This window comes from Klebsiella quasipneumoniae subsp. quasipneumoniae (assembly GCF_020525925.1).
GTDB classification, from domain to species: domain Bacteria; phylum Pseudomonadota; class Gammaproteobacteria; order Enterobacterales; family Enterobacteriaceae; genus Klebsiella; species Klebsiella quasipneumoniae.
Window position 1 is genome coordinate 2,153,147 of the sequence record NZ_CP084876.1, and the last position, 55,955, is coordinate 2,209,101.

At 62.3% G+C, this 55,955-nt stretch carries 51 protein-coding genes and 2 pseudogenes (2 of these 53 running past the window's edge); 39 read left to right on the top strand and 14 right to left on the bottom strand.

The window, feature by feature from the left end; translation table 11 throughout:
• Positions 1-890 carry the 3' portion of a L,D-transpeptidase LdtE gene (gene ldtE, locus LGM20_RS10420; protein WP_023290072.1) on the top strand. 97 nt of this gene lie to the left of the window's left edge, so the window shows 890 of its 987 coding nt (coding positions 98-987); the start codon falls outside the window, past its left edge; its stop codon occupies positions 888-890.
• Between the two features lie 61 nt (positions 891-951).
• Here the strand turns inward: ldtE and LGM20_RS10425 are convergent, their stop codons facing one another.
• The 3 genes from LGM20_RS10425 to ynhH all read right to left on the bottom strand — a co-directional run bounded on the left by LGM20_RS10425 (position 952) and on the right by ynhH (position 3,106).
• Positions 952-1,188: a major outer membrane lipoprotein gene (locus LGM20_RS10425; protein WP_002908860.1), complete on the bottom strand. Its 237-nt coding sequence runs from the start codon at positions 1,186-1,188 to the stop codon at positions 952-954.
• A gap of 312 nt (positions 1,189-1,500) precedes the next feature.
• The gene (gene pykF / locus LGM20_RS10430; protein ID WP_023290071.1) at positions 1,501-2,913 is read right to left on the bottom strand and encodes a pyruvate kinase PykF; all 1,413 of its coding nucleotides are present in this window, start codon (positions 2,911-2,913) and stop codon (positions 1,501-1,503) included.
• 7 nt (positions 2,914-2,920) lie between these two features.
• A complete protein-coding gene (ynhH, locus tag LGM20_RS26690) occupies positions 2,921-3,106 on the bottom strand; it encodes a protein YnhH (RefSeq protein ID WP_418133804.1) in 186 nt (61 codons plus the stop codon).
• Between ynhH and LGM20_RS10435 the strand changes: the two genes are divergently transcribed.
• Both LGM20_RS10435 and fumD read left to right on the top strand, forming a co-directional pair.
• Positions 3,051-3,182, top strand: a complete 132-nt coding sequence (locus LGM20_RS10435; protein ID WP_032428887.1) for a hypothetical protein — start codon at positions 3,051-3,053, stop codon at positions 3,180-3,182. The two genes, ynhH and LGM20_RS10435, sit on opposite strands and share 56 nt — an antisense overlap.
• Before the next feature lie 236 nt (positions 3,183-3,418).
• Entirely contained in the window at positions 3,419-3,631 is a 213-nt protein-coding gene (gene fumD, locus LGM20_RS10440) for a fumarate hydratase FumD (protein WP_004203074.1), read from the top strand.
• Between the two features lie 17 nt (positions 3,632-3,648).
• On the opposite strand, the gene LGM20_RS10445 is transcribed toward fumD, so the two are convergent.
• On the bottom strand, positions 3,649-4,287 hold the full coding sequence (locus LGM20_RS10445; RefSeq protein WP_044523813.1) for a TetR/AcrR family transcriptional regulator: 639 nt from the start codon (positions 4,285-4,287) through the stop codon (positions 3,649-3,651).
• Positions 4,288-4,413: 126 nt separating this feature from the next.
• On the opposite strand from LGM20_RS10445, the gene LGM20_RS10450 reads away from it, so the two are divergent.
• The 3 genes from LGM20_RS10450 (at position 4,414) to LGM20_RS10460 (ending at position 8,513) form a co-directional block, all read left to right on the top strand.
• Positions 4,414-6,267 carry a bifunctional sugar phosphate isomerase/epimerase/4-hydroxyphenylpyruvate dioxygenase family protein gene (locus LGM20_RS10450; RefSeq protein WP_044523812.1) on the top strand — a complete coding sequence of 618 codons (1,854 nt, stop codon included), beginning with the start codon at positions 4,414-4,416 and terminating at the stop codon, positions 6,265-6,267.
• Between the two features lie 71 nt (positions 6,268-6,338).
• The gene (locus LGM20_RS10455; RefSeq protein ID WP_023290068.1) at positions 6,339-7,661 is read left to right on the top strand and encodes an MFS transporter; all 1,323 of its coding nucleotides are present in this window, start codon (positions 6,339-6,341) and stop codon (positions 7,659-7,661) included.
• Between the two features lie 15 nt (positions 7,662-7,676).
• Complete coding sequence (locus LGM20_RS10460) at positions 7,677-8,513, top strand: shikimate dehydrogenase family protein (protein ID WP_044523811.1); 837 nt, start codon at positions 7,677-7,679, stop codon at positions 8,511-8,513.
• 87 nt (positions 8,514-8,600) lie between these two features.
• On the opposite strand, the gene LGM20_RS10465 is transcribed toward LGM20_RS10460, so the two are convergent.
• Positions 8,601-9,413 carry a DNA-binding transcriptional regulator gene (locus LGM20_RS10465; protein ID WP_023290066.1) on the bottom strand — a complete coding sequence of 271 codons (813 nt, stop codon included), beginning with the start codon at positions 9,411-9,413 and terminating at the stop codon, positions 8,601-8,603.
• A 177-nt stretch (positions 9,414-9,590) separates the two neighbouring features.
• On the opposite strand from LGM20_RS10465, the gene LGM20_RS10470 reads away from it, so the two are divergent.
• The 8 genes from LGM20_RS10470 to LGM20_RS10505 all read left to right on the top strand — a co-directional run bounded on the left by LGM20_RS10470 (position 9,591) and on the right by LGM20_RS10505 (position 17,953).
• Entirely contained in the window at positions 9,591-11,255 is a 1,665-nt protein-coding gene (locus tag LGM20_RS10470; protein ID WP_044523810.1) for a bifunctional 3-(3-hydroxy-phenyl)propionate/3-hydroxycinnamic acid hydroxylase, read from the top strand.
• Between the two features lies 1 nt (position 11,256).
• A complete protein-coding gene (mhpB, locus tag LGM20_RS10475) occupies positions 11,257-12,201 on the top strand; it encodes a 2,3-dihydroxyphenylpropionate/2,3-dihydroxicinnamic acid 1,2-dioxygenase (RefSeq protein WP_044523809.1) in 945 nt (314 codons plus the stop codon).
• Positions 12,202-12,218: 17 nt separating this feature from the next.
• Positions 12,219-13,085, top strand: a complete 867-nt coding sequence (gene mhpC / locus LGM20_RS10480) for a 2-hydroxy-6-oxonona-2,4-dienedioate hydrolase (RefSeq protein ID WP_044523798.1) — start codon at positions 12,219-12,221, stop codon at positions 13,083-13,085.
• 9 nt (positions 13,086-13,094) lie between these two features.
• On the top strand, positions 13,095-13,901 hold the full coding sequence (gene mhpD, locus LGM20_RS10485) for a 2-keto-4-pentenoate hydratase (protein ID WP_023290062.1): 807 nt from the start codon (positions 13,095-13,097) through the stop codon (positions 13,899-13,901).
• Complete coding sequence (mhpF, locus tag LGM20_RS10490) at positions 13,894-14,844, top strand: acetaldehyde dehydrogenase (protein WP_044523797.1); 951 nt, start codon at positions 13,894-13,896, stop codon at positions 14,842-14,844. Before mhpD ends, mhpF begins: the two co-directional genes overlap by 8 nt.
• Positions 14,841-15,857 (top strand): 4-hydroxy-2-oxovalerate aldolase, encoded by a 1,017-nt coding sequence (mhpE, locus tag LGM20_RS10495; RefSeq protein WP_044523795.1) that lies wholly within the window; start codon positions 14,841-14,843, stop codon positions 15,855-15,857. Before mhpF ends, mhpE begins: the two co-directional genes overlap by 4 nt.
• Positions 15,858-15,928: 71 nt before the next feature.
• A complete protein-coding gene (gene mhpT, locus LGM20_RS10500; RefSeq protein ID WP_044523792.1) occupies positions 15,929-17,125 on the top strand; it encodes a 3-(3-hydroxy-phenyl)propionate transporter MhpT in 1,197 nt (398 codons plus the stop codon).
• A gap of 102 nt (positions 17,126-17,227) precedes the next feature.
• Positions 17,228-17,953, top strand: coding sequence for a purine nucleoside phosphorylase YfiH/LACC1 family protein (locus LGM20_RS10505; RefSeq protein ID WP_023290058.1), 726 nt, complete (start codon positions 17,228-17,230; stop codon positions 17,951-17,953).
• Between the two features lie 12 nt (positions 17,954-17,965).
• On the opposite strand, the gene LGM20_RS10510 is transcribed toward LGM20_RS10505, so the two are convergent.
• Positions 17,966-19,546 (bottom strand): rhodanese homology domain-containing protein, encoded by a 1,581-nt coding sequence (locus LGM20_RS10510; RefSeq protein WP_044523788.1) that lies wholly within the window; start codon positions 19,544-19,546, stop codon positions 17,966-17,968.
• Positions 19,547-19,551: 5 nt separating this feature from the next.
• The gene (locus LGM20_RS10515) at positions 19,552-20,154 is read right to left on the bottom strand and encodes a cysteine dioxygenase family protein (protein ID WP_032453221.1); all 603 of its coding nucleotides are present in this window, start codon (positions 20,152-20,154) and stop codon (positions 19,552-19,554) included.
• A gap of 106 nt (positions 20,155-20,260) precedes the next feature.
• Between LGM20_RS10515 and LGM20_RS10520 the strand changes: the two genes are divergently transcribed.
• The 7 genes and pseudogenes from LGM20_RS10520 to LGM20_RS10550 all read left to right on the top strand — a co-directional run bounded on the left by LGM20_RS10520 (position 20,261) and on the right by LGM20_RS10550 (position 27,304).
• A complete protein-coding gene (locus tag LGM20_RS10520) occupies positions 20,261-21,154 on the top strand; it encodes a LysR family transcriptional regulator (RefSeq protein WP_044523784.1) in 894 nt (297 codons plus the stop codon).
• A gap of 144 nt (positions 21,155-21,298) precedes the next feature.
• Positions 21,299-22,394: pseudogene (locus tag LGM20_RS10525) on the top strand (LLM class flavin-dependent oxidoreductase).
• A complete protein-coding gene (locus LGM20_RS10530; RefSeq protein ID WP_044523777.1) occupies positions 22,381-23,532 on the top strand; it encodes an acyl-CoA dehydrogenase family protein in 1,152 nt (383 codons plus the stop codon). The pseudogene LGM20_RS10525 and the gene LGM20_RS10530 overlap by 14 nt, the downstream one beginning before the upstream one ends.
• Positions 23,533-23,537: 5 nt before the next feature.
• Complete coding sequence (locus LGM20_RS10535; protein ID WP_044523773.1) at positions 23,538-24,512, top strand: ABC transporter substrate-binding protein; 975 nt, start codon at positions 23,538-23,540, stop codon at positions 24,510-24,512.
• Entirely contained in the window at positions 24,509-25,546 is a 1,038-nt protein-coding gene (locus LGM20_RS10540; protein WP_044523770.1) for an ABC transporter substrate-binding protein, read from the top strand. Before LGM20_RS10535 ends, LGM20_RS10540 begins: the two co-directional genes overlap by 4 nt.
• On the top strand, positions 25,527-26,522 hold the full coding sequence (locus LGM20_RS10545) for an ABC transporter permease (RefSeq protein ID WP_044523768.1): 996 nt from the start codon (positions 25,527-25,529) through the stop codon (positions 26,520-26,522). The genes LGM20_RS10540 and LGM20_RS10545 overlap by 20 nt, the downstream gene beginning before the upstream one ends.
• A complete protein-coding gene (locus LGM20_RS10550; protein WP_044523765.1) occupies positions 26,516-27,304 on the top strand; it encodes an ABC transporter ATP-binding protein in 789 nt (262 codons plus the stop codon). The genes LGM20_RS10545 and LGM20_RS10550 overlap by 7 nt, the downstream gene beginning before the upstream one ends.
• Before the next feature lie 617 nt (positions 27,305-27,921).
• On the opposite strand, the gene LGM20_RS10555 is transcribed toward LGM20_RS10550, so the two are convergent.
• On the bottom strand, positions 27,922-29,994 hold the full coding sequence (locus LGM20_RS10555; RefSeq protein ID WP_115660679.1) for a TonB-dependent siderophore receptor: 2,073 nt from the start codon (positions 29,992-29,994) through the stop codon (positions 27,922-27,924).
• 505 nt (positions 29,995-30,499) lie between these two features.
• On the opposite strand from LGM20_RS10555, the gene LGM20_RS10560 reads away from it, so the two are divergent.
• The 9 genes and pseudogenes from LGM20_RS10560 (at position 30,500) to LGM20_RS10600 (ending at position 38,542) form a co-directional block, all read left to right on the top strand.
• Positions 30,500-31,321, top strand: a complete 822-nt coding sequence (locus LGM20_RS10560; protein ID WP_032453205.1) for an ABC transporter ATP-binding protein — start codon at positions 30,500-30,502, stop codon at positions 31,319-31,321.
• A complete protein-coding gene (locus LGM20_RS10565; protein ID WP_044523758.1) occupies positions 31,318-32,343 on the top strand; it encodes a FecCD family ABC transporter permease in 1,026 nt (341 codons plus the stop codon). Before LGM20_RS10560 ends, LGM20_RS10565 begins: the two co-directional genes overlap by 4 nt.
• Positions 32,340-33,392, top strand: coding sequence for a FecCD family ABC transporter permease (locus tag LGM20_RS10570; protein ID WP_044523751.1), 1,053 nt, complete (start codon positions 32,340-32,342; stop codon positions 33,390-33,392). Before LGM20_RS10565 ends, LGM20_RS10570 begins: the two co-directional genes overlap by 4 nt.
• Positions 33,382-34,359, top strand: coding sequence for an ABC transporter substrate-binding protein (locus LGM20_RS10575; RefSeq protein WP_162823528.1), 978 nt, complete (start codon positions 33,382-33,384; stop codon positions 34,357-34,359). Before LGM20_RS10570 ends, LGM20_RS10575 begins: the two co-directional genes overlap by 11 nt.
• Positions 34,325-35,258, top strand: a pseudogene (locus tag LGM20_RS10580) (MurR/RpiR family transcriptional regulator). The gene LGM20_RS10575 and the pseudogene LGM20_RS10580 overlap by 35 nt, the downstream one beginning before the upstream one ends.
• A gap of 92 nt (positions 35,259-35,350) precedes the next feature.
• Entirely contained in the window at positions 35,351-36,118 is a 768-nt protein-coding gene (locus tag LGM20_RS10585; protein ID WP_008804504.1) for a basic amino acid ABC transporter substrate-binding protein, read from the top strand.
• 63 nt (positions 36,119-36,181) lie between these two features.
• Positions 36,182-36,946, top strand: coding sequence for an amino acid ABC transporter permease (locus tag LGM20_RS10590; RefSeq protein ID WP_004151161.1), 765 nt, complete (start codon positions 36,182-36,184; stop codon positions 36,944-36,946).
• Positions 36,933-37,655, top strand: a complete 723-nt coding sequence (locus LGM20_RS10595) for an amino acid ABC transporter ATP-binding protein (protein WP_004189541.1) — start codon at positions 36,933-36,935, stop codon at positions 37,653-37,655. Before LGM20_RS10590 ends, LGM20_RS10595 begins: the two co-directional genes overlap by 14 nt.
• Positions 37,656-37,954: 299 nt before the next feature.
• A complete protein-coding gene (locus tag LGM20_RS10600) occupies positions 37,955-38,542 on the top strand; it encodes a DUF1062 domain-containing protein (protein ID WP_162823530.1) in 588 nt (195 codons plus the stop codon).
• Positions 38,543-38,671: 129 nt separating this feature from the next.
• Here the strand turns inward: LGM20_RS10600 and LGM20_RS10605 are convergent, their stop codons facing one another.
• From LGM20_RS10605 to LGM20_RS10615, 3 genes are all read right to left on the bottom strand, one after another.
• Positions 38,672-39,064 carry a VOC family protein gene (locus LGM20_RS10605; RefSeq protein ID WP_032453198.1) on the bottom strand — a complete coding sequence of 131 codons (393 nt, stop codon included), beginning with the start codon at positions 39,062-39,064 and terminating at the stop codon, positions 38,672-38,674.
• Positions 39,065-39,105: 41 nt separating this feature from the next.
• Complete coding sequence (locus LGM20_RS10610; RefSeq protein WP_044523749.1) at positions 39,106-39,540, bottom strand: VOC family protein; 435 nt, start codon at positions 39,538-39,540, stop codon at positions 39,106-39,108.
• Positions 39,541-39,654: 114 nt separating this feature from the next.
• Complete coding sequence (locus LGM20_RS10615) at positions 39,655-40,854, bottom strand: MFS transporter (RefSeq protein WP_044523748.1); 1,200 nt, start codon at positions 40,852-40,854, stop codon at positions 39,655-39,657.
• 296 nt (positions 40,855-41,150) lie between these two features.
• Here LGM20_RS10615 and LGM20_RS10620 point away from each other — a divergent pair, with 296 nt between their 5' ends.
• Entirely contained in the window at positions 41,151-42,308 is a 1,158-nt protein-coding gene (locus LGM20_RS10620) for a M20 aminoacylase family protein (protein WP_044523740.1), read from the top strand.
• Between the two features lie 45 nt (positions 42,309-42,353).
• On the opposite strand, the gene fdhF is transcribed toward LGM20_RS10620, so the two are convergent.
• Together fdhF and LGM20_RS10630 are read right to left on the bottom strand one after the other, a co-directional pair.
• Complete coding sequence (gene fdhF, locus LGM20_RS10625) at positions 42,354-44,504, bottom strand: formate dehydrogenase subunit alpha (protein ID WP_044523738.1); 2,151 nt, start codon at positions 44,502-44,504, stop codon at positions 42,354-42,356.
• 246 nt (positions 44,505-44,750) lie between these two features.
• Positions 44,751-45,830, bottom strand: a complete 1,080-nt coding sequence (locus LGM20_RS10630) for a malate/lactate/ureidoglycolate dehydrogenase (protein WP_044523737.1) — start codon at positions 45,828-45,830, stop codon at positions 44,751-44,753.
• A gap of 303 nt (positions 45,831-46,133) precedes the next feature.
• On the opposite strand from LGM20_RS10630, the gene LGM20_RS10635 reads away from it, so the two are divergent.
• The 3 genes from LGM20_RS10635 (at position 46,134) to LGM20_RS10645 (ending at position 50,129) form a co-directional block, all read left to right on the top strand.
• Positions 46,134-47,222, top strand: a complete 1,089-nt coding sequence (locus LGM20_RS10635) for an ABC transporter substrate-binding protein (protein WP_044523735.1) — start codon at positions 46,134-46,136, stop codon at positions 47,220-47,222.
• Positions 47,223-47,296: 74 nt separating this feature from the next.
• Entirely contained in the window at positions 47,297-49,066 is a 1,770-nt protein-coding gene (locus tag LGM20_RS10640; RefSeq protein WP_004189548.1) for an ABC transporter permease, read from the top strand.
• A complete protein-coding gene (locus LGM20_RS10645; protein ID WP_002908292.1) occupies positions 49,059-50,129 on the top strand; it encodes an ABC transporter ATP-binding protein in 1,071 nt (356 codons plus the stop codon). Before LGM20_RS10640 ends, LGM20_RS10645 begins: the two co-directional genes overlap by 8 nt.
• 7 nt (positions 50,130-50,136) lie before the next feature.
• Here LGM20_RS10645 and LGM20_RS10650 read toward each other — a convergent pair whose 3' ends face one another.
• A complete protein-coding gene (locus LGM20_RS10650) occupies positions 50,137-50,508 on the bottom strand; it encodes a VOC family protein (RefSeq protein WP_044523731.1) in 372 nt (123 codons plus the stop codon).
• A 500-nt stretch (positions 50,509-51,008) separates the two neighbouring features.
• Between LGM20_RS10650 and LGM20_RS10655 the strand changes: the two genes are divergently transcribed.
• The 5 genes from LGM20_RS10655 to ccmB form a co-directional block, all read left to right on the top strand.
• On the top strand, positions 51,009-51,764 hold the full coding sequence (locus LGM20_RS10655; RefSeq protein ID WP_004175724.1) for a gluconate 2-dehydrogenase subunit 3 family protein: 756 nt from the start codon (positions 51,009-51,011) through the stop codon (positions 51,762-51,764).
• Between the two features lie 2 nt (positions 51,765-51,766).
• The gene (locus LGM20_RS10660; RefSeq protein WP_002908285.1) at positions 51,767-53,551 is read left to right on the top strand and encodes a GMC family oxidoreductase; all 1,785 of its coding nucleotides are present in this window, start codon (positions 51,767-51,769) and stop codon (positions 53,549-53,551) included.
• Between the two features lie 10 nt (positions 53,552-53,561).
• Positions 53,562-54,902 carry a c-type cytochrome gene (locus LGM20_RS10665; RefSeq protein WP_072096551.1) on the top strand — a complete coding sequence of 447 codons (1,341 nt, stop codon included), beginning with the start codon at positions 53,562-53,564 and terminating at the stop codon, positions 54,900-54,902.
• 83 nt (positions 54,903-54,985) lie between these two features.
• Positions 54,986-55,609 carry a cytochrome c biogenesis heme-transporting ATPase CcmA gene (gene ccmA, locus LGM20_RS10670; RefSeq protein ID WP_023290027.1) on the top strand — a complete coding sequence of 208 codons (624 nt, stop codon included), beginning with the start codon at positions 54,986-54,988 and terminating at the stop codon, positions 55,607-55,609.
• Positions 55,606-55,955 carry the 5' portion of a heme exporter protein CcmB gene (gene ccmB / locus LGM20_RS10675; RefSeq protein WP_044523727.1) on the top strand. The gene runs 310 nt beyond the window's last position, so only the first 350 of its 660 coding nucleotides appear in the window; the start codon lies at positions 55,606-55,608; its stop codon lies beyond the right edge, outside the window. The genes ccmA and ccmB overlap by 4 nt, the downstream gene beginning before the upstream one ends.

Here is a 55,955-nt window from a genome sequence, read left to right on the forward strand (position 1 = left end):
GCCGGCTGATTGGCCAGAATCAGTACTGGACGGTTCAGGAGAGCGATCGCAACCTGCAGGCGATTGCCCGCCATTTCGATACCGCGGCGATGCTGATCCTTGAAGCCAACGATACCATCGCGCCGGTGCAGCCGAAGCCCGGGACCCAGGTGCTGATCCCTTCTCAGATGCTGCTGCCCGACGTGCCGCGGGAGGGGATTGTCGTCAACCTCGCGGAGCTGCGGCTGTACTACTTCCCGCCGGGAGAGAATCAGGTCCAGGTTTATCCCCTGGGCATCGGCCAGTTAGGGCTGGAAACGCCGGAGATGACCACCCGCGTCGGGCAGAAGATCCCTAACCCGACCTGGACACCGACCGCCGGCATCCGCGCGCGCTCGCTGGAGAAAGGGGTGACGCTCCCGGCGGTGGTGCCGGCCGGGCCGAATAACCCGCTGGGCCGCTATGCGCTGCGTCTGGCCTACGGTAACGGCGAATATCTCATCCACGGGACTAACGCGCCGGACAGCGTTGGGCTGCGCGTCAGCTCGGGCTGTATGCGGATGAACGCCGATGACATCAAGGCGCTGTTCAGTCAGGTGAAAACCGGGACGCCGGTGCGGATCATCAATCAGCCGGTGAAGTTTGCCGTCGAGCCGGATGGTAAACGTTACGTAGAGGTCCACAGGCCGCTGTCGCAGACGGAAGGGGAAAACACCCGGACCATCGCTTACACGCTGCCAGCGGCGTTTCACGCCTTCGCTGAGGATAAAGCGGTGGATGACCTGCAGCTGAAAAAAGCGATGTCGAGAAGGGCGGGCTATCCGGTGGTGGTATCGACGGGGGCGGGTAGCGCGGCGACGTCGCTGTCGGCGCAGAACAGTTCGTCTGACAACGGCCTGCTCACCCAGTAGCCCTCAGCGCGAGGGCAAAAAAAATGGCGCACAGAGTGCGCCATTTTTATTACCAGAACTCTTACTTACGGTAAGAGTGAGCCTGGTTGTCCAGACGCTGGTTAGCGCGAGCTGCGTCGTCTTTAGCAGCCTGAACGTCGGAACGCATTGCGTTCACGTCGTTGCTCAGCTGGTCAACTTTAGCGTTCAGAGTCTGAACGTCAGAAGACAGCTGATCGATTTTAGCATTGCTGGAGCAACCAGCCAGCAGAGTAGAACCCAGGATTACCGCGCCCAGTACCAGTTTAGTACGATTCATTATTAATACCCTCTAGATTGAGTTAATCTCCATGTAGCGTTACAAGTATTACACAAACTTTTTTGGGATGAGAATATTTTTTTTACCTGAACGCACTTATTTTTGATCGTTCGCTCAAAGAAGCATCGAATTGGTCAAAATCGCTGAAAAAGGCGAGTGAAAACAGCACGCTTCCATCGGATTCATCTTAGATAATCTCTTATTAAATAGTAAATTCCGATTTGCATTTTTAATAGGAAGAGCTAGTCGATGAATAAAAAAAAGCGCCCCGAGAGGCGCTTTATTAAAAAAAACCAATTAACCTGTAAATTATTACAGCACGTGCACGGAAGCGGTATTAGTGGTGCCGCTCGGGACTAATGCGCCAGAGACCATCACCACCACGTCGCCTTTGCGCGCGAGGCCGCTCTTCAGCGCCAGATCTTTACCCAGGTGATAGAAATCATCCGTAGAGGCAATCTCTTCCACCAGCTGCGGCACAACGCCCTTGCTCAGCACCAGCTGGCGAGCAGTGGTTTCGTTGGTGGTCAGCGCCAGGATGGTGGCATCCGGGAAGTATTTGCGCACAGCGCGTGCGGATTTACCGCCCTGGGTGGCGACCACGATCAGCGGCGCTTCCAGTTTCTCAGCGGTTTCTACCGCGCCGCGGCACACCGCTTCGGTGATGCGCAGTTTACGGTTGTCGTTGTTGAAATCCAGACGGCTGGTCATGACGCGGTCGGTACGTTCGCAGATGGTCGCCATGATGGTGACCGCTTCCAGCGGGTATTTACCTTTCGCCGATTCGCCGGACAGCATTACCGCATCGGTGCCGTCGAGGATGGCGTTGGCCACGTCGCCGGCTTCAGCGCGGGTCGGACGTGGGTTTTTGATCATGGAGTCCAGCATCTGGGTCGCGGTGATAACCACTTTGCGCGCGCGGATACATTTTTCGATGATCATTTTCTGCGCGAAGATAACTTCTTCAACCGGGATCTCAACGCCCATGTCGCCACGAGCAACCATGATGCCGTCAGAGGCTTCGAGGATTTCGTCGAAGTTGTTCAGGCCTTCCTGGTTTTCGATTTTGGAGATGATCTGGATGTTTTCGCCGCCGTGGGCTTTCAGGTGCTCACGGATCTCGACGACGTCGGAACGCTTACGGATGAAGGAGGCCGCGACGAAGTCCACGCCCTGTTCGCAACCGAAGATCAGGTCCTGTTTGTCTTTTTCCGCCAGCGCCGGCAGGGCGATAGAGACGCCCGGCAGGTTCACGCCTTTGTTCTCGCCAAGGTCGCCGTTGTTCAGCACTTTACAGATAACTTTGTTGCCTTCGATAGCGGTCACTTCCATGCCGATCAGGCCATCGTCCACCAGAACGGTGTTGCCGACGCTCAGGTCGGAGGTGAAGCCTTCATAGGTTACCGCAACGATTTCGCTGTTGCCGATGACCGATTTATCGGTGGTGAAGGTGAAAGTCTGGCCCGCTTTCAGGGAGACGTCGTTGCCGCCTTCCAGCTTGATGGTACGAATTTCCGGTCCTTTGGTGTCCAGCAGAATAGCGGCTTTCTTACCGGTTTTGCTCATCACATTGCGCAGGTTCTGGATGCGCTGACCGTGTTCCGCATAGTCACCGTGGGAGAAGTTCAGACGCATCACGTTCATGCCGGCTTCCAGCATTTTGGTCAGCATCTCTTCAGATTCGGTTTTCGGACCGATGGTGCAAACAATTTTGGTCTTTTTCATGACAGTTTTAGTCTTTAAGTTGTGAAGGATATGGAATTCTCGCTCCGCGGGCGCACTGCCGGGGAGCCAAACCTGTATTACGAAAGTTGCTAAGCCACGCCCTAAGGATAGGTGACAACCCCGAAGCGTGCAGAAGAATGTGTGCTGGCGGTTCAGCCCATGAAATGTGGCAAGGTGTTATGCGTTTTATCATGCAGTCCAATGCGCTGAAACCATTCAAGAAAGAATCGAAGCGCATTATACGCTGGCGAAATCAAAAAGGAAAATAAAAACCTCGTTTCAAATTATGGACAAAACGCGTAACAAAACCGGCACGTTATGCATAAAACTATGCAACACATTTTTTCATCAGGCGTGATGAAAAGGGGCGGCGGAAAGGGAATTTTCTCCCGTTATGAGGCGGTAAAATGCGCCATTGACCCGGTAACGGGAGGATGATTTGCGTTGCCGGAAAAATCTATCAATAATGATTTGATTGATAATGAGAAAATGCGAGCCAGACTCAATGGGAAATAAAGCGAAAGACGACGAGCTGTACCAGGAAATGTGCCGCGTGGTGGGCAAAGTGGTGCTGGAGATGCGTGACCTTGGCCAGGAGCCGAAACACATTGTCATCGCCGGCGTACTGCGCACCTCGCTGGCGAACAGCAAAATCCAGCGTTCACCGCTCACCGAGGAGGCAATGGCGAAGGTCATTCACGCCCTCTCCGGACACTGACGCCTTTCGCCGGCGGGTCAGGAAATCACGAAGCGGACCACCGCCCGGACGGCAATGTCGCAGTGGTGGGCCACCATCGCTTCATCGTCAATGGCGGGCAGCGGATCGTCAAGGTACAGACTGCTGAAGGTGTAGAAATTCGACACCTGATAAAAGCTAAAGCTGCTGATTAACCGGTGAACATCGCGCGCTTCCAGCCCCGTCTGAAAGACCCCCTGCTGCTGGCCGCGCTGCAAAATGTCTTCCAGAATCGACAGGGCGGTACGATTCAGCGGCTTCAGCTCTCCCGAGGTCTTCAGCCACTTGCCGCGCTGCATGTTCTCCATGCAAATCACCCGCATATAGTCCGCGTGGGTGGCGTGATAGCGCACGCTCCAGCGCACCAGCCGCACCAGCGCCTCTACCGGCGGCACATTCTCCAGCCCCAGCTGCTGCTCGGTTTCGCGGATCCGCGCATACACATGCTGCAGCACCTCCTGATAGAGCTGCTCTTTGCTTTTGAAGTAGTAGACCACCATGCGCTTGGTGGTCTGCGCCTCGGTGGCGATCTGCTCCATGCGGGCGCCTGACAGCCCGTGTTCGGCAAAGACGGCGATAGCGGCGCTGAAGATCCGCTCCTTCAGAGATTGTGCTTCATCATGAGCAACGGCGGTCATGGCAACTCCTTTTTCTTGGGTGACAAAAAATACACATAATGATCACAATTTGGCAACCTGGTATGGCGAAAATGAACCAAATGATACATATTCAAGGCTCACGTCAGCTGTTGACCCGAGGACCTTATGCTGCGCTCTATCGCCACCGTTTCGATTTCCGGCACCCTGCCAGAGAAGCTGCACGCTATTGCGGCGGCGGGGTATCAGGGTGTGGAAATTTTCGAGAACGATCTGCTCTATTATACGGGGACGCCGGCGGAAATCCGCCAGCTGGCCGCCGATTTAGGGTTAAAAATCACGCTTTTTCAACCCTTTCGCGATTTTGAAGGCGCCAGCCGGGCGCAGTTTGCGGCCAATATGGCCCGCGCCAGACGCAAATTTGCGCTGATGCGCGAGCTGGGCTGCGACACGCTGCTGCTGTGCAGCAATGTGCAGCCGGACTGCTCGGCGGATAGCGAACTGCAGGTGGCGGACCTGCGGGCGCTGGCCACGCTGGCGGAAGAGGAGGGGATCGCTATCGGCTATGAGGCGCTGGCCTGGGGAACCCATGTGAACCGCTGGCAGCAGGCCTGGGAGCGGGTGCAGCGGGTGGACAGCCCGGCGCTGGGCCTGGTGCTCGACAGCTTCCATATCCTGGCCCGGGGCGACACCCTCGACGCGCTGCCATCGGTGCCGGTGGAGAAAATCACCTTCGTTCAGCTCGCCGATGCGCCGTATATGAAAATGGATCTCCTGGAGTGGAGTCGCCATTTCCGCTGCTTCCCCGGGCAGGGGGAGCTGCCGCTGGAGGCGTTTGCCGAGCAGATCACCCGCTGCGGCTATCGCGGCCCCTGGTCGCTGGAGATCTTTAATGACGGTTTTCGCGCCTCGCCGAACGGCGCGACGGCCAAAGATGGCTATCGTTCGCTGCTGTGGCTGGAGGAGCAGACTCGTCGCCGGCTCCCGGCGTGCGATGCCGATCTGTTTTCACCGCCGCCACCGCCGGTCTGTCACGGGCTGGAGTTTATCGAATTCGCCGCCAGCGTCGCCGAGGCGCAGCGCCTGGGGCAGCACCTGCAGGCGCTGGGTTTTCAGCACGAGGGAAGCCACCGCTCCAAACAGGTCACGCTGTGGCGCAACGGCGGGGCGCGGATCGTGATAAACCATCAGTCGCACAGCTGGGCCGATCACTTTTATCAACGCCACGGGGTATCGCTCTGCGCGATGGCGCTGCGGGTCGACAGCAGTGCGCCGATTGTCGCTCGCGCCCGCGCGCTGGGGTATGCCACCTGGCAGGGCGACGCCGGGCCGAACGAAACGCCGATCCCGGCGATCTGCGCCCCTGACGGCAGCCTGGTCTATCTCATCGATGCCGGGGAGGCGATCTACGAGCGCGACTTTCTCCTGCGCGATGGCGTGACGGTGCGCGAAGATTACCTCGGCATCGACCATCTGGCGCTGGGGATGGAGGCCGACAGCCGCGACAACTGGGTGATGTTCTTCCGCACGGTGTTTGGTTTTACGCTCGAACATGAGCAGACGCTGCCGGATCCCTATGGGCTGGTGCGTAGTCTGGCGGTGCGCAGCCCGCAGGGGGAGATCCGCCTGGCGCTGAATATCTCCCAGAGCCGGGCGACGCAGATCGCCCGCTCGGTCGCCTGCTACCAGGGGGCGGGGCTGCAGCATGCCGCCTTTGCCTGCCGCGATCTGCCGGCCACCTGCGACCAGCTCGCCGCGGTTGCCGATCATGCGCTGCCGATCCCGGCCAATTACTATGACGATCTGCTGGCGCGCTTTGGCGGCGAGCTGGACGTCGGGCGGCTCCAGCGGCGGCAGCTCCTCTACGACCGCGATCCGCAGGGCGGAGCATTCCTGCATCTGTATACCCGGCCCTTCATCGCCGGGCGCTTCTTCTTTGAATTAACCGAACGACGGGCAGGCTACGCGCTCTATGGCGCGGCGAATGCGGCCGTCCGTCTGGCGGCGATGCAGTATTGTTAGCCTGAATCAAATGGTTCATTATGCCTGAAACACAATAACAACACCCTCTGTACCCGAGACAGGAACCGACTATGAGCTCATATAGCCCTAACCCGACGGCCGCCGCCCAGCCAGCCGTCACCGCGCGCCGCTCCCGGCGGCGCATCGGCATTCTTGCGCTGCTGGCCATCGGCACCATGATCAACTACCTCGATCGCACCGTGCTGGGGATCGCCGCCCCAAAGCTGACCGGTGAGCTGGGGATCGACCCTGCGCTCATGGGGATCCTCTTCTCCGCTTTCGCCTGGACCTACGCTCTGGCGCAGATCCCCGGCGGGCTGTTTCTCGACCGTTTTGGCAACAAAGTGACCTATTTTCTGTCGCTGACCCTGTGGTCGCTGTTTACCCTGTTCCACGGCATGGCGGTGGGGCTGAAGACGCTGCTGCTGTGCCGTTTCGGGCTTGGCGTCAGCGAAGCGCCGTGCTTTCCGGTGAACAGCCGGGTGGTCAGCGCCTGGTTCCCGCAGCAGGAGCGCGCGAAGGCCACGGCGGTGTACACCGTGGGTGAATACCTCGGGCTGGCCTGCTTTGCCCCGCTGCTGTTCTGGATCATGGACGGCTTCGGCTGGCGGGTGCTGTTCGTCAGCGTCGGCGTGGTCGGCATTCTGTTCGCCCTGGTGTGGTGGCGCTGCTACCGCGAACCGCATGAAGACCCTCGTCTCAGCCAGCAGGAGCGCGAGCATATCGAAAACGGCGGCGGCCTGAGCGCCCCAGCCGACCAGCAGGTGGCGTTCAGCTGGCCGCTGGTCCGCCAGCTGCTGAGCAAACGTCAGATCATCGGCGCCAGTATCGGCCAGTTTGCCGGCAACACGGTGCTGGTATTCTTTCTTACCTGGTTTCCCACCTGGCTGGCCACCGAACGCCATATGCCGTGGCTGAAGGTCGGTTTCTTTTCCATCCTGCCGTTTGTCGCCGCCGCCGGCGGGGTGATGTTTGGCGGCTGGATCTCCGACAAGCTGCTTAAAGCCACCGGGTCGGCCAACCTGGGGCGTAAGCTGCCGATCGTCGCCGGCCTGCTGATGGCCAGCTGCATCATCTCCGCCAACTGGCTGCAGAGCGACCTGGCGGTGATCCTGGTGATGTCGTTTGCCTTTTTTGGCCAGGGGATGGTGGGCCTCGGCTGGACGCTGATCTCCGACATCGCCCCGAAGGGGCTGGGCGGGCTCACCGGCGGCCTGTTCAACTTTTGCGCCAACCTCGCGGGGATCCTCACCCCGCTGGTGATCGGCTTTATCGTCGCCGGGTTCGGCAATTTCTTCTACGCGTTGATCTACATCGGCGGCGCCGCGCTGCTGGGCGTGGCGGCCTATCTGTTTATCCTCGGCGACGTCAAACGTATCGAGTTATCGCAGTAAGCAAAGGAGCAAGGCATGGTGATTAGTGGGAATACGCGGCTGATAGCGCATCTTGGCTATCCGACCGCCAGTTTTAAGGCGCCGATGATCTACAACCCGTGGTTTGTCGACCAGCAGGTGGACGTGAAGGTGGTGCCAATGGGCGTCAGGCCGGAGGACTATGCCGCGTTTATTCCGCCGCTGTTTACGATGACCAATATCATCGGCGCGCTGGTGACGATGCCGCATAAAATCGCCACCTGCGATCTGGTGCAACGCCTGAGCCCGACGGCGGCTATCGCCGGCGCCTGCAACGCCATCCGTCGCGAGGCGGACGGCAGCCTCTCCGGGGACATGTTCGATGGCGACGGCTTTGTGCTGGGCCTGCGCCGTAAGGGATTTCAGCCTGAGGGGACGCGGGCGCTGGTGGTCGGCAGCGGCGGGGTGGGGTCGGCTATCGCCGCCTCCCTTGCGGCTGCAGCGGTCAGCGCCCTGACTCTGTACGATACCCGTCCCGAGGTGGCGCACGCTCTCGCTGGACGGCTGCATCAGCACTATCCCCAGCTCGATATCACTCTGATGCAGCACGATCCTGCCGGACACGAGCTGGTGGTCAACGCCACGCCGCTGGGGATGAAGGTCAGCGATCCGCTGCCGCTGGACGTAGACCGTCTGGCGCCAGGCACCTGGGTGGGGGAGGTGGTGATGACCCAGGAGTATACTCCGTTGCTGAGAGCCGCCCAGGCGCGACAGTGCCACATCCAGCGCGGGACCGACATGCTGTTTGAAATGATCCCTGCCTATCTGCGCTTTTTCGACCTGCCGGTAGCCACCCCTGAACAGCTCCGGGCGCTGGCGGAAATTCGCTACTGACGCGACGCCCCTCCGGCCGCACCGCGCAGTGTGGCCGGGTTTATCATCACGTTATCTGCAGGCGGTTTCTCACACGCCAGCGGACGTTCAGGGCATTTCGTACCACACTTCTTCATCCTCCATGCGGGCTTCTATCTGGCCCGCCACCCTCTGCAGCGCGGAGAGATGCTTCTGCGCCGCCTGCTCAATGGTCATGGCGCTGGCGATATAGACCAGGTTGAGGCAGCCGATGACCCGCTGCTGGCTGCAGACCGGCACAGCGATAGAGGCGATTTTCTCCTCCTGCCGCCAGCCGCGGAAATTTTCGCCATAGCCGTTCTGGCGGGTGCGGGCGAGGATCGCCGCCAGCCGTTCCGGTTCGCGAGCCAGCTGATACTCCGCTTCCGGACGGGCGGCCAGCATGCTGAGAATGGCGTCGCGCTCCGCGTCGGGGGCAAAGGCCAGCCACGTCAGACCGGAGGCGGTGAGCAGCAGCGGCAGTCGCCGTCCGACCATCGCCCGGTGAAACGACAGCCGACTGAAGCGGTGGGTGGTTTCGCGCACCACCATGGCGTCGACGTCGAGGGTGGTGATATCCGTCGGCCACTGGACCTCGCGCAGCAGCTCCCCGAGCAGCGGCGTGGCGAGGGCAGAAATCCAATGTTCGTCACGAAATCCGTCGCTCAGCTGGCGGACGTTAATGGTCAGACGAAAGCTGTCATCGGAGCGGCTGCGGCGGACAAAACCTTCCTCCTGCAGCGTCTCCAGCAGCCGGCGCACGGTGGTGCGATGCAGGCCGCTAAACTCCGCCAGCAGGCCGGGCGTCGCGCCGCCGTCGAATTTATTTAACAATTTTAATAACAATAAACCCCGGCTTAATCCGCGCACCGTTTTGTACTCAGTGGCCCCATCATCACGCATAAATCCTTCCTTAAAATGCTTTATAAACAGCGATGTGCACCTGGTGCACATTCAGCGATGTTTTGATTGTAGCCGAAAACACCCGCCCTATACTCAGCCCATTATAAAAATACGTTTACACATGATTAACAAATTGCCTGTCAGCCGGGCAGTTTCCGAGTCGTGAGGTCGCTAAGAATGACAACATCTACACCCGATATTCAACCCGCCGTGCAGCATACCGCCCAGGTCGCCATTGCCGGCGCCGGTCCGGTAGGCCTGATGATGGCCAACTACCTTGGCCAGATGGGCATCAGCGTGCTGCTGGTAGAAAAGCTCGACAAACTGATCGATTACCCGCGGGCCATCGGTATTGACGATGAGTCGCTGCGGGCGATGCAGGCGGTGGGGCTGGTGGATGACGTGCTGCCGCACACCACGCCGTGGCACGCCATGCGCTTTCTGACCCCGAAGGGCCGCTGCTTTGCCGACATCCAGCCGATGACCGATGAGTTTGGCTGGTCGCGGCGCAATGCCTTTATTCAGCCGCAGGTGGATGCGGTGATGTATCACGGCCTGCAGCGTTTCCCGCAGGTCCGTTGCCTCTTCTCCCGCGAGGTGGAAGCCTTTAGCCAGAGCAGTGACGGTGTCACGTTAAATATCAAAGGACCGGATGGCGAGCGGGAGACAGTGCGCGCTGACTGGCTGGTGGCCTGCGACGGCGGCGCCAGCTTTATTCGCCGCACGCTGAACGTCCCTTTCGAAGGCAAGACCGCGCCGAACCAGTGGATCGTCATCGATATCGCCAACGATCCGCTGGCCACCCCGCACGTCTACCTGTGCTGCGACCCGGTGCGGCCCTACGTTTCCGCCGCGCTGCCCCACGGCGTGCGCCGCTTTGAATTTATGGTGATGCCCGGGGAAACCGAAGCCCAGCTCAGCGAGCCGCACAATATGCGCCGTCTGCTGAGCAAAGTGCTGCCGGACCCGGATCGCGTCGAGCTGATCCGCCAGCGGGTCTACACCCATAACGCGCGCCTTGCCGAGCGCTTTCGCATTGACCGGGTGCTGCTGGCCGGCGACGCCGCGCACATCATGCCGGTCTGGCAGGGCCAGGGATACAACAGCGGCATGCGTGACGCCTTCAACCTGGCGTGGAAGCTGGCGCTGGTGGTCAACGGCAAAGCGGGAGAGGCGCTGCTTGACAGCTACCAGCAGGAGCGTCGCGACCACGCGAAGGCGATGATTGACCTGTCGGTCACCGCCGGTCACGTGCTGGCGCCGCCGAAGCGCTGGCAGGGCGCGGCGCGCGATGGCCTCTCCTGGCTGCTGAACTACCTGCCGCCGGTGAAACGTTACTTCCTCGAAATGCGCTTTAAGCCGATGCCGCAGTATCGCGAAGGGGCGCTGCTGACCGACGGCGCAGGCAAAGCCTCGCCGGTGGGCAAAATGTTTATTCAACCGCAGGTGACGCTGGAGAACGGCGAGAGTCTCCTGCTCGATGAGGTTATCGGAGCGAATTTCGCCATTTTCGGCTGGGGCTGCAACCCGCAGTGGGGGCTCGACGCCGGGCAGATCGCCCGCTGGCGCGCGATAGGGGTGCGCTTTATCCAGGTCGTGCCGGAGGTGCAGATCCATCGCGAGCAGGATAACGCCCCGGGCACGCTGCGGGTGGGGGATAAGCAAAACCGTCTGAAGAGCTGGTTTGCGCAACATAACACCGCCATCGCCGTGGTCAGGCCGGACCGCTTTGTCGCCGCCCTCGCTATCCCGCAAACCCTCGGCGCGCAGCTGACCGCCCTGGCGGAAAAAATGACCCTTGCGGCCGGGGATACCGGCCACGCTGAAGAGAAGGTGGCCTGATATGCATGCCTATTTACACTGTCTGTCGCACACCCCGCTGGTGGGATTCGTTGACCCGGAGCAGGCGGTCCTCGATGAGGTGAACGGGGTGATTGCCGACGCCCGGCGGCGGATCGCTGAATTCGATCCCGAGCTGGTGGTGCTCTTCGCCCCCGATCACTACAACGGTTTTTTCTATGACGTGATGCCGCCGTTCTGCCTGGGCGTCGGCGCCACCGCCATCGGCGACTTCGCCAGCGCCGCCGGCGACCTGCCGGTGCCCACCGAGCTGGCGGAAGCCTGCGCCCACGCCGTGATCAACAGCGGTATCGACCTGGCGGTGTCGTACAACATGCAGGTGGATCATGGCTTCGCCCAGCCGCTGGAGTTTTTGCTGGGTGGGCTGGATCGCCTGCCGGTGCTGCCGGTGTTTATTAACGGCGTCGCCGCGCCGATGCCGGGGTTTCAACGCACCCGGCTGCTGGGCGAGGCGATGGGCCGCTTCCTCAACACCCTCAATAAGCGGGTGCTGATCCTCGGCTCTGGCGGGCTTTCGCACCAGCCGCCGGTGCCGGAGCTGGCGAAGGCGGACGCCCATCTGCGCGACCGCCTGCTCGGCAGCGGCAAACAGCTGCCGCCGGACGAACGCGAGCTGCGCCAGCAGCGGGTGATCAGCGCCGCCCGACGGTTTACCGAAGACCAGCGCTCGCTCCATCCCCTCAACCCGGTCTGGGACAACCGCTTTTTGAGCCTGCTGGAGCAGGGGCGGCTGAGCGAACTGGACGCGATCGGCAACGACGAGCTGTCGGCGATGGCCGGCAAATCGACGCACGAAATTAAGACCTGGGTGGCCGCCTTTGCCGCGCTATCCGCTTTTGGCCGCTGGCGCAGCGAAGGCCGCTATTACCGGCCGATCCCCGAGTGGATCGCCGGATTCGGCTCGCTGAGCGCCACCACCGAGATTTGATTAACCGGGAGACTAACATGAGCTATCAACCGCAAACCGAAGACGCCACCAGCCGATTCCTCAACGTCGACGAGGGAAGCCGCACGCTGCGCATCCATATCAATGACTGCGGCGACGGGGAAGAGACCGTGGTGATGCTGCACGGCTCCGGGCCGGGGGCCACCGGCTGGGCCAACTTCAGCCGCAACATTGACCCGCTGGTCGAGGCGGGCTATCGCGTGCTGCTCCTGGACTGTCCGGGGTGGGGGAAGAGCGATTCGATCGTCAACAGCGGTTCGCGTTCGGATCTCAACGCCCGCATTTTGAAAAGCGTGGTCGATCAGCTGGGGATCGATAAAGTCCATCTGCTGGGCAACTCGATGGGCGGTCACAGCGCGGTGGCCTTCACCCTGAGCTGGCCGGAGCGGGTGGCGAAGCTGGTGCTGATGGGCGGGGGAACCGGCGGCATGAGCCTGTTTACGCCGATGCCGACGGAAGGCATCAAACTGCTGAACGCCCTGTACCGCGAGCCGACCATTGAAAACCTGAAGAAGATGATGAGCATTTTCGTCTTCGACACCCGTGACCTCACCGACGCGCTGTTCGAGGCGCGGCTGAACAATATGCTGTCGCGCCGCGACCATCTGGACAACTTCGTCAAGAGCCTCGAAGCCAACCCGAAACAATTCCCTGACTTTGGCCCGCGGCTCGGCGAGATCGCTGCGCAAACTCTCATCGTCTGGGGACGCAATGACCGCTTCGTGCCGATGGACGCCGGACTACGCCTGCTCGCCGGGATCGCCGGCTCTGAGCTGCATATTTACCGCGACTGCGGCCACTGGGCGCAGTGGGAACATGCCGACAGTTTTAATCAGTTGGTGCTCAATTTCCTCGCACGGGCTTAAGGAGTGATGATGACTATTTCTCTTGACGCGCTGGCGCAACAGTTGCGCGACGCCGAACGAACCGGCCAGGCGATCGCCCCGCTGCGCGATATCCTCGGCGTCGACAACGCCGACGCCGCCTACGCTATCCAGCGCCTGAACGTGCAGCACCACGTGGCCCATGGCCGACGGGTGGTGGGCCGCAAGGTGGGCCTGACCCATCCCAAAGTGCAGCAGCAGCTGGGGGTCAACCAGCCGGATTTCGGCACCCTGTTTGCCGACATGTGCTACGGCGACAACGCCGATGTGCCGTTTGGCCGCGTGCTGCAGCCCAAGGTGGAGGCCGAGATCGCCCTGGTGCTGAAACATGATCTGCCCCATGCCGATACCACTTTTGATGAGCTGTATAACGCCATCGAATGGGTGCTGCCGGCGCTGGAGGTGGTGGGCAGCCGCATTCGCGACTGGTCAATCGGCTTTGTCGACACCGTCGCCGATAACGCCTCCTGCGGCCTGTACGTCATCGGCGGCCCGGCGCAGCGACCGGCGGGTTTGGATCTGAAAGCGTGCGCCATGCAGATGACCCGCAACCAGGAGCTGGTCTCCAGCGGCCGGGGCAGCGAGTGCCTGGGGCATCCGCTGAACGCCGCGGTGTGGCTGGCGCGCAAGATGGCCAGCCTCGGCGAACCGCTGCGGGCGGGGGATATCGTGCTGACCGGGGCGTTAGGCCCGATGGTGGCGATTAACGAGGGGGACAGCTTTGTCGCCCATATTGAAGGTATTGGCTCAGTCGCGGCACGCTTCGTCGCCGCCGGAGAAGGACATCGTGATGCGTAAACGTAAAGTCGCCATTATCGGCTCCGGGAATATCGGCACCGATTTAATGATTAAAATTCTGCGCCACGGCCAGCAACTGGAGATGGCGGTGATGGTCGGCATTGATCCGCAGTCGGATGGCCTGGCCCGCGCCCGGCGCATGGGCGTCGCGACCACCCACGAAGGGGTGGGCGGCCTGATGCAGATGGCGGAGTTTGCCGATATCGACTTTGTCTTCGACGCCACCAGCGCCGGCGCGCACGTCAAAAACGATGCCGCGCTGCGCGAAGCGAAGCCAGGGATCCGCGTCATCGACCTGACGCCGGCGGCGATTGGCCCCTACTGCGTGCCGGTGGTCAACCTTGAGGCCAATCTCCACCAGGGCAACGTCAATATGGTGACCTGCGGCGGGCAGGCCACCATCCCGATGGTCGCCGCGGTCTCGCGGGTGGCGAAGGTGCATTACGCGGAGATCGTGGCCTCCATCGCCAGTCAATCCGCCGGGCCGGGGACGCGAGCGAATATTGACGAATTCACTGAAACCACCTCGCAGGCGATTGAAAAGGTCGGCGGCGCGGGCAAGGGCAAGGCGATTATCGTGCTGAACCCGGCGGAGCCGCCGCTGATGATGCGCGATACCGTGTATGTGCTGAGCGAGATGGCGTCCCAGGAGGCGATTGCCGCCTCGATCGCCGAGATGGCGGCGGCGGTGCAGGCTTACGTGCCTGGCTACCGGCTGAAGCAGCAGGTGCAGTTTGAGGTTATCCCCGAGGATAATCCGGTCAACCTGCCCGGCGTGGGCCGTTTTTCCGGACTGAAAACCGCGGTTTACCTCGAAGTGGAAGGGGCGGCGCACTATCTGCCGGCGTACGCCGGCAACCTCGATATTATGACCTCGGCGGCGCTGGCAACGGCGGAGAAAATGGCCGGGGCAATGAACAGCGCGGCGGGAGCGACAGTATGAACGGTAAAAAACTCTACATTTCGGATGTGACGCTGCGCGATGGTATGCATGCGATTCGTCACCAGTATTCCCTGGCGCAGGTGCAGCAGATTGCCGGCGCGCTGGATAAGGCGGGGGTGGACTCCATCGAAGTCGCCCACGGCGATGGGCTACAGGGATCGAGCTTCAACTACGGCTTTGGCGCCCACAGCGATATCGCCTGGATTGAAGCGGCGGCGGAGGCGGTCAGCCAGGCGAAAATCGCCACCTTGCTGCTGCCGGGCATCGGCACCCTGCACGACCTGAAAGCCGCATATCAGGCCGGGGCGCGGGTGGTGCGGGTCGCCACCCACTGCAGCGAAGCGGACGTCGCGGCGCAGCATATTGCCTTTGCCCGCGAGCTGGGGATGGACACCGTCGGTTTTCTGATGATGAGCCATATGATCTCCCCGCAGGCGCTGGCGCAGCAGGCGCTGAAGATGGAATCCTATGGGGCGACCTGCATCTACGTGGTGGATTCCGGCGGGGCGATGAACATGAACGACATTCGCGATCGCTTCCGCGCGCTGAAGGCGGTGCTGAAGCCGGAGACCGCCACCGGGATGCATGCCCACCATAACCTGAGCCTCGGGGTGGCTAACTCTATCGCCGCGGTGGAAGAGGGCTGCGACCGGATCGACGCCAGCCTGGCCGGGATGGGGGCGGGGGCGGGCAATGCGCCGCTGGAGGTATTTATTGCCGCCGCCGACAAGCTCGGCTGGCGGCATGGCACCAACCTCTACGCGCTGATGAATGCCGCCGACGAGCTGGTGCGGCCGCTGCAGGACCGCCCGGTGCGCGTCGACCGCGAAACGCTGGCGCTGGGCTACGCCGGGGTCTACTCCAGCTTCCTGCGCCACAGCGAAGCGGCGGCGGCGCGCTATGGCCTCAGCGCGGTGGATATTCTCGTCGAGCTGGGCAAACGGCGGATGGTCGGCGGCCAGGAGGATATGATCGTCGACGTCGCGCTGGATCTGCTTAACCGCCAAAAATAACAACGGGCGGCTGACCATGCATCAGCCGCCCATCACCTGCTCCGTTTGTCCGGCTATCGCAAAGGTACCCTATGACCAAGATAACGACCGCAAACTCCTCGCGCCTGGTGGTCACCATCGGGCTCTGTTTTATGGTGGCCCTGATGGAGGGGCTGGATCTGCAGGCGGCGGGGATCGCCGCCGTGGGCATGGCGCAGGCCTTTGCGCTGGATAAAATGCAGATGGGCTGGATCTTCAGCGCCGGGATCCTCGGCCTGCTGCCCGGCGCGCTGGTGGGCGGCATGCTGGCGGACCGCCACGGGCGCAAACGCATCCTGCTGGGCTCGGTGCTGCTGTTTGGCCTGTTCTCGCTGGCCACCGCGGTGGCCTGGAGCTTCCCGACGCTGCTGCTGGCGCGCCTGCTCACCGGCGTCGGGCTGGGGGCGGCATTGCCGAACCTGATTGCCTTAACCTCGGAAGCCGCTGGTCCCCGTTTTCGCGGCCGGGCGGTGAGCCTGATGTACTGCGGGGTGCCCATTGGCGCCGCGCTGGCGGCGGCGCTGGGGTTCTTTGGCCTCGCCGCGGCCTGGCAGACCATCTTCTGGATTGGCGGCGTGGTTCCGCTGCTGCTGATCCCGCTGCTGATGCGCTGGCTGCCGGAATCGCAGGCGTTTCAACGCGTGGAGACCAGCGTGCCGCTGCGCACCCTGTTTGCCCCGGGGCATGCCGCCGCCACGCTGCTGCTGTGGCTGGGCTATTTCTTTACTCTGCTGGTGGTCTATATGCTGATCAACTGGCTGCCGATGCTGCTGGTAGGCCAGGGATTCAGCGCCAGCCAGGCGGCGGGAGTGATGTTCTCTCTGCAGATCGGCGCCGCCTGCGGCACCCTGCTGCTGGGGGCGCTGATGGATAAGCTTACTCCGTTGCGCATGTCGCTGCTGATATACAGCGGCATTCTGGCGTCGCTGCTGGCGCTGGGCAGCGCATCGTCGCTGAGCGGGATGCTGCTGGCGGGGTTTGTCGCCGGGCTGTTCGCCACCGGCGGCCAGAGCGTGCTCTACGCGCTGGCGCCGCTCTTCTATCCCGCGGCGATCCGCGCCACCGGGGTCGGCACCGCCGTGGCGGTGGGACGCCTGGGGGCGATGAGCGGTCCGCTGCTGGCCGGCAAGATGCTGGCCCTCGGCACCGGCACCGTCGGGGTGATGGCGGCCTCAGCGCCGGGCATTGTGCTGGCCGGCGTGGCGGTGTTCTGGCTGATGCATCGCCAGCAGCGCGCGGCCATTGTCTGAAGCCTGTCCGGCGGTCCGGCGAAAAAATGCCGGGCCGCCGCCTTGCCTCTGCGCGTGCCCTGGCCTAAGGTAAGACATCATTCTCTGTCGCTAATCGTCTCTATGGCTTACCGCTCCCGCTTGCTCGACGCTATCCCTGGCATCCGCCACGCGTTTCTCGATGTCCACGAAACCGCCGCCTTTCCCTATGCCGAAATGGCGCCGGTGAAGCTGGTCCATGGCAATGAGGTTCATCATTATCAGCAGCCGCTGCCGACGCGCCCGCATGCCGACGCGGTGTTTACCGCCGTCGCCGGGCAAAAGGTGGGGGTGGTAACCGCCGACTGCCTGCCGATACTGATCGCCTCGCGCGACGGTCGCTTCATCTGCAGCGTGCATGCCGGCTGGCAGGGGCTGGCCAGCGGCATTATCGACAACAGTCTGGCGACTTTTCGCCAGCAGGGGGCGGCGCTGGCCGATCTGGTCATCGCCGTGGGGCCGCATATTCACCCTTGCTGTTACGAAGTCTCCGCCGGATTTTATCAGCAACTGCTGGACCAGCCCGGCGGTGACCGGGTGGCCCGGCACCGCCAGCGGCTGTTCCATTCCCGTTCTGGCCCGGTCAGCGATCCGCTCAAAGCCGCGGCGCGCGGCAGCGATAATCTGTGGTTTGATCTGCGCGCTTTCGCTGAGGCGATCTTCGCAGAGGCGGGGGTGGCGTCAACGAGCGTTGAATGGCTGGGGAGCTGCACCTATTGCACGCCGCAGTCGCTGGGCTCCTACCGGCGCCGGACCCATTTTCCGGCGCCGAAGAGCTTTCAGTACTCGTGGATCATGCGTGAGGCCTGAGTCGCGCTGGCGTTAGATCACCTGAAAACCGTGGGTGCCGTCGCGGGCCAGCTGATCCACCAGGCCGTACTCCCACTCCAGATAGGCCTGCATGGCCTCTGCGGAATTATCGGTCCCTTCATAGGGACGGCGATAGCGGTCCCGGCGCTCGACAGCGAGGCCGGCGACGCCATGGGCCAGCGGCAGACCGGCGGCGATCCATGCCAGCGTCCCGCCGCGCAATACCTGTACCGGCTTACCGGTTAAGGCCGCCACCTCGGGCACCGCGTAGCGGGCCAGCAGGCTGCTGCCGCAGGTCACCACGTAACGTTGAGCGGGAGGGAGCGCTTCCAGGGCCTGGCGCAGCTGCGAGCGCGTCAGCCACCATGCGCCGGGGATATGGCGGGCGACAAAGTTGGCGCTGGTGGTGAAATCGAGCACCACCGTACCGGGGTCGTCCAGCTGTTGCGCCAGCTGCGCCGGGTTTATCTCCGCCGCCTGCGGGGCGGGGGGCACTTCGGCGGCCGGTACCCCGCGCTCGCTCAGCTGGCTGGCCGACAGCGCGCTCAGCCGCGCCGTCTCCCAGCCCATCTGCGCCAGCCACGAGCCGGTTATCGCCGCCCGGACGCCATCGTCATCCAGTAGCACGATTCGCGCCCCTCGTACGCTGGCGAAGTGATCGGTCTCCTGCACCAGCTGGCCGCCTGGCGCGCTCAGGCTGCCAGGATAGTGGCCCGCCGCGTACTCCTCAGGGCTGCGCACATCAAACAGGAAGGTGGTGCGGTCGCTCTGCTGCAGCCAGCGTTGCAGGGTCGCCTCATCGATGACCGCCACCCCGGCCCGTTCGGCGAGATGCGCCACCTCGGCGGCCCGGGCGCCAGAGGCGCGGGCGGAGGGATCGTATTGCCGCTGCTGCTGGTGCGCCAGCGTCTGGCCGGCCAGCGTCCAGCCGATAGTGCCATTGCGCAGGGCATGGACCGGGTTCGGCACGCCGGCGTTGATCAGCGACTGGGTGCCGATGATGCTGCGGGTGCGTCCGGCGCAGTTGACGATCACCGGCGTTTGCGGGGAGGGCGTCAGGCTCTCCACCCGCAGGGCCAGCTCGCCGCCGGGCACGCTGATGCTGCCGGGGATGCTCATGGTCTGGTACTCGTCGAAGCGCCGGGCGTCGACGATCACCACCTCCTGTCGGCTGTCGATGAGCGCCTGAACCTCCCGGGCGCTGAGCGACGGCGTGTGACGCACGCTTTCCACCAGCTCGCCAAAGGCTTTACTGGCGGAGTTGACGTCCTGAAACAGCTCGCCGCCGCTGCGGCGCCAGCCGGCGAGACCCTCGGCCAGCAGGGCCACATCCTGATAGCCCCAGGTCCGCAGTCGTTCGACGGCGATCTCCGCCAGCCCTTCGCCATTGTCGTAGACGGTGATCGGGGTGGTGAAGCGCGGTATCCGCCGGCGCACCTCCAGCTCCAGTTTGCTGAGCGGCAGATTGACGGCAAACAGCGGATGAGCGGTGGCGAAATCGGCCTCTTCACGGACGTCGATGAGCGCCAGTTCACGACGGTCGAGCAGCGCCTGGCGGATCCCGGCGGCCTGTCGGTAAGCGTAAGTGGACATAATGGTTATCCTTGGTGTTCGCGGGAGGGATCCCAGATGTTGGGCACATGGCGGTTGGCGTAGCCGGAGATAAACGGTTTTTGCTGGCCTTCCGGGGTATACACCGCGCGCTTCACCGCGCCGATGTTGCCGCCGTAAACATGAATGCTGATGGAGACGCGATCCGCCAGCGCATTGCTGACGCGATGAATATCGCCATCGTCAACGGAGACTTTCTCCACCTGGCCTGCCTGCAGGAGCGTCGCGGCGCCCAGCGGCCGCGGTATGCCGTCTGCATCCAGCTGGTAGCGTTGATTCTCCTCTGCGCCGCGCAGCATACCAATGGCCCCCCATACCCGGTGGTCATGGATCGGCGTCGCCTGTCCCGGCCCCCAGACGAAGCTGACGATCGAGAAGCGCTCCCCGGAGTCGGCATGCAGCAGATACTGCTGGTAATGGTGCGGGTGCGGCAGGGTGTACTCTTCTGGCAGCCAGTCGTCGTGACGTACCAGCGCCGCCAGCCGTTGGGCCACGGCGTCAAGCAGCGGCGCGGTCTGGTGGTGTTCACGGTGCAGGCGATCAACCTCATGAATAAAATGGCGTAATTTTTCCAGTCGTGGTCCAGTCATGTGCGGTTCCTGTCAGAGGGACTGGTCAAAACGCTAACAGAGGCGTTAATATTATTTAAATGCAATTTACGCATATATTAATATGCAAATTACACATAAGGATCCTATGCGCATCGACGATATTGACGCTCTGCTGGCCACGGTGCAGTTTTCTTCCCTCAATCAGGCGGCGGACTATCTGGGGATCACCCAGTCGGCTATCACCCGGCGCCTGCAGCGTCTGGAGCAGGAGCTGAACGTCACGCTGTTGGCGCGTCAGACCCGCCCGCTGACCCTGACCGCCGCCGGTCAGCGGGTGTACGAGCAGTGCCTGAGCATTAAGCGCGAGACGAAAAAGCTCTACAGCCTGTTGGATCCGGAAGGCGAGCCGCGCGGCGCGCTGCGTCTCGGCGTACCGCAGAGTATCAGCGAGATCGCGCTGCCGGCGGCGCTGGCGGCGCTGAGCCAGCAGTTTCCCGCACTGTCCCCGCAGGTCGCCTGCGGCTGGAGCGGAGAGCTGCAGCGCCGGTTGGAAAACGGCGAACTGGACGGCATGCTGGCGATGGGCCCCGCCCAGCAGACCTTCGCCGAGGGCTACAGCGGGCGGCTGCTGTGTCCCCTGGAGGTGGTGCCGATTGCCGCCCGGCGTCTGAATCTGCGGGCGTCGTCGCTGCGGGAGTGCGTCGAACAGGGCTGGATCCTTAACCCCGACGGCTGTGGACTACGCGCCGGGCTCATCCGCGAGCTGCAAAGCCAGGGTCTGCGCCTGAAGCTTAACGTCGAGAGCGCGGGCGCCCAGCTGCAGATGGCGCTGGTGGCGCAGGGACTGGGGCTGGGTCTGGTGCCGCGGGCGGCGCTGGCGGCCAGCCCGTGGCGTGACGAACTCGAGGTCGTCAACCTCAGCGACTTTCAGCCTGCGGTGTCGCTGTGGCTGATCCACGCCCGGTATCTGGCAAACCTGCAGTCGCCGCTGACCTTTTTCGCCAGCAAAGTGGTGCAGCAGCTGACAGTATCCGACTGAAAGCACTATGTATTTTTGTTTAATGCCAGTCTTGCATATTAAGATATGATAAAAATGCATTTTGTTCATTAACACACCCTGTATAGGGTAATGACCAGCGCCGCCGTCGCGGCCACTCCATTACCCTGACGCAAGGAGTTGTTCATGAGCATTCAGTTTCTCGGCATGATTGGCCATCGCCTCTCTTCCGAAACGATTGCCCCGGTGGGGCCGATCTTTGACCGCGACTATATCGTTCGCTTTGCGCAAACCCATGAAGCCGCCGGGTTCGATCGCCTGCTGGTGGGTCACTGGTCCGATCAACCCGACGGCTTTCTGGTGACCGCCCTGGCCGGACTGTCGACGCAGAAAATTCAGTACCTGCTGGCCCATCGCCCCGGTTTTGTATCACCGACCCTTGCCGCGCGCAAATTCGCCACCCTTGAGCATCTGCTGGGGGGCCGGCTGGCGGTGCATATCATCAGCGGCGGCAATGACGCCGAGCAGCGCCGGGACGGCGATTACCTCGATCACGACCAGCGCTATGCCCGCACCGACGCCTTCCTTGACGTCGTACGCCAGGTGTGGACCAGTGAGCAGCCGGTAGATATTCACGACGATTTTTATCAGGCCGAACAGGCCTGGTCAGCCATTCGTCCGCTGCAAAAGCCGCATCTTCCCATCTACTTCGGCGGTTCGTCGGAAGCGGCCATCGCTGTCGCCGGCAAACACGCTGACGTCTTCGCCCTGTGGGGCGAGTCGCTGGCGCAAACCGGCGAGACCATCCAGCGCGTGCGCGCCGAAGCGGCGAAACACCAGCGTGATATTGGCTTCAGCGTCTCGTTCCGGCCGATTATCGCCGACAGCGAAGCCGAGGCCTGGGAGAAAGCCGAGCATATCCTGCACGTCGCCACCGAGCAGGCGGCGCAGCGCGGGGGCGGGTTCAAGGCCAAACCGGACAGCATCGGCGCCCAGCGGCTGCGGGCCACCGCCGCGCAGGGCAGAGTGGTGGACAAACGCCTGTGGACCGGCATCGCCCAGCTGGTGGGCGGCGGGCATAACTCCACCGCGCTGGTAGGCACCCCGGAGCAGGTGGCCGATGCGCTGCTCGACTACTACGACCTCGGGGTGCGCAACTTCCTGATCCGCGGATTCGACCCGCTGAACGATGCGGCAGACTACGGCCGGGCGCTGCTGCCGATCGCTCGTGAAAAAGCCGCGCGGCGTGCGGTGGCGGAGCGCGCATCGTGATCCATCCTGAGCGCGACGACTGGGCGCAGCAGCTGACGGCGGTACGCCAACAGATGGCGGAGCAGGCGGCCAGTCTTGACGCCAGCGGCGACTTTCCCTGGCGCAATATCGACCCTCTGCGCGCGGGGGGCTGGTTAAGCCTCGCCGTGCCGCGTGCTTACGGCGGCGCGGGCGCCAGCCTGGCCCAGCTGCAGCAGGCCATCGCCGCCATCGCCTGGGGTGAGCCGGCGACGGCGCTGATCGTCTGCATGCAGTATCTGCACCATTTGCGGCTGGCGGAAAACGACGCCTGGCACGCGCCGCTGCGCCAGCAGGTTTTTCATGATGCCGTCGAACACGGCGGCCTGATCAACAGTCTGCGCGTTGAGCCGGATCTGGGCTCCCCGGCGCGCGGCGGCCTGCCGGACACCGTGGCGAGCCGCCGCGCGGACGGCTGGGACATCAACGGCCATAAAATCTATACCACCGGCATTGAAGGGCTGCGCTGGCTGGCGGTTTGGGCGAGAAGCGATGAGAACCCGCCGCGGATGGGCACCTGGCTGGTGCCTGGCGACAGCCCGGGGATTAGCGTGGTGAAAAGCTGGGATCACGCCGGGATGCGGGCTACCGGCAGCCATGAGGTGATTTTTCGCCACGTGCGGGTGGCGGCAGAGCATGCGGTGGATGTCTGGCCGGTCGATGCGCCACCCGCCGCTCAGGCGGAACCGTTGCGCCTGTTCGCCAACCGACAGACGGCATTGCTGGCGGCGATCTATGACAGCATCGCCCGCGCCGCTCACGACTGGCTGGTGAGGTGGCTGGCGGGGCGGGTGCCCGCGGGTCTCGGCCATCCGCTTTCCCGCCTGCCGCGGGTGCAGGAGAAGGTCGGGCAGATCGCCGAACTGCTGTTGGTTAACCGCAGCTTGCTGGAGCAGGCCGCTGCGCTGCGCTTTTCCGCCATTGAGGCCAACCTGGCGAAAGTCACTATCACCGACAACGCCATTCAGGCGGTGAATATCGCGCTCGAGCTGACCGGCAATCATGGCCTCAGCCGACAAAACCCGCTGGAACGCCACTACCGCAATGTGCTCTGCGGCCGGGTGCATACCCCGCAGAGCGACAGCGCCTGGCTGGCAGCCGGCCACTTCGTCTTTCAATCACAAGGATAATCACGATGCGTCTATCATTCTCAGGCCGGGTGGCGGCAGCGCTGATGCTGCTGGCGCTGGGCGGTTACGCGACGGCGCAGGAGCGGCTTACCCTGCGCATCGCCGATCAAAAAGGCGGCATGCGTTCGCAGCTGGAGGCGGCCAACGCCCTGCAAAACCTCCCCTACGACATTAAGTGGGCCGAATTTCCGGCCGCCGCGCCGCTGGCGGAAGCCCTTAACGCTGGCGCGGTGGACGCGGGGATCATCGGCGATGCGCCGCTGCTCTTCGCCCTGGCTAACGGCGCGCCGGTAAAAGCGATCGCCGTGGACAAAAGCAACCCGGCGGGGACCGCGGTGCTGGTTTCTCCCGGCAGCGCGATAAAAACCGCCGCCGGGTTAAAAGGCAAGCGCATTGCCACGGGCAAAGGGTCGATTGGCCATTTCGTGGCGCTGAAAGCGCTCGAGCAGGCGGGCATCTCGCCGAAGGAGGTGCAGTGGGTGTTCCTCGGTCCGGTGGACGCCAAAGTGGCGCTGCTTAACGGTTCGGTGGACGCCTGGGCGACCTGGGAGCCCTACACCACCCAGATGGTGAAGACCAACGAGGGGCAGATCCTGGTGAGCGGCAAAGGGCTGCTGCCGGGGAATACCTTCCTTGCGGCAACGGATTCAGCGCTTAACGATCCGCAAAAGCGCGCCGCGCTGCAGGATTATCTCCAGCGCCTGGCCGGCGCCGAGCGCTGGGCCTACGCCAATCTCGACAGCTACGGCAAAACGCTGGGGGAGATCATCCGCTTCCCGGCGGAGATCGCCCGCGCGCAGTTTGCCAACCGCCAGTCGCAGTGGCACCCGCTGGCGGAGGAAACGGTGACCCAGCAGCAGGCGACGGCGGACTTTTATCTCGCCAACGGCCTGATCCGCACCCGGCTGGACGTGAAGCCGACCTTTGACTCCAGCTTTAGCGTGCCCGCCGGGCCGGCCCACGCGGAGGTAACGCCATGACCCCGTCCGCTTTTTCCCGTCGTCGTTTTTTAAAGCTAAGCGGTGGCCTGGCGCTGGCCGGGGTTTCCCTGCCGCTGTGGGCTCACGATATGGCGGAGATGGCCAGCGGCGATGCTCATCCGGCGCTACGCCTGCCGCAGCCGTACAAGATCAAGCTGGCGATCAACAAAAGCGCGGTTTGCCTCGCGCCGGTCGCCGTCGCCGAGCAGCAGAAGATTTTCAGTAAATATAACCTCGACGTTGAGTTTGTTAACTTCGGCAACTCCACCGATGTGCTGCTGGAGGCGATCGCCACCGGCAAGGCCGACGCCGGGGTGGGGATGGCGCTGCGCTGGCTGAAGGCGCTGGAGCAGGGCTTTGACGTCAAGCTCACCGCCGGGACCCATGGCGGCTGCCTGAACCTGCTGACGGCCAAAGCGTCGCCGTTCAACGGCCTTGAGAGCCTGAAAGGGCAAACCATCGGCGTCACCGACATGGCCGGGCCGGATAAAAACTTCTTCGCCATCCTGCTTAAGCGCCACGGTATCGATCCGATAAGCGACGTGCAGTGGAAAGTCTACCCGGCGGATCTGCTCAGCGTGGCGCTGGATAAGCGCGAGATCGCCGCCATCAGCGGCAGCGAGCCGTTCAGCTATCGGCTGCTGGAGACCGGCAAGTATCAGCTGATCGCCAGCAATATGACCGGGGACTATGCCAATCTGAGCTGCTGCGTGCTGGGGGTGAGCGGGAGCCTGGCGCGGGATCATAAACCGGCCGCCGCGGCGCTCACCCAGGCAATCCTTGAAGCGCACAGCTATGCCGCCGAACACCCGGAAAGCGTGGCGCAATCTTTCCTCGCCCATGCGCTCAACACCAGTGAAGCGGAGGTAAGCGGCATTCTGCACGGACAGGGGCACGGCCACCACGCGGTGGGGGAGGCGTTCGTGAAAGAGCTGACGCAGTATGCGGTCGACCTGCAGCGGGTGCAGGTGATCAAACCGGGCACCGATCCCCATCAGTTTGCGGAGAGTATCTATGCCAACGTATTCGCCTGAGCAGGCGCTGGCGCGCCCAACCGGCCGCGCGCCGCTGTGGGGAGAAGGGCTGCTGGCCGCCGCGCTGTGGCTGCTGGGCGGTCTGTTCACCCTGGCCTGGCCCGATGCCGGGCGGCGCTGGCCGTTTAGCGAGGGCTGGGCGCTGGCGCAGTTCGCCTTCGGCGGCGGCTTGCTGCTGCTGGCGCTGAGCTATCGCTACTGGCGAGCGCGCGGCGCGCGCGTGCTGCATGCCGGCAAGTGGCTGGCGCTGCTGCCGGTGCTGTTCGCTGCCTGGGAAGGGCTGACCGCCAAGAGCGGCGTGCTGCCGGTGCCGTTTTTCGCGCCGCCGCAGGCGCTGATCGAGGTGCTGCACGACGACTGGCCGCGTCTGCTCGACAGCCTGCTGCACTCCCTGGGGCTGCTGGGGCTTGGGGTGCTGCTCGGCACCAGCAGCGGGTTCGTCACCGGTCTCGCCATTGGCTGGTCGCAACGGATAGGCTATTGGGTCCATCCGGTGTTACGCCTGCTGGGGCCGGTGCCGTCCACCGCGCTGCTGCCGCTGTGCCTGTTTATCTTTCCGTCAAGCTTCGGCGCCAGCGTGTTTTTGATTGCGCTGAGCACCTGGTTCCCGGTCACGGTGCTGACCTGGTCCGGGGTCATCGGCATTGACAAGGCGTGGTACGACGTGGCGCGGACGCTCGGCGCCAGCCAGCGTTTCCTGATCCTGCGGGTAGCGATCCCCGCCGCGCTGCCGAACGTCTTTGTCGGCCTGTTTATGGGGCTTGGCGCGTCGTTTTCGGTGCTGATTGTGGCTGAAATGGTCGGGGTGAAGTCGGGGATCGGCTTCTACCTCCAGTGGGCCCAGGGCTGGGCGGCCTATCCCAATATGTACGCCGCGCTGCTGGTGATGGCCTTGCTGTGCTCCGGCCTGATCAGCGGATTATTTATGCTGCGCGATAAGCTGCTGAGCTGGCAGCGGGGAGGGATGCAATGGTAACCGCGACGTCAGGTTCGCAGACGATAGCGCGCGGCGCGGCGGTATCGATAAGCCATCTTCATCACGCGTTTACGCTCGGCAAACAGGCGGTGCCAGTGCTGGAGAATATCAGCCTGCAGCTGCGGCCAGGGGAAAGCGTGGCGCTGCTGGGCCCTTCCGGCTGCGGTAAATCCACCCTGCTGCGGCTGCTGGCCGGGCTGGAAGCCCCGCAGAACGGACAGATGCAGTTCGACGGCGCGCCGCTCGGCGCTCCGGGGCCGGAGCGCATACTGGTGTTTCAGGACCCGACGCTCTATCCCTGGCTGACGGTGCGGCAGAACGTGCTGCTGGGCCCGCAGGCGCAGGGCAAAAGAGGGCTGGAAGCAAAGGCCGACGCGCTGATTGACCGCATCGGTCTGCAGGCCTTCAGCGAAGCGTGGCCGAGGCAGCTGTCAGGGGGGATGGCGCAGCGCGCCGCGCTGGCGCGCGCGCTGTTGAACGAGCCGCGCCTGCTGCTGCTCGACGAGCCGCTGGGCAAGCTGGACTCGCTGACCCGCATCAGCATGCAGCGGGAGCTGATCGCCCTCTGGCAGCAGCAGGGGTATACCAGCCTGCTGGTGACCCACGATATCGAAGAGGCGCTGCTGCTGTGCGAGCGGGTGCTGGTGATGTCGCCGCGTCCGGGGCGGATTATCGCCGAGTTCGCGCTGCCGCTGGCCTTTCCCCGCCACCGCGATAACCCGCAGCTGCTGCAGCATCGTCAGGATATATTGCGCATCCTCGGCCAGGAGGAGGACTGGTAGGGTAAACGCACTCCCCGGTGGCGGCTGCGACTTACCGGCCTGCGAACTCGAGGGGAAGGGGAAGGACCGCAGGCCGGTGCAAGCGCAGCGCCGCCCGGCAATGGACATCCGGCGCCATGCGCCACGTTTTGCCCGGTGGCGGCTGCGCCTTACCGGGCCTGCGAACTCCACAGAAGGGGAAGGACCGTAGAACGCAGGCCGGTGCAAGCGCAGCGCCGCCCGGCAATGGGTATCCGGCACCATGCGCCACGTTTTGCCCGGTGGCGGCTGCGCCTTACCGGGCCTGGGAGCTCCACAGAAGGGGAAGGACCGTAGGCCGGTGCAAGCGCAGCGCCGCCCGGCAATGGACATCCGGCGCCATGCGCCACGTTTTGCCCGGTGGCGGCTGCGCCTTACCGGGCCTACGAGCTCCACAGAAGGGGAAGGACCGTAGAACGTAGGCCGGTGCAAGCGCAGCGCCGCCCGGCAATGGATATCCGGCGCCATGCGTCACGTTTTGCCCGGTGGCGGCTGCACCTTACCGGGCCTGGGAACTCGAGAGGAAGGGGAAGGACCGTAGGCCGGTGCAAGCGCAGCGCCGCCCGGCAATGAGCATCCGGCGCGACGCCATGTACGGCTTAAAAATCCATCTTCACCGTGAACTGTACCTCACGCGGATCGCCAATCTGATTGCCGAGGTTATTGGTGCCGATGGAAGAGGTGTAATAGGTCTTATCAAACAGATTCTTCACATTCACCTGCAGCGTCACCGGATACTGCAGCTTCATCTTATAGGCGGCGAACACGTCCGCCACCGCATAGCCCGGTAGATAATAATCCGCGCCGTTGGTGCCGGAGCGCTTGCTGAGCGCATGGCCGCCGCCGCCCACCGTCAGGGTGTTGCTGTTGTAGACGTTATGAATGTCATAGGTCAGGAACAGCGAACCGGTGTGTTTCGGTACGTTCGGCAGCGGTTTCCCGGCGTAATCCGGATCTTCCAGCACTTTGGCGTCGGTGTAGCCGTAGCTGGCGATCACGCTGAGGTTATCGGTGATGGACCCCGCCAGATCCACTTCCACGCCCTGGGAACGCACCTTGCCCGCGGTTTTGGCCACCGTCTCATCGCCAATGCTCTCGGTGTACAGCACATTGCGCTTATGAATATCAAACAGCGCGATATTGGCGGTAATGCCCTCCAGCAGGTCGAATTTGGCGCCCACTTCGTAGGAGGTGGACTCTTCCGGCGGCAGCTCGCCGATATAGCTGGCGATCGACGACTGCGGCATAAACGACTGGGCGACATTGGCGAACAGCGACACGTTCGGCGTCACTTTGTAGACCAAGCCGGCTTTCGGCGTCCATTTCTCATCGCGGCTGTCGGTATTGACGTTAAACGGTCGGCCTTTACCGGCGTACTGGGTGTAATACTGGTAGCGCACGCCGGCGACGGCGATCCAGTTGTTGGTCAGGTACAGCGCGTCCTGCACGTAAGCGGCATAGCTCTCCTGCTGGATCCGCTGATCGCTGTCGGACGCGGAGACGGTATTGCAGGTGTCGAGGGTGCCGTAGACCGGATGATAGATATTAAAGCCTTTCACGTTCTTGCAGCGCAGCATATCGGTGCGCAGCAGATCGTAATTCTCATAGGCGACGCCGGTCAGCAGTTCGTTATAAAAGCCGCCCACCACCACGTTGCCCTGCAGGTCGGCGCGGGTCGAGTGCATCTTCTGCGTGGAGCCATGGGTTCCATCGACCCGGCGGGTCAGGTTGCCGGTCGCCGAATCATAAGCCATTACTCGCGCCTGGTTATCGTTATAGTGATCCTGGCTGTAGCTGTAATCGAAGCGCGCGGTCCAGGCGTCGTTAAGGCGATACTCGGCGTTGAGCTGGGCGAGGTCGGAATAGCCATCGGTAATATTAAACGCTTCATCGAAGCGGGTTTTGCGATCGACGTTCACCGCATGGCCGGTATTCAGATCGAAAATAGTGCCGCGGTCAAAGGGCGCGCTGTAGTCGCGGTGCGAATAGGACGCGGTCACCGTCGCCCGGTCGCCAAACCAGGTCAGGGAAGGGGCGAAAAAGCTGCTTTTGTTTTTACCGAAATTGCGCCAGTAATCTTCATTCTGATAGTCCCCAATCAGCCGGTACGCCAGATTCGTGCCTTCGATGGGGCCGGTGACGTCGACGCTGCCGGTACCGCCGCCAAAGCTGGAGGACGTCGCGGAAACCGAACCGGAGAACTGCCGCTCCGGACGTTTGGTGATGACGTTGATCAGCCCGCCGGGGTCGAGAATACCGTACAGCGTCGAGGCGGGTCCCTTCAGGACTTCCACCCGTTCGGTGGCGGCGTTAAAGCTGCGCGGCAGAACGGTGCGCAAACCGTTGGTCATGATCGAGCCGTCGCGGTTAGCGCCGAAGCCGCGGCGGGTAAAGGCGTCCTGGGTGCCGCCGAGGGTGTTGGTTTGCACCACGTTGGCGACGTTATACAGCGCCTCGTCGAGCGAGGTGGCGTGCTGATCTTCGAGAACCCGGTCGCTGACGGTATTCACCACCTGCGGAATATCCAGCAGCGGCATCGCGGTCAGCGTCGCGGTAGAGGAGCTGAGCGGTTGATAGCCGCTGGTGGCGCTCTGCTGGGCGCCATCGGCCACCACGGTGATGGTCTCTTCCGCGTCGTTGTTACCTTTCGCCGCGTTATTTTCCGCGGCCATTAATCCCGGTGAGGCTAAAAAAAGAAGCGAAAAAAGCGCCCGCCCTTGCAACGAGGTGAAGGCGACATGGGGTTGAGTCATTATCTTTTTCTCGTGAACGAATCTGCCTTTGCGGTCAGATAAAGCCAATAAAATCATTGCCCTGAATAATAAAAACACGCGATTTAGCGTCTGAACGCGCCTTTCTACGTGTAATTGAGAATCATTCAATCATGAAGGAATGTAGTAGTAAACGTTATACAAGATAAAAAATCAGCGGCGGGGAACAGGGCGTTTTAAACACCTCCATCAGGGAATATCCTGTGGTTATCTATTTGATATTATTTTATTTTAATTCTATTGCGTTGGCGCGGCCTCGCTGTAGTCATCGTCCGCGCTTGAAGACGATGGCGACTATTGACTACTACATTCATCCCCGTCATGATCAAAAGAGAATGAGATTTATTTTGATTTGACTGCAGAATGTCCAGCCATCGCCTGGAACGCTGCGGCGCAGGAGCGAGTTATGCCACAGCGGGTGACACCTGCAGAGCAGGGGATCGTACTGGATGCCCTGTCGGCCGGCTACGGCCAGACCCTGATCGTTGACGACATCAACCTGACCATCCCCACCGGCAAAATGACGGTGCTGGCAGGGGCGAACGGCTCCGGCAAATCCACGCTGCTGTCGACCATCGCCAGGATGCTGAAACCGCTCGGCGGCAGCGTGCGTCTGGACGGGCAAGCCATTCATCAGATGCCGACGAAGGCCGTCTCGCGCCAGCTCGGCATCCTGCCGCAATCGCCGCTGACGCCGGAAGGGTTAACGGTTTTCGAACTGGTCTCGCGCGGTCGCTTCCCGTGGCAGGGGCTGATGCGCCAGTGGTCCGACGCCGATGAGCTGGCGGTGGAAGAGGCGCTGCGCTTAACGGGCACCCGCGAGTTTGCTCATCTGCCGGTGGACAGCCTCTCCGGCGGCCAGCGTCAGCGCTGCTGGATCGCCATGGCGCTGGCCCAGCAAACGGCCACGATTCTGCTTGATGAACCGACCACCTGGCTCGACCTGCGCTATCAGGTCGATATTCTCGAACTGCTCCAGACCCTGACCCGCGAGCATGGCCGTACGGTGGTGACGGTGCTCCATGACCTTAACTTTGCCGTCAACTACGCCGATCTGCTGGTATTCCTTAAACAGGGGCGCATCGCCGGCACGATCAGCGACGGTGAAGTCTGTAGCCCTGAGCTAATTAAACGCGTGTTTGATGTTGACGTGCAGATGTCGATTAACCCGCAAACCGGCAAACCGTTCTTTATGCCGTTTCGCGCCCGCCAGGCGGCGGCACAATGAGCGTGGTTAGCCTGCATCCCGCGCGGCGGCGCGCCCGTCCCCGGCTGGCGCTGCTCCTGCTTACGCTGCTGCTTATTGCCGGCTCGCTGGTGCATCTTGGCCTGGGCGCCCGCTGGATCGCCCCGCAGACGGTGCTGCAGGCGCTGCTGGAGTACAACCCGCGTAACTTCGATCAGCGGATAATCGTCGAACTGCGCCTGGTGCGGCTGGCGGCGGCGCTGCTGACCGGCGCGGCGCTCGGCGTCGCCGGGCTGCTGCTGCAGACGGTGATCCGCAACCCGCTGGGCGAGCCGCATATCCTCGGCCTTAACGCCGGCGCGTCGCTGGCGGTGGTGGCGACCTCTGCGCTGGGGCTCTCCTTCGGCGCTTTCCCCGCCGCGCGGCCGCTGACCGCCGCCTGCGGCGCGGCGCTGCTGTTCGGCGGGGTGATGGCGCTGGCCTCTGCCGGTCGCGGCGGAGCGACGCCGCTGCGCATCACGCTGTGCGGGGTAGCGCTGTCGGCGTTTGCGTCGGCGGTGACGGCGGCGATATTAATTCTCGATGAACAAACGCTGCTGGCGATGCGCACCTGGCTGGCGGGCGATCTGGCCGGGCTGAACTGGAGCACGCTGCGGACGGCGCTGGTCCCGGCGCTGATCGGCCTTGGCGTTGCGCTGTTCCTTGCCCCGCGCCTCAACGTGCTGGCGCTGGGGGATAAGGTAGCGCTGGGCCTCGGCGTGAACCTCGTCCAGACCCGGCTGCTGGGCCTGCTGGCGATTGCGCTGCTCTGCGGCGCGGCGGTGGCGGTGGCCGGGCCGATCGGCTTCGTCGGGCTGGTGGTGCCGCACGTGGTGCGCCGTCTGGTGACGGAAGATATCCGCCTGGCGCTGCCCCTGGCGGCGCCGGTGGGGGCGCTGGTGCTGCTCCTGGCGGATATCGCCGCCCGGACGCTGGTCGCCCCTCAGGAGCTGGCCACCGGGGCGATGACCGCCCTGGTGGGCGCGCCGCTGTTTATCTTTATCGCCGCGAGGTTTTTTAAATGATGCGCGCCGTCCATCGGGCCGGCTTTCGGCCGCTGGTTTTCGCTTCCCGCCAGCTGCTGCTGCGCCCGGCGGCGCTTAACATTGCCGCCTTAATGCTGCTGATGCTGCTGGCGCTGGGGCTGTACAGCCTCAGTCGCGGCAGCTATCCGCTGCCCGCGTCGACGCTGGCGCGGGCCCTGCTGGCGCCGCTGGAGATTGGCGAGCAGCCGCGCTTTATTCTGTTTGATATCCGCCTGCCGCGGATCCTGATGGCGCTGCTGTGCGGGGCTATGCTGGGGCTGGCCGGCGCGGCGATGCAGAGCATCACCCGCAACGGGCTGGCCGACCCGGGGCTGATCGGCGTCAAAGAGGGAGCCAGCATCGTGGTCCTGGCGCTGGTGCTGTTTTTCCCGGCGGTAGGCCTGGTCTGGCGGCCGCTGGCGGGAATGGTCGGCGGCGTGGCGGTGGCCCTGCTGGTCCTGACGCTGGCGCGCGATTGTTCGCGACCGCGCTTTATTTTAATTGGCGTCGGCGTCTCCTGGACCCTGGCGGCGGCGGTCGGCATCTTTATGACCACCGCCGACGTTCGCGACGTGCAGACGGCAATGATCTGGCTGGCGGGCAGCCTGCAGGCCGCCACCTGGTCGCTGCTGGCGGTGGCCTTTTGCTGGGCGCTGCCCGGTGCCATCATCCTGTTCTGTACCGCCCGGGCGGCGGACGCGGCGCTGCTGGGCGACCGAACCGCCATCGGCCTCGGGGTGCGTCTGCAGCAGTTGACTCTGCTGCGCTTTTTCGCCCCGGTGCTGCTGACCTCGGCCAGCGTCTCCTGCGTCGGCAGCCTGGGCTTTGTGGGCCTGATGGCGCCGCATATGGCGCGTTTCGTGCTGCGCGGCGGTCAGGTCTCGCTGCTGAGCGGCAGCGCCCTGATTGGCGCCTTGCTGGTGCTGGCGACCGATACCCTTGGTCGGTTGGCGTTTGCGCCGCTGCAGATCCCGGCGGGGATTGTGATTGCCCTGGTGGGCTGCCCGTTCTTTGTTGTCTTGCTCTGGCGTCGCCGTGATGCCCTTTAATCAGGAAGGTATTATGCGTTGGTTCGTCTCATTGCTGCTGTTGCTGACGGGGGCCGTCAGCGCCGCCGACCCACAAACTCAAACTTTTACCGATGATTTAGGCCGCACGGTCACCGTCCCGCTGCATCCGCAGCGCATTGTTTCGATGCACGATCTCGATATTACTATTCCGCTGATTGAGCTCGGGGCGCCACCGATCGCCAGCCACGGCCGCACGCGCCCGGACGGCAGCCACTATCTGCGCTCCAGCGCCCAGCTCACCGGTGTCGATTTCGATAACAGCGATATCCGCTTTATTGGCACCGCCGATATCGATCTGGAAGCGGTGGCTGCCGTCAGGCCGGATCTGATCATCACCGAGCCCAGCCGCCACGTGTCGGTGGAGCAGCTGGAGAAGATTGCCCCGACGGTGAGCATCGACCATCTGCAGGGCAGCGCCCCGGAAATTTACCGCAAGCTGGCGCAGCTGACCGGCACCCAGCCGCGGCTGGCGATCCTCGAGCGCCGCTATCAGGAGCAAATCAAGCAGCTGAAAGCGATGGTCAACCCGTCGCAGTACAGCGTCTCGGTGATCCAGGCGAACAACGGCAAGGTCACGGTGCATCATTCTTACCACGCGCTGGGCCGGGTGCTGCGCGACGCCGGGTTCCGCTTTCCGCCGTTGATTGAGCGGATCCCCGACGGCCAGCGAATTGACGTCAGCGCGGAACAGCTGCCGGAGCTGGACGCCGATTTTGTCTTCGCCACCTGGCGGTCGGATACCGGCGGTAAGCCGCAGGATGAGCTGCAGGCGATGGAAGGGGTGATGCCCGGCTGGTGCGACTTTATGCGCGCCTGCCGCACCGGGCGCTATATTTTGCTGCCGCGGGAGGAGGTGATCTCCAACTCCTACGCCGCGCTCTCTCTGATGGTGGCCCAGGTGCAGTCGCATATTGCCGGCAGGCCGATCCCGGCGGTGGCCAAATGAAAAGCGCGGTGAAAAAAGAGAAGGGGCGGGTCGACCTGTTCGGCGAACGCTATCGCGCCCGGGCGCATCAGCTCTCTCCCCGCCTGCGGGCCGTGGTCAGCTATATCAACGACAACCGCGAGGTGGTGCTGGAGCAGACGGCGATGGAGATCGCCACCGCGACCCAGACCTCTGACGCCACGGTGGTGCGCGCCATCCAGGCGCTGGGCTTCGCCGGGCTGCGCGAGCTTAAGCAGACTATGGAGCGCTGGTTCGGCACCTCGGTCACCTCGGCGGAAAAGATGCGCTCGACGGTCACCGCACTCGCCAGCGACGTCAATTCCAGTATTGATTTTGTGCTTGAAGGGCACCAGCGGGTCTGCGAGGTCCTGTCGCGGGCCGACAACCGCGCGGCGGTGGCCCAGGCGGTGGCGTTGCTCAGCGACGCGCGCCAGGTGGGGATCTTCGGCATCGGCGCCTCGGGGATCCTCGCCGAGTACACCGCCCGGCTGTTCAGCCGCATTGGCCTGCCGGCTTACGTGATGAACCGCACGGGCTTTAGCCTCGCCGAACAGCTTATCGGCCTGCAGCGCGGCGATGTGCTGATCATGATGGGGCAAAAATCCCCCCATCGCGAAGGGATGACCACCCTGCGCGAGGCGAAGCGGCTGGGTATTCCGACCATCCTGCTGACCCAGGCGGTGGACTCGCGCTTCAGTCAGGAGGCGCAGGTGGTGATCGACGTCCCGCGCGGCGGGGACAGTAGCCGGATGCCGCTGCACGGCACGGTGCTGGTCTGTCTGGAGATGATTGTCCTGTCGGTGGCCTCGACCACGCCACAAAAAACGGTGAAATCCCTGAAGCGAATCAACGACCTGCACCGGGCCATCGGTAAATCCGGCGGTAAACGGGCCAGTTGATAAGATAATTCACCAGCGGGAAGGTTTCCGGTTGCATACAAAAGTAAGTGTGTGTATTTTTATGCAAAATAAATGCATAAAAAGGATATCTCATGGTTAAGAATTTGCTCAAAGCGTGTTTCATGATGGCCGCGCTTACGGCAGCCGGACAGGCGGCTGCGGAAACCTACACCGTCGGCTCCGGCGGCACCTACCGGCCATTTGAATTTGAAAACAGCCAGAAACAGCTGGAAGGTTTTGATATCGACATCATCAAAGCCATCGCCAAAGCCGAAGGCTTTGACGTCAAACTGGTCAATACCCCATGGGAAGGTATCTTCGCCACGCTGAACACCGGCGACCGCGACATCATCATCTCCGGGATCACCATCACCGATAAACGCAAACAGATGGTCGATTTCTCCGCGCCGTACTTCCCGGCCGAGCAGTCTATCGTCGTCGCCCAGGATTCGCAGGTCGATTCCCTCGCGGCCCTGAAAAACGAGAAGGTCGGGGTGGTGAACTCCAGCACCGGCGATATCGTGGTCTCTGAGGTACTGGGCAAAAACAGCACGGCGATCAAGCGCTTCGACAATACCCCGCTGATGCTCCAGGAGCTGTTCGAGGATGGCGTCAGCGCCGCGGTGGGTGACGTCGGGGTGGTGAAGTACTACATCAAGCAGCACCCGGAGAAGCAGTTCAAGCTGGTGCCGGATGCCAAATTTGAACGCCAGTATTTCGGTATCGCAGTGGCGAAAGGCAACAGCGAACTGCTGGGCAAAATCAACGCCGGTCTGCAGAAGATTGTTGCCGACGGAACTTACGCCAAAATCTATAAAACCTGGTTCGACGACAACGTGCCGACGCTGCCAGCGCAATAACCCACCTTTTTCAGTGACCACGGCTATCGCCCAGGCGATAGCCGTATTTTTTAGGGAAGGACTATGACGGGATTCCGTTGGGAGATCATCGAGGAGTACGGCCCGCTGTTTGTGGACGGCGCCCTGATGACGATTAAATGTACCATTATCTGCGTGATCCTCGGGACGCTGTGGGGGTTAACCCTTGGTCTCGGACGGATGGCGAAGGCCGAGCACGGGCCATGGAAATATATTCTCCGCTACCTGGTGCAGTTTCCGGTGCGCTTTTACGTTAGCGCCTTCCGCGGTACGCCGCTGTTCGTGCAGATCATGGTGGTGCACTTTGCGCTGGTGCCGCTGTTTATTAACCCGCGCGACGGCCTGCTGGTGACCAGCGGCCTGATGAGCGCCGACTTTGCCCGCGAGCTGCGCGCCAGCTACGGGGCGTTCCTCTCCTGCATTGTGGCGATCACCCTTAACGCTGGCGCCTATGTGTCGGAGATTTTCCGCGCCGGCATCCAGTCGATCGACAAAGGGCAGATGGAGGCCTCCCGCGCGCTGGGCATGCCGTGGTGGAAAACCATGCGCAAGGTGATCCTGCCCCAGGCGTTTCGCCGCATTCTGCCGCCGCTGGGCAACAACGCCATCGCCATAGTCAAAGACTCGTCGCTGGCCTCGGCGATAGGCCTGGCCGATCTGGCCTACGCCGCGCGCACCGTCTCCGGCGCCTACGCCACCTACTGGGAACCCTACCTGACCATCTCCTTGGTCTACTGGGTGATCACCTTCCTGCTGGCGCAGCTGGTTAACCGTCTGGAAAAGAGGTTTGGCAAAAGTGATTCACATTAATAACTTACATAAGCGCTTCGGCGACAGCCACGTGCTGCGCGGCATCAGCTGCGACATTAAACCGCAGGAAGTGGTGTGCATCATCGGCCCCTCCGGATCGGGGAAAAGTACCTTTCTGCGCTGTATGAACGCCCTCGAGACGGTCAGCGAAGGCGAGGTGGTGGTCAACGGCTTTGCCGCCCACGACCGCACTACCGACCTCAACAAGATGCGCGAAAGCGTCGGCATGGTGTTCCAGCGCTTTAACCTGTTCCCGCACATGACGGTGCTGGAAAACCTGATTATGGCGCCGATGAATCTGCGTAATATGCCGCGCCAGCAGGCGGTCGACCTGGCGGAAGCCTTGCTGGCGAAGGTGGGCTTAAGCGATAAGCGCGACGCCTGGCCCTCGAGCCTGTCCGGCGGCCAGCAGCAGCGCGTCGCGATTGCCCGCGCGCTGGCGATGAAGCCGTCGATAATGCTGTTCGATGAGCCCACCTCGGCGCTGGATCCGGAGCTGGTGGGCGACGTGCTGGAGGTGATGAAAAACCTCGCCAGCGAGGGGATGACCATGGTGATCGTGACCCACGAAATGGGCTTTGCCCGCGAAGTGGCCGACCGGGTGATCTTCATCGACCAGGGCGTGATTCAGGAAGAGGGCAAGCCGGGGCAGATCTTTAGCGCGCCGACCAACCCACGCACCGCCGCGTTCCTCAGCAAGGTGCTGTAAACCGGGCGGGCTGGCGCCAGGCCAGCCCGCTGAGTGTTGTCAGATATATTGATGATATTTTTCATCATCAGTATAAACATTGACTGAACTCATAAATCCCGCGACGACTCCTTTGTTAATCTCCGGGTATCGCTTTGGGCTTCACCAGGAATATAACGTTGGAAATCTTTTTTTAACCCACTGAAAAATAGCGACTAACTATTTTTCATACGCCAAAAATCATGGTCCGTTAATGACGGACTCGGTTTCGTATGGGTTAAAAAAGGTACGTTATGACAGTTACATGGACGGTCACGCCCGTGGGGTATCAGCACATTGCCAAACGCTGCCCCTCCTGCAATGTAAAACGCGACTTCGCCCCTTCCGGCGCCATCCGGGTGAATTCGCAAAAGAAGCTGCTGGATATCTGGAGCATCTATAAATGCACGCACTGCGATTACACCTGGAATATCGCCCTGTTTTCCAGGCTGCACGTCAGCAAGATTAACCGCGAACGGCTTCAGCGTCTGAGGCAGAACGATGCTGCCATGGTTCGCTATTATGCCGCTGACCTCGCGACGCTGAAGCGCAACGGCGCCGAGCCGTCGGGGCAACCTGATTTTCGTATTCAGGAGCATTGGTCGGTCAGGTTGATGGCTTGCCCGCAAATAATGGTGCGCGTTCGGGTCCTTCAGCCTTTTCGCGTCAGCCTGCTATCAATACTGAAAAAGCAGCTCAAGCTGAGTACGGCTGATATCCGGTGGTTGGTCGCGACAGGGCAGATCAAAGGTATTCCAGTAAAACAGCTCAAGACGAAAAAGCTGAGGGAGATGGAATGTCATTTTCAGCTGGCGGCGGAAACGCTGTATGCGCGACGCCGGATTACGTTATCACTTCGCTGTAGATAACTCGTCGGGAAGATAAGCCGTAGCGCTTTAACCGCGGTTTTTCGTTATTCTCAATGAAATCAGGACGGCGAAGTCGGCCGTCCTGAATTACTCATTACTGCCTGAAAAAGGCACTTCCGCAGCAGCCATTCAAGCTGCCGACGCATAATAAACAAACGCCAGCTTATTGCCGTCGGGATCGCGGACGTAGGCGCTGTGAAAGCCGTCGCCATACTGCGGACGGTGACCGGGCGCGCCTTCGTCACGTCCGCCGAGTTGCAGGGCGAGGGCATGCAGTTCCGCAATATGTTCGACGGAGCGGGCGTTAAGCGCCACCATCGTTCCATTGCCCACCCCGGCAGGCTGCTGATCAAAGGGGACGCCCACGCACAGCCCGCAGGTCTGGTTTCCGTTGAAGGTGCCCCATGAGGCGCCTTGTTCGTTACGGCCGGCTTTGGCGTGCCCCAGCAATGCCATTAACGGGTCATAGAACTCGATGGCGCGTGGTAGATCGTTCGTTCCCAGCATAATGTATGAAAACATAGTGTCCTCCTGTTGCGGGCAAAAAGGTGACTTTCGCCCGCTTACTGCGTGAAGCGGATGGCAACAGACCCGGCGCTGCGCTCAGCCTCGCCATGGTACACCGCCTCAATATTATTCCCCTGCGGATCCAGCACAAAAGCGGCATAGTAACCAGAATGATAGTGTCGTTCGCCAGGCGCGCCGTTATCGCGGCCGCCATGGGTCAGCGCTGCATGGTAAAAAGCGTCCACCATGTCGCGATCTCTGGCCTGGAACGCCAGATGGTGGCGCCCTGTCAGTTTCCCGGCGGCCTCCTGGCTGTGGCGTGAGGCCACCACCAGTTCGTCGGCCAGCAAGTAGTCATTAGCGGTGGTAATAACCGGGATCTCCAGCGCCGACAGTACGGCGGTATAGAAGTTTTTGCTTGCCGCAAAGTCTTCGACAACCAGCAGAATATGATCGATCAATCTGCCACGATGTAACGTATTACTTTCCATATGATTTCCTCCTGGCAGGGGGGCCGGCAATGGTTAACAGCAGTGAGCCAGCAAAAACAGGATACCCTCCGGTAAGGGCCATAAAAAAGGCTGGCGCCAGGCCAGCCGTCAGGACTACTGCGCGGACTCCGTCGCTTCGTCCATGTCCTCTTCCTGCTCGCTGGCGAGCAGGGTTTTCTCGTTTTTACACAGACACTGGATCAGCAGGAACAGCCCGCCGCTGGCCACCAGGGTGGCGATCAGGCCATCGTAGCCGGTGATGCCGATCAGCATGCCGCTGACTACCGGTCCGGCGACGCTGCCGGCGGACCAGAAAAAGCCGAACAGGGCGTTAATCATAATTAGCTTCTGTCCGCTAAAGGTTTTCCCCGCCCGCACCAGCGACAGGGTATACAGCGCCCCCGCCGCGGCGCCCAGCAGCAGACAAATGGCCATCAGCTGAATGCGTGAGCCGAGCATCAGCGGCAGGGCCAGCAGCGACAGGCTGAAGACCACCGCGCAGGCCAGATGCACGCGGCGAATGCCGACCCGGTCGGCCAGCCAGCCGAGCGGGGTCTGGAACATCGCATCCCCGGTAAGCACCACGGTCACCAGCAGCACCGCCATTCCTTCATTAAGCCCCTTGTCCATGCCGTACAGCGGCAGCAGGGCGAGGATGCTGGCGTCGAAGAAGGCGAAGCAGAAGACCCCGGAGGCCAGTACCGGCAGGAAGGCGCCGAGGCTGCGCCAGCTGGCGCGCTCCCCAAGGCTTTCGCGGGTGCCGGTGGGCAGATGGCGCAGCATCAGCAGGCAGACGGCGGTGACCGCGACGATCGCCATCAGCGCCGAGGCCTGCCAGGCGGGGCCGACGGAGATCAGCAGCGGTCCGGCCAGCTGACAGCCGGTAAAGGCCGAGGCGTAGATGCCGGTGAGGGTGGCGCGCTGGCTGCCCGCCGCGCCGCCGGTGATCCAGCTTTCGCCCAGTACGATAATGACCCCGGAGGCCAGGCCGGTCAGCAGGCGCGGCAGCAGAAGCAGCGTCATATCGGTGGTCATGCATGAGGCGATGGTCGCCAGCGCCAGCAGGATCAGACTGCCGCTCAGCAGTACGCCCATTTCAACGCGCCGGCACAGCGCAGGAGAGAGGAAAGAGGAGATCATCATGCCGGCGGGCGGCAGGGCGGCCAGCAGGCCGACGTACAGCGGCGCAACCTGCTGCTGCGCCAGCTCAAGACTGATTAACGGCACCGTATAGCCGGTGATAAATCCCACGAGCGACGCGGCCATGATCATCGCCAGCGTGGGGGCAAGACGATTCTGGTCTGGGTTAAACATTTTATTTCCGATGACGGAGAGGTCAGTAGTGGATCCTTCGGCAAATTGCCGTCCTGAGTTGCATAATAATTAATCGCCTGGCCGTTGTCACCGTTGAAATCACTACCAAAAAAGGTCCGCCCGGCGGCGGCTGGCGTGTACACCGCGCCGACGCCGCATTTCGTGACGTTGTCAGCGTGTTAACGACAGGATATAACGGAGGGAGCGGCAGCGACCCGGCGCCGGTGAGCGACGGGGAAAAACGCAACGCATGACCCAATTATTCAGCATTACGCTATGCAGGAAAGGAGTAATACATGGCCGTATCGCCGTCACTGATCGCCGAAGCCACAGGCTGGCGACGTGAGTTTCACGCCGCGCCTGAGCTCGGATATCAGGAGCAGGAGACCTCGCGCCGCGTCGCCGAGCTGCTGGTCTCGTTTGGCCTGCAGGTTCATCGCGGGCTGGCCGGCACCGGCGTCGTGGCGACGCTGGAAAACGGCCCCGGGCCGGTCATCGGCCTGCGCGCCGATATGGACGCCCTGCCGATCACCGAGCTGGGGAGCGTCAGCTACCGTTCGCGCCGCGCCGGGGTAATGCACGCCTGCGGCCACGATGGCCACACCGCGATGCTGCTGGCGGCCGCGGCCCATCTGGCGCAGACCCGCCAGTTCAGCGGTACCGTCCAGTTTGTCTTCCAGCCGGCGGAAGAGAACCTTGGCGGCGCGCGCAAAATGGTGGAAGAGGGGTTATTCGAACGCTTCCCGATGGATGCGATTTACGCGCTGCATAACTGGCCGGGGATCCCCCTCGGCGAAGTGGCGCTCAGCGATGGCGCGATGATGGCTTCCCTCGACGCCTTCGAGATCACCCTGCGCGGCAAAAGTTGCCATGCGGCGATGCCGGAGAGCGGGGCCGATCCCATCGTCGCCGCGGCGCAGTTGATTATGGCGCTGCAGACCATCCCCTCCCGTCGCCTGTCGCCACAGGATTCCGCGGTGGTCAGCATCACCCAGATAAACGGCGGCGAGGCGATCAACGTCCTGCCGGACACCGTGGTGCTGCGCGGCACCTTCCGCTGCCTGAGCAATCGCGTTCGCGCCCGCGTGCGGGAGCTTATCGAAAGCTATGTGGCCACCCAGCCGCAGGTGTCCGATGTCCGGGGCGAGATTAGCTGGTTTCCCGGGTATCCGGTGACCAAAAACCATGCGCCGCAGGCGCAGCTGCTGCGCGAGGTGGCGGTCGCCACCCTCGGCGCGGAAGCGGTGCGCTGGAACCAGGCGCCGTCGATGGCCTCTGAGGATTTTGCCTGCATGCTGGAGGTCTGTCCGGGGGCCTATTTCTGGATCGGCACCGATGGCGAAACGCCGTCGAAGCCGTTGCATAACGCCAGCTATGACTTTAACGACGCGCTGATTAGCCACGGGGTGGCGATGTGGGTGGCGCTGGTGGAGAAACAGCTGCCGGCGGCGTAACCCGCCGGCAGCGGCAGGAGGGAAGGGAGCGCGCGCTCCCTGAGGTCAGACGTCGGCGGCGGCTTTCAGTCGCGCCTTCATGTCGCTGTAGGCAGTCCAGGCATAGCGCTCCGCCCACTGCTGGTCGGCAATCGCTTCCACTTTCACCGCACAGTATTTGGTCTCCGGCGTTTTGGAGATTGGATCCAGGTTATCCTGGGTCAGTTCATTACAGGCGCCCACCCACCACTGATAGGTCATATAGACCGCGCCCGGGTTGATGCGATCGCTGAGGTCGGCGCGGGTGATGACCTTTCCGCGCCGGGAGCTTACCCACACCAGCTGTTTGTCGGCGATCCCCAGCCGTTGCGCATCCACGGGATTCATCTGGACCCGTCCCGGCTCGTCGGCCAGCGACTGCAGCGCGGCGCAGTTGCCGGTCATCGAGCGGCAGGAGTAGTGCCCCACCTCCCGCACTGTGCAGAGCACCAGCGGCCATTCATCATCCGGACGCTCCGCCGGCGCGCGCCAGGCGGTGGCGAACAGCTGCCCTTTACCTGATGGGGTGTCGAAGCGGTTGTCTTTATACAGCCACGGCGTGCCGGGGTGGTCGAGGGTCGGGCATGGCCACTGAACATGGCCCATATCGCCCATTTTCTCCCAGGTCACGCCGTAGAACAGCGGGCAGAGTTCGCGCATCTCGTCCCAGATCTGCTGATTGCTCTCATAGTGCATCGGATAGCCCATTTCGCTGGCCAGCAGACTGATGATCTCCCAGTCGCGCTTCACATTCCCCGCCGGCGGGATCGCCTGTTCAAACCGCTGAAACCCGCGGTCGGCGCAGGTGAAGACGCCGCCGTGCTCGCCCCAGGAGGTGGCCGGCAGCAGGACATCGGCAATCTCCGCCGTTTTGGTCATGAAGATATCCTGCACCACCACGAAGTCCAGCGCCTCGATGCCTTTGCGCACCAGGCCGAGGTCGGCTTCGGTCTGCAGCGGATCTTCGCCCATGATGTAATAGGCTTTGATCTCGCCCGTCAGCGCCTTATGCGGCACCTCGGTGATGCGGGTGCCGACCTGGTCATCCATCTGCGCCGGGTCGATCCCCCAGGCGGCGGCGAATTTCGCCCGCACGGCCGGGTCGGTGACCTCCTGATAGCCGGGGAACAGGTTCGGCAGCACGCCCATATCGCAGGCGCCCTGTACATTGTTTTGCCCACGGACCGGGCCCACGCCGACGTTCGCCCGTCCCAGGTTGCCGGTGAGCAGCGCCAGGCTTGCCAGGCCGCGCACCACATCCACCGCCTGGCCAAACTGGGTGACCCCCATGCCCCACATAATGGTGGCGGAAGGGGCGGCGGCAAACATGCGCATTGCCTCGCGGATCGCCTGCGCGCTGACCCCGACAATCCCTTCCACTGCTTCCGGGGCGTAATCTTTCACCACCTCGCGGTAGGCATCCAGCCCTTCGGTATAGCGTTCGACATAGGCTTTGTTGTACAGCTCTTCTTCCAGCAATACATAGCCGAAGGCGTTCACCAGCGCCATGTTGCTGCCGTTGTTAAGCTGCAGATGACGGTCGGCTATGCGTGCGGTTTCAATGCGTCGCGGATCGCAGACGATGATTTTGGCGCCGTTTTCCCGGGCTTTGATCACCCGGCGGGCGACGATGGGATGGGAGTCGGCGCAGTTGTAGCCAAAGACCAACAGGCACTTCGAGTTTTCGATGTCGCTTATCGAGTTGCTCATCGCCCCGTTGCCCAGCGCCTGCTGCAGCCCGGCGACGGAAGGGCCATGGCAGACGCGGGCGCAGCAGTCGACGTTGTTGGTGTTCAGCACTGCACGGGCGAACTTTTGCATCACATAGTTGGTTTCGTTGCCGGTGCCGCGCGAGGAGCCGGTGGTCATGATGGCGCGCGGGCCATGCTTCTCTTTGATCTCCCTGAGCTTGCTGGCGGTATAGCGAATCGCCTCCTGCCAGCTGACCGGCGTGAAAGCGCCGCCTTTCTGGTAGCGGATCATCGGTTGTTTAAGACGGGGCGTCAGGAGCTGCGTGTCGTTAAGAAAATCCCAGCCGTAATAGCCTTTCAGGCACAGCTGGTTCTGGTTGGTGACGCCGTCGGCGGCTTCCGCGCGAATGATTTTATTGTTGTCGACAACCAGTTTAAGTTTGCAACCCGCCCCGCAGTAGGGGCACACGCTCGTGATTTTTTTCATCAGTAACAGACCTGTTAACAGTGAACAGAGGATCGCTGTCGCGCCGGGCCCGACGGGCAACGATCGCGGTATCGCCTGGTGGTGATGCGGACGCAGGCCCGCTGCGCTATGCAGGTCTCGTGCCAGATTTTAATATATTGATTTACAATGAAAAATAACAGGAGAAGGATGACGGGAGCGTGACCTCGTCACTAATGACGATGACGCAGAGCGCCGACGTCAGACGCTCTGCAGGGGATAATGCCGCTACGCGAGAGGGCGGCAGCGGGCGATATGCGACTCGCTCAGGCCGACGTCGCGCGCGGCGGCGCAGATTGCCTGCCAGCTGCCCGCATCCAGCGGGATCCCCTCGGCCAGACGCGCTTCGCGGTTGGCGGCCTCCCATTCGCCGGGGGCCAGCACCGGGGCATCGGGATCGTGCGGCGACTGTTTACACCATGCGATAAAGGCCTCCGTCTGCGCCTGGCTGTCCGGGGCATCGAACGCGTCCGGGCGCAGGATCACGGTGGTCATGCAGTTAAAGATGGCGTCGACGCTGGTCTGCAGGCTTTCCTGATGGGTGGTTTGCCCCCCGGAGAGCGCGCCACCGAGCACTTCGCACAGTGTCGCCAGGGCATAGCCTTTGTGCTGGGCGAAGGTGAGCAGGGCGCCCAGCGGCGAGGTCTGCATCACCGCCGGGTCGGTGGTGGGCAGCCCCTGGGCGTCGATCAGGCAGCCGTGCGCCACGGCTTCTCCTTTGTGCCAGGCGACGCGGGTTTTACCAAAGGCGATGGCGCTGGTGGCGTAGTCCAGCAGCAGCGGCGGATGGCCCGCGCGGGGAAACACCACGCACAGCGGGTTAGTGCCGAAGCGGCTGTCTTTTCCGCGGAACGGGGCGACCATCGGGTCGCCGATCACGCTGACGAAGTGAATGGAGATCAGCCCGGCGGCGGCGCACTGCTCCGCCCAGTAGCCGATGCGTCCGACGTGATGCGCATTGCGCAGGGCGATAGCCGCCATGCCGTGCTGCTTCGCCTTTTCGATGCCTAACTGCATCGCTTCGTGGGCGACCACCTGGCCGAAGCCGGCGTTGCCGTCAAGGGTGACCACGGCGCCGGCGTCTTTGGTGACCGTGGCGTGGCGGTTGAGCTGCAGAAAGCCGCCGGCGTGGGATTTGACATAGCTTGGGATCATCCCGACGCCATGGGAGTCATGCCCGGCCAGGTTGGCGGCGATCAGATGGTCGGCGACCAGCGTCGCTTCTTCTGAGCGGCTGCCGAGATGGGTAAACAGTGAGACGACAAACTGATGCAGATCCGTCGCCAGAAAGCGGTGTCCTGTTGGCACTGATTCTCTCCTGTAGTCTGTTGTTATTTTGTTATGTTTGCCGTTTTATGCTGCGCCGCCCGGCGCAGAAGGTCAAGGGCGGACTCTCCCGGCGACAGGCCCCTGCGCCAGCGCCTGCGTTATACGACAGACGATAAAAAACCGGTCCGGGATCGCGTTTTAATTAACGTCATAAACACCACATTTTTAAATTCTGCCACTGTCACAAAAGCCAGAAAAAAGCCAGCCCCGGCGTTGCAAGGGGAGCTGATACCACTATATGTTAAATTTGTGTTTATTAATTGATGATTAAAGGTTGGTATCATGTATAAGAAAATAAGTGGTTTAGTGGTTTCACTGACGGCCGTTTTCGCCTGTGCCGCCTGGGCGGAGGTGCCTGCGGGCTATCCGGCGGATTATCAAAAAACGGTTGATGCCGCCGTCAAAGAGGGCAAGGTGGTGATCTATTCCACAACCGATACCAAATCGGCCGGGCCGTTAATTAAAGGATTTGAAGCGCAATATCCGGGCGTAAAAGTCGAATATAACGACATGAACAGCACCGAGCTGTATAACCGCTATATCAGCGAGCAGGCCGCCGGGGGCGGCAGCGGGGACGTGGTGTGGAGCTCATCGATGGATACCGCGCTGAAATTAGCCACCGAGTACGCGGAACAATATGCCTCGCCGGAGGTGAAGCAATTACCCGACTGGGCGGTGTGGCAGCAGAAAGCCTATGGCACCACCTACGAGCCGGTGGTATTTATCTATAACAAACGGCTGATCCCGCAGAATGAGGTGCCGGACTCGCACACCGCGCTGGCCAAATTGATCGCCAGCCAGGCCGATAAATTTAAAGGCAAAGTCACCACCTACGATATCGAAAAATCGGGCCTCGGCTTTATGCTGGCGGTCCAGGACAGCCAGGCCGACGCGAACTATTTTACCGATCTGGCGAATATCGCTAAAGGCGGCCTGACGGTGCAGTCTTCCACCGGCACGATGATGGAGCGCGTCTCCTCTGGCGAAAACCTGATCGGCTATAACATTCTTGGCTCCTATGCCGAAGCGCGGGCGAAAAACGATCCCTCTTTAGGCATCGCCTATCCGAAAGATTACGTGCTGGTGCTCTCCCGCGTCTCGTTTATTAGCCAGGAGAGCGAACATCCCAATGCGGCGAAATTGTGGCTGGATTATGTTCTGTCGGAAAAAGGCCAACAGATCCTCGCCAGCCAGGCGGATATTCCCTCTCTTCGTCGCGATATTGAAGGCAAAAATGATATCGACGGCATGACCACGCTGCTGGGCAAAGCGTTAAAACCGATCCCGGTCAACGAAACGCTGCTGGATTATTTACAGCCGCAAAAACGTCTGCAGTTTATTAAACAATGGCGCAGCGCCGCCGCGAAATAATCCTCCCCCGGGGCATCGCCGATGCCCCTTATTCACACCCGGCGGGTTTATTCACCTGACCAAAGGGATGAACCATGAATGTATTACGCAGAAAGTGGCAGGGGCTGCCGCGCGGCGTGGTGGTGTGCATCACGGCGCTGGTGATTTACGTCCCGCTGTTATTTATTGTGGTGCAGAGTTTTCTCTCCGCGCCGTTCTTTTCCCGCTCCAAATCCTGGAGTCTGGAAGCCTTCGCCTTTATTTTTACCGACCCGGATTTTTATCTGGCGTTAAGGTCAGGGTTTATTCTGGCCTTTGGCCTGGTGATTATCGCCATTCCGCTGGGCGGTATTTTGGCCTTTCTGATGGTACGCACCGATTTACCCGGCCGACGGTTCATTGAGCCGCTGATCCTGGTGCCGATCTTCGTCTCGCCGATGGTGCTAGGCTTTGGCTACGTGGTGGCCGCCGGGCCGGTAGGCTTCTTTTCCCAGTGGGCGCAGCAGCTGATCGGCTTTGTGCCGTGGAATATCTACTCGATGTTCAGCATTGTGGTCATCGCCGGCTTAACCCACGTGCCGCACGCCTATCTCTATATCTCCTCGGCGCTGCGCAGCGTCGGCTCGGACGTGGAAGAGGCGGCGCGCACCGTCGGCGCCACGCCGCTGCAGGTGATGACTTCGGTGAGTCTGCCAATGGTGCGGCCCTCCATTCTTTACGCCTGCGTGCTGCTCTTTTTCCTTGGTCTGGAAGTCTTCGGTCTGATGCTGGTGCTGGGCGACCCCGAGGGCAACATGGTGCTGGCGACCTATCTCTACAAGCTGACCAATAAGCTTGGCACCCCCTCCTACCATCTGATGGCGGCGGTGGCGGTGGTGCTGATCTGCATCACCATCCCGCTGGTCATGCTCCAGCGTCGGCTGATGCGCACCGCCAACCGCTTTGTCACCATGAAGGGCAAGGCGTCGCAGGCGCGGGCGCTGCCGCTGGGCAAATGGCGCTGGGTGGCCGGGGCGGTGGTGGTGGCCTGGCTGACGGTGACCATCGGCGTGCCGCTGCTCGGCGTGGCGCTGCGCGCCTTTATCTCCAACTGGGGCGTCGGCGTGTCGCTGTGGGATGAGCTGTCGCTGACGACGTTCCACAATATCTGGCAGCAGCCCAACCTGCTGCGGGCGATCGTCAACTCGATGGCTATCGGCATCGTCGGCGGCGCGCTGGCGGTGATCTGCTATCTGTTTGTCGGCATCGCCATGCACCGCAAAGCGGACAACGTCACCCGCTTTCTTGACTACAGCGTGCTGGTCCCGCGCGCGGTGCCGGGGCTGCTGGCCGGTCTGGCCTTCCTGTGGGTGTTCCTGTTTGTGCCGATGTGGCTCGATCAGTCGCTGAAGCATGGCTGGCTCTCGGCGCTGCCGGTGGCGGACTGGCTGCGGGAGCACCTTATCGTGCAGCTGCGCGCGCTGCGCAATACCATCTTCAGCGTCTGGCTGGCCTACACCGTGGTATGGATGGCCTATGGCCTGCGGCTCATCTCCTCGACGCTGCTGCAGGTGGGACCGGAGCTGGAGGAGGCGGCGCGCAGCACCGGCGCCTCGCGGGGGCAGATCACCCGCCACGTCACCGTCCCGCTGTCGCGCTATGGGCTGATTGGCTCCTGGCTGCTGATGTTTCTGATCTTTGAGCGCGAATATTCCACCGGCGTCTATCTGCTGTCGCCGGGTACCGAAACCATCGGCTCGATGCTGGTGTCGCTGTGGGCGGCGGGGGCCATCGATATCGTCGCGGCGCTCTCCTTTATCAATATTCTGCTGGTGGTGATTGGCCTTGGCATCGCCCTGCGCTTTGGAGTGAAATTACATGATTGAGTTATCGGTTGAAAATCTGCATCTCACCTATGGCGACAACCCGGTGCTGAAAGGCGTGTCGATGACGCTCGGCCGGGGAGAGGTGGTGTCGCTGCTGGGGCCTTCGGGAAGCGGCAAAACCACGCTGCTGCGGGCGGTGGCCGGGCTGGAGAAGCCGACGAGCGGACGGATCGCCATCGGCAACCGCACGGTGTACGACGGCACGCCGCGCAGCGAAATCCCGGCCGAAGAGCGTAACCTCGGCCTGGTGTTCCAGTCCTATGCCCTGTGGCCGCACAAAACGGTGTTCGACAACGTGGCCTATCCGCTGAAGCTGCGTAAAGTCGCCGCCGGGGAGATAAAGGAGCGGGTGCAGCGCGTGCTGGATCAGCTGGGGCTGGGGCATCTTGGCAACCGCCATCCGCACCAGCTCTCCGGCGGCCAACAGCAGCGGGTGGCCATTGGCCGGGCGCTGGTCTACAACCCGCCGGTGATCCTGCTGGATGAGCCGCTCTCTAACCTCGACGCCAAGCTGCGCGAGGAGGCGCGGGTGTTTCTGCGCGAGCTGATCATCAAGCTGGGCCTCTCGGCGCTGATGGTCACCCACGATCAAAATGAAGCGATGGCCATCTCCGATCGTATTCTGCTGCTGAACAATGGCGTCATCGAGCAGCAGGGGACGCCGCAGGAGATGTACGGCAGCCCGGCGACGCTGTTCGCCGCCGAGTTTATGGGCAGCAATAACCGCCTGCACGGCAAGGTGATGGCGCTGGAGAACGGCAGGGCGCGCATCGAAGGCGCCAGCTGGAGCCTGTGGGGGCGAGCGGGCGAGGGGGTCAGCGTCGGCGAGCCGGCGACGGCGGTGATCCGCGTCGAGCGCCTGCGTCTTGACGGCGCGGCGCAGGATAACAGTCTCCAGCTACCGCTGCTGACCAGTATGTACCTCGGCGACCGCTGGGAGTACCTGTTCCGCACCGAGGGTGACGACTTTCCGCTACGCGCCTACGGAACCGCGCTGCGCGATGCTGAACACTGCCATCTGACGCTTCCGGCGGAGGATGTGTGGATTTTTCCGCAGCGGTAACCGTTTGTTAAGACGCCAGATGGCACACGGCTTCAATATTGTGCCCGTCTGGCGCGATCACAAAGGCGGCGTAGTACCCGGCGTGGTAGTTGGGCCGTAACCCCGGCGCGCCGTTGTCCTTTCCTCCGGCGGCCAGCGCTGCCTGCCAGAAGGCGTCTACCTGCTCGCGGCTGTCGGCGCGAAAGGCGATATGCAGCGGCGCAGGGTTGTCCGCACTTTGATAGAGACACAAAGAGACATCCCCGCAGCCGGCCAGCTCTGCGCCGTAGGTCGGATCGCCTTCGCCGACCAGCGTTACGCCAAGCGGGGCCAGAGCCTGTAAAAAGAACGCTTTGCTGGCGGCATAGTCACTGACGCCGAATTTCACATGATCGAACATCTCTTCTCTTCTCCTGTGGACGGGGTATCGCCAGCCGAACGCGTTAGCCGGGAAATGGATGCAAAATAGTTAACAACGGGTAGTAACTTTTTTAACAGCTCAAAATGTTTAATTATTCCTAATACGAGTATTTACAGACGTTTAATCTGCCATGTACCATAAACAAAAAATAACATTTGTGATACAAGTCACTCTTTTTTGGCGCATGGGTAAGCTCAGCGCGGTGTGAACGCCGCCGGTTTACCGCCTCAAGGTTATGCAGCACCCTTCTCACGATGACATTCCGGTGAATTTCTCTCCGATTTCCCGCGTTTCGTTGAGAATCGTCTACTATCCAAACGATAACCCTATAAATGATATCGCCTCTGGCGATGTTTTATCCGACTTGCCGGTCCGGGCCAGACGCTAAGCGGTTTAAAAGCGCAATGGTATCGGTTCCAGCACGACATTCACTGGTTTTGTCAGCGACAAAAACAGTAATTTTCAATGACAGGAATGTGATGATGTCGAGCGAGAAAACTAACAATTCCAGGCGTGATTTCCTGGTGAAATCGATGGCGCTGATCCCGACGGTGGTGATCGGCGGCGCGGGAGCAGGGGCCATTGGCGTGGCCACCAGCGCGACCGCGCAGGCGGCCCCCGCTTCAGAGCCAGCCTCCGGGAACACGGCGGCGGCCAGCGACTGGAAGCCGCAGTTCTTCAACGATCGTGAGTGGGCGTTTATCAACGCCGCTGTCGCTCGCTTAATCCCGGCGGATGAACTTGGGCCCGGTGCTAAAGAGGCCGGCGTGCCGGAGTTTATCGACCGCCAGCTCAATACCCCTTACGCCACCGGCTCCATCTGGTATATGCAGGGGCCCTTCAACCCCGACGTGCCGAAAGAGATGGGCTATCAGCTGCCGCTGGTGCCCAAACAGATCTATAACCTCGGGATCGCCGATGCCGAGGCCTGGTGTCAGGACAAGTATCACAAGACTTTTGCTGAACTGAGCAGCGAGCAGCAGGACGAGGCGCTCGGCCTGTGGGAATCGGGCAAAGCCGAGTTCAAACAGCTGCCGGCTTCGCTGTTCTTCACCTATCTGCTGCAGAACACCCGCGAAGGCTTCTTCAGCGACCCGATCCATGGCGGTAACAAAGGCATGGTTGGCTGGACGCTGATTAATTTTCCCGGCGCGCGCGCCGACTTTATGGATTGGGTTGAACGGGGCGAACGCTACCCCTTCCCGCCGGTATCAATTAATGGGGAGAGGGCGTAATCATGGCCACCGTATTGAAAAAAACCGATGTCGCGATCGTCGGCTTCGGCTGGGTTGGGGCGATCATGGCCAAAGAGCTGACCGAAGCCGGGCTCAACGTCGTGGCGCTGGAGCGCGGCCCGATGCGCGACACCTGGCCGGACGGCGCCTATCCGCAGGTGATTGATGAGCTGACCTACAACATCCGCCGCAAGCTGTTCCAGGACCTGTCGAAAAGCACCGTCACCATCCGGCATAACACCAGCCAGCAGGCGGTGCCGTATCGCCAGCTGGCGGCCTTCCTGCCGGGTACCGGCGTGGGCGGCGCCGGGCTGCACTGGTCCGGCGTCCATTTCCGCGTCGATCCCATCGAACTGCGGATGCGCAGCCACTATGAAGAGCGCTACGGCAAAAACTTCATTCCCCAGGATATGATCATCCAGGATTTCGGCGTCACCTACGACGAGCTGGAACCGTTCTTCGATAAAGCGGAGAAAGTGTTCGGCACCTCCGGGACCGCCTGGTCGATCAAAGGCAAGGTCGTCGGCAAAGGCCGCGGCGGCAACGCCTTCGCCCCGGACCGTTCAGATGACTTCCCGCTGCCGGCGCAGAAAAACACCTGGTCGGCGCAGCTGTTTGAAAAAGCGGCGCTCGAGGTGGGCTACCATCCCTACAACCTGCCGTCGGCCAACACTTCCGACTCCTATACCAACCCGTACGGCGCGCAGATGGGCCCGTGCAACTTCTGCGGTTTCTGCAGCGGCTACGCCTGCTACATGTACTCCAAAGCCTCGCCGAACGTGAACATTCTGCCGGCGCTGCGCCAGGAAAAACGCTTTGAGCTGCGGACCAACGCCAACGTGCTGAAGGTCAACCTGACCGACGACAAATCCCGTGCCACCGGCGTGACCTACGTCGACGGCCAGGGGCGCGAAATGGAGCAGCCGGCGGACCTGGTGATCATCGGCGCCTTCCAGTTCCATAACGTGCACCTGATGCTGCTCTCCGGGATCGGCAAACCCTACAATCCGGAGACCGGCGAAGGGGTGGTGGGGCGTAACTTCGCCTACCAGAACATGACCACCATTAAGGCCATTTTCGACAAAGATACCTACACCAACCCGTTTATCGGCGCGGGCGGCAACGGCGTCGGCGTCGACGACTTCAACGCCGACAACTTCGACCACGGCGCGGCGGGCTTTGTCGGCGGTTCGCCGTTCTGGGTCAACCAGGCCGGGACCAAGCCCATCTCCGGTTTCCCGGTACCGCCGGGCACCCCGGCGTGGGGCAGCAAATGGAAAGCGGCGGTGGCCGATACCTACACCCATCACCTGTCGATGGATGCTCACGGCGCGCACCAGTCCTATCGGCAGAACTACCTCGATCTTGATCCGAACTACAAAAACGTCTTTGGCCAGCCGCTGCTGCGCATGACCTTTGACTGGCAGGAAAACGACATCAAGATGGCGCAGTTTATGTTCGATAAGATGGCGCCGATCGCCAAAGCGATGAAGCCGAAATATATCCTCGGCAGCCCGAAAAACGCCAACAGCCACTTTGATACCACCACCTACCAGACCACCCATATGAACGGCGGGGCGGTGATGGGGGAGGATCCGAAAACCAGCGCCGTTAACCGTTATCTGCAAAGCTGGGACGTGCATAACGTCTTCGTCATCGGCGCCTCCGCTTTCCCGCAGGGGCTGGGCTATAACCCAACCGGCACGGTGGCCGCGCTGGCGTACTGGTCAGCGAAGGCGATCCGCGAGCAGTATCTGAAAAATCCGGGTCCCCTGGTGCAGGCATAAAGGAAGGCAGATGATGAAAATGCAATGGTTATCGGCCCTGGTGCTTGGGGCATTGAGCTGCGCGGCCTTCGCCGAAGAGGCGCCTGCGGACAGCAATCTGATTAAGCAAGGGGAGTATCTGGCGCGGGCGGGGGACTGTGTCGCCTGCCACACCAACGGCAAAGCGGGCAAACCTTTCGCCGGCGGTCTGCCGATGGAGACGCCGATCGGCACCATCTACTCCACCAATATCACGCCGGATAAAGAACACGGCATCGGCGGGTACACCTTCGAAGAGTTCGACGACGCGGTGCGCAAGGGTGTGCGGAAAGACGGTTCCACGCTCTATCCGGCAATGCCGTATCCCTCATTCGCGCGGATCAGTGAAGCGGACATGCGCGCCATGTACGCCTACTTTATGCATGGCGTGGAGCCGGTGAATGTCGCCAACAAGGACACCGACATCCCGTGGCCGCTGTCGATGCGCTGGCCGCTGGCGTTCTGGCGCGGCATCTTCGCCCCGACGCCGAGCGACTTTGTCGCCAACCCGCAGGTTGACCCGGTGCTGGAGCGCGGTCGCTATCTGGTGGAAGGCCTGGGCCACTGCGGCGCCTGTCATACCCCGCGTAGCCTGACGATGCAGGAAAAAGCGCTCAGCGAAAGCGAAGGCGATGATTACCTGGCGGGCAGCAATGCGCCGATTGACGGCTGGGTCGCCTCCAGCCTGCGCGGCGAAAATCGCGACGGTCTGGGGACCTGGAGCGAAGCCGAGCTGGCTGAGTTCCTGAAAACCGGACGTAACGATAAATCGGTGGTCTTCGGCGGCATGAGCGATGTGGTGGAGCACAGTCTGCAGTATCTCTCTGATGACGACATCACCGCCATCGCCCGCTATCTGAAGTCGCTCCCGCCGCGCGGCGGCAAACAGACCCCAGCCCCGGTGGAAGACAGCGTGGCGAAAGATCTGTGGAAGGGTAACGACAGCAAAACCGGCGCCGCGCTGTATGTCGATAACTGCGCCGCCTGCCACCGCACCGACGGCGCGGGCTACCAGCGCGCCTTCCCGTCGCTGAAGGGCAACCCGGTGGTGCAGACCGAAGATGCCACTTCGCTTATCCACATCGTTCTGACCGGGAGCACCACGCCGGCGGTGAAAGATGCGGTCTCCAACCTGACCATGCCGTCTTTCGGCTGGCGTCTGGACGACCAGCAGGTGGCGGATGTGGTCAACTTCATCCGCACCAGCTGGGGCAACAACGCGCCGGCGGTCAGCGCCAGCGATGTGGCGAAGGTGCGTAAGGAGACCGCGGCGCACGATGAGAAGGCGTTAGGCAACGCCGATATCTCGAAGCTGCCGGGGGCCGGACAGTAACCGTCAGGGTTGCGTCGCCCGCGCGGCGCAACCCTGACTTAGCCAGGACGTAAAAGACTGTCTGAATCAAGGAGTTTGCCTTCATGCTGCATGCAGAGCGACTGACCTGCATCGTTGACGATCGACCGCTGTTTGCGGAGCTGACGCTATCCCTTGCTGCCGGCGAGCTGCTGCAGGTCGCCGGTGATAACGGCGCGGGGAAAACCTCGCTGCTGCGGATCCTTTGCGGCCTGGCGCGCCCGGAAAGCGGGGTGGTGAGCTGGCAGGGCCAGCCGCTGGCCCAGGTGCGGGAGTCATTTCACCGGCAGCTGCTGTGGCTGGGCCATAAGCCCGGCGTCAACGCGGCGCTGACCGCCGATGAAAACCTGCGTTTCTTCTTTCCGGCCAGCCGCCTTCAGCAGCGGGAAAGCGCCCTCGCCGCCGTCGGCCTGGCGGGCTATGAAGATCTCCCCTTAAGCCAGCTCTCCGCCGGGCAGCAGCGCCGGGTGGCGCTGACCCGCCTGTGGTTAACCGATGCGCCGCTGTGGATCCTCGATGAGCCGTTTACCGCCCTCGACGCCACGGCGATAGAAACCCTGACCCGTCGCCTGGAGCAGCACGCCCGGCAGGGGGGAAGCGCGATCCTCACCACCCATCAGCCGCTGCGGCCGCTGGGCTGCCCGTTGCGCACCCTGCGCCTCGGCGACGACGGCGGGAGGCGGCAATGATGAGAGCGCTGTTGGCCCGGGAACTGCGCCTGGCGTGGCGCAGCGGGGCAGAGATCCTCAATCCGCTATGGTTCTTTCTGATCGTCATCACCCTGTTTCCGTTCGGCGTCGGCGCCGCGCCGCAGCTGCTGGCGCAGATTGCGCCGGGCGTGGTGTGGGTCGCCGCGCTGCTGGCGGCGCTGCTGGTGATGGATCGGTTGTTTCGCGACGACTGGCAGGACGGTTCCCTGGAGCAGCTGATGCTTCTGCCGACGCCGCTGGTGGCGGTGGTGCTGGTGAAGGTGGTCGCTCACTGGATGATGAGCGGCCTGCCGCTGCTGATCGTCTCGCCGCTGGCGGCGCTGCT

What these genes read in the sequence shown, in the direction of transcription:
- fumD (WP_004203074.1), top strand. Translation starts at nt 3,419, where the DNA reads ATGGGAAATAAAGCGAAAGACGACGAGCTGTACCAGGAAATGTGCCGC.
- mhpD (WP_023290062.1), top strand. Translation starts at nt 13,095, where the DNA reads ATGACTATTTCTCTTGACGCGCTGGCGCAACAGTTGCGCGACGCCGAA.
- LGM20_RS10555 (WP_115660679.1), bottom strand. Translation starts at nt 29,994, where the DNA reads ATGGCCGCGGAAAATAACGCGGCGAAAGGTAACAACGACGCGGAAGAG.
- LGM20_RS10425 (WP_002908860.1), bottom strand. Translation starts at nt 1,188, where the DNA reads ATGAATCGTACTAAACTGGTACTGGGCGCGGTAATCCTGGGTTCTACT.
- mhpF (WP_044523797.1), top strand. Translation starts at nt 13,894, where the DNA reads ATGCGTAAACGTAAAGTCGCCATTATCGGCTCCGGGAATATCGGCACC.
- LGM20_RS10645 (WP_002908292.1), top strand. Translation starts at nt 49,059, where the DNA reads ATGATTGAGTTATCGGTTGAAAATCTGCATCTCACCTATGGCGACAAC.
- LGM20_RS10605 (WP_032453198.1), bottom strand. Translation starts at nt 39,064, where the DNA reads ATGTTTTCATACATTATGCTGGGAACGAACGATCTACCACGCGCCATC.
- mhpT (WP_044523792.1), top strand. Translation starts at nt 15,929, where the DNA reads ATGACCAAGATAACGACCGCAAACTCCTCGCGCCTGGTGGTCACCATC.
- LGM20_RS10470 (WP_044523810.1), top strand. Translation starts at nt 9,591, where the DNA reads ATGACAACATCTACACCCGATATTCAACCCGCCGTGCAGCATACCGCC.
- LGM20_RS10450 (WP_044523812.1), top strand. Translation starts at nt 4,414, where the DNA reads ATGCTGCGCTCTATCGCCACCGTTTCGATTTCCGGCACCCTGCCAGAG.
- LGM20_RS10465 (WP_023290066.1), bottom strand. Translation starts at nt 9,413, where the DNA reads ATGCGTGATGATGGGGCCACTGAGTACAAAACGGTGCGCGGATTAAGC.
- LGM20_RS10620 (WP_044523740.1), top strand. Translation starts at nt 41,151, where the DNA reads ATGGCCGTATCGCCGTCACTGATCGCCGAAGCCACAGGCTGGCGACGT.
- LGM20_RS10640 (WP_004189548.1), top strand. Translation starts at nt 47,297, where the DNA reads ATGAATGTATTACGCAGAAAGTGGCAGGGGCTGCCGCGCGGCGTGGTG.
- LGM20_RS10510 (WP_044523788.1), bottom strand. Translation starts at nt 19,546, where the DNA reads ATGTCCACTTACGCTTACCGACAGGCCGCCGGGATCCGCCAGGCGCTG.
- LGM20_RS10660 (WP_002908285.1), top strand. Translation starts at nt 51,767, where the DNA reads ATGGCCACCGTATTGAAAAAAACCGATGTCGCGATCGTCGGCTTCGGC.
- mhpB (WP_044523809.1), top strand. Translation starts at nt 11,257, where the DNA reads ATGCATGCCTATTTACACTGTCTGTCGCACACCCCGCTGGTGGGATTC.
- mhpC (WP_044523798.1), top strand. Translation starts at nt 12,219, where the DNA reads ATGAGCTATCAACCGCAAACCGAAGACGCCACCAGCCGATTCCTCAAC.
- LGM20_RS10635 (WP_044523735.1), top strand. Translation starts at nt 46,134, where the DNA reads ATGTATAAGAAAATAAGTGGTTTAGTGGTTTCACTGACGGCCGTTTTC.
- LGM20_RS10655 (WP_004175724.1), top strand. Translation starts at nt 51,009, where the DNA reads ATGATGTCGAGCGAGAAAACTAACAATTCCAGGCGTGATTTCCTGGTG.
- LGM20_RS10505 (WP_023290058.1), top strand. Translation starts at nt 17,228, where the DNA reads ATGGCTTACCGCTCCCGCTTGCTCGACGCTATCCCTGGCATCCGCCAC.
- LGM20_RS10455 (WP_023290068.1), top strand. Translation starts at nt 6,339, where the DNA reads ATGAGCTCATATAGCCCTAACCCGACGGCCGCCGCCCAGCCAGCCGTC.
- LGM20_RS10550 (WP_044523765.1), top strand. Translation starts at nt 26,516, where the DNA reads ATGGTAACCGCGACGTCAGGTTCGCAGACGATAGCGCGCGGCGCGGCG.
- LGM20_RS10435 (WP_032428887.1), top strand. Translation starts at nt 3,051, where the DNA reads ATGTGTGCTGGCGGTTCAGCCCATGAAATGTGGCAAGGTGTTATGCGT.
- LGM20_RS10650 (WP_044523731.1), bottom strand. Translation starts at nt 50,508, where the DNA reads ATGTTCGATCATGTGAAATTCGGCGTCAGTGACTATGCCGCCAGCAAA.
- LGM20_RS10540 (WP_044523770.1), top strand. Translation starts at nt 24,509, where the DNA reads ATGACCCCGTCCGCTTTTTCCCGTCGTCGTTTTTTAAAGCTAAGCGGT.
- ccmA (WP_023290027.1), top strand. Translation starts at nt 54,986, where the DNA reads ATGCTGCATGCAGAGCGACTGACCTGCATCGTTGACGATCGACCGCTG.
- LGM20_RS10585 (WP_008804504.1), top strand. Translation starts at nt 35,351, where the DNA reads ATGGTTAAGAATTTGCTCAAAGCGTGTTTCATGATGGCCGCGCTTACG.
- LGM20_RS10560 (WP_032453205.1), top strand. Translation starts at nt 30,500, where the DNA reads ATGCCACAGCGGGTGACACCTGCAGAGCAGGGGATCGTACTGGATGCC.
- LGM20_RS10565 (WP_044523758.1), top strand. Translation starts at nt 31,318, where the DNA reads ATGAGCGTGGTTAGCCTGCATCCCGCGCGGCGGCGCGCCCGTCCCCGG.
- LGM20_RS10665 (WP_072096551.1), top strand. Translation starts at nt 53,562, where the DNA reads ATGATGAAAATGCAATGGTTATCGGCCCTGGTGCTTGGGGCATTGAGC.
- LGM20_RS10545 (WP_044523768.1), top strand. Translation starts at nt 25,527, where the DNA reads ATGCCAACGTATTCGCCTGAGCAGGCGCTGGCGCGCCCAACCGGCCGC.
- LGM20_RS10615 (WP_044523748.1), bottom strand. Translation starts at nt 40,854, where the DNA reads ATGTTTAACCCAGACCAGAATCGTCTTGCCCCCACGCTGGCGATGATC.
- LGM20_RS10535 (WP_044523773.1), top strand. Translation starts at nt 23,538, where the DNA reads ATGCGTCTATCATTCTCAGGCCGGGTGGCGGCAGCGCTGATGCTGCTG.
- ynhH (WP_418133804.1), bottom strand. Translation starts at nt 3,106, where the DNA reads ATGATAAAACGCATAACACCTTGCCACATTTCATGGGCTGAACCGCCA.
- pykF (WP_023290071.1), bottom strand. Translation starts at nt 2,913, where the DNA reads ATGAAAAAGACCAAAATTGTTTGCACCATCGGTCCGAAAACCGAATCT.
- LGM20_RS10520 (WP_044523784.1), top strand. Translation starts at nt 20,261, where the DNA reads ATGCGCATCGACGATATTGACGCTCTGCTGGCCACGGTGCAGTTTTCT.
- LGM20_RS10610 (WP_044523749.1), bottom strand. Translation starts at nt 39,540, where the DNA reads ATGGAAAGTAATACGTTACATCGTGGCAGATTGATCGATCATATTCTG.
- LGM20_RS10515 (WP_032453221.1), bottom strand. Translation starts at nt 20,154, where the DNA reads ATGACTGGACCACGACTGGAAAAATTACGCCATTTTATTCATGAGGTT.
- LGM20_RS10460 (WP_044523811.1), top strand. Translation starts at nt 7,677, where the DNA reads ATGGTGATTAGTGGGAATACGCGGCTGATAGCGCATCTTGGCTATCCG.
- LGM20_RS10445 (WP_044523813.1), bottom strand. Translation starts at nt 4,287, where the DNA reads ATGACCGCCGTTGCTCATGATGAAGCACAATCTCTGAAGGAGCGGATC.
- fdhF (WP_044523738.1), bottom strand. Translation starts at nt 44,504, where the DNA reads ATGAAAAAAATCACGAGCGTGTGCCCCTACTGCGGGGCGGGTTGCAAA.
- mhpE (WP_044523795.1), top strand. Translation starts at nt 14,841, where the DNA reads ATGAACGGTAAAAAACTCTACATTTCGGATGTGACGCTGCGCGATGGT.
- LGM20_RS10570 (WP_044523751.1), top strand. Translation starts at nt 32,340, where the DNA reads ATGATGCGCGCCGTCCATCGGGCCGGCTTTCGGCCGCTGGTTTTCGCT.
- LGM20_RS10590 (WP_004151161.1), top strand. Translation starts at nt 36,182, where the DNA reads ATGACGGGATTCCGTTGGGAGATCATCGAGGAGTACGGCCCGCTGTTT.
- LGM20_RS10575 (WP_162823528.1), top strand. Translation starts at nt 33,382, where the DNA reads ATGCCCTTTAATCAGGAAGGTATTATGCGTTGGTTCGTCTCATTGCTG.